This window comes from Haloarcula mannanilytica, assembly GCF_005406125.1.
Lineage (GTDB): Archaea > Halobacteriota > Halobacteria > Halobacteriales > Haloarculaceae > Haloarcula > Haloarcula mannanilytica.
The window spans coordinates 110,606-164,511 of the sequence record NZ_BIXZ01000002.1 but is presented as its reverse complement, the minus strand read 5'-3'; the positions used below and the strand labels follow the sequence as shown (position 1 = coordinate 164,511).

Sequence of the window (53,906 nt, the reverse complement as noted above, 5' to 3'; positions counted from 1 at the left end):
TTCCCGGAGGTGTAGACGGAGCGTGGTGCGATATTCTCTATATATGATAGCATCTGAGATTTACCGGTTCCTGGGTCTCCTATCAGCAACATATGGAGGTCGCCACGTATTCGAGATCCGTCAGGAAGCTCCTTGGTCACGCCCGAGAAGAGCTGGAGCATCATCGCGAGCTTCTCCTTCTCGTAGCCGTAGATGGAGGGAGCGATGGCCCCGACCATCTTGTCGTAGATGTCGGGTTCGTTCGACAGTTCGACGATTTCCTTCTTGTCGGCGTCGGTGATCTCCATGTCCTCGAACTGCTCGTCCTCAATTTCGACGCTGACGCCCTCCATATAGATGTCGAACATCGGGGACTTTTCGTTGTCGTTGCCCCGCTGGTCGAGTTTGAGGATGCCGGTCACGCGGACGTGGTCGCCGGCGGTCACCTCGCCGGTGATATCGTCCTCGATGTTGATGTCGATGGACTGGGGCGTCTCGCCGCCGCGCAGGCCCTCGGGTGATTCCTGCACGCGGAGCTTCTGGGCGTCGATGAACTGCGATTGGTCGGTGTTGAGCCGGAACGGCCCCTGGCGTTCACAGCCCTGGCAGTCGTGAGGTTCTTGAAAGTCGCCGGCGGTCTGGGGGATGCGCGTGAGCGTGCCACAGCGCTGGCACTCGAAGGCCGCCTCGATGACCTTCGGGCGCACGTCGGTCGCTTTCCGGATGATCCCACGGACGGCGACGAGGTTGCCGTGGTGTTCGTGGCGCAGGTCACGGATATCCTCCGAATCAGGGAGGTTTCGGACGCGGACGTGGGCCTGCCCGAGCGACACGTCGACCGGGAGGTCGTACAGTCGCAGGGCCTCCTCGGCGTACTCCTGTATCTGCTCGGGCTTGGTGCGGTAGTCGTCGGCCAGGTCCGGGTCGAAGCGATAGAGGTCGTCCCAGTCGATGTACAGCGACTTCTGGTCGTTGGGATATTTCTGGGCGAGCTCACCGATCTCGTTGCGGTAGTAGTTGCGGTAGAACTCCTCGAAGCGGTCGATGAGTTCGGTGTTCTCGGCGGTCGCCATCTGAGTGCACTGTGGTTATGCCCACTTGCCTAAGAAGGTTCGCAAACCGGGGTGGAAGTGGACGGCTGCGTGGTCGTTGCGCTGTCAGTTCCCGCTGTTGGCCGTCATACCACCACTAGGCATCGACTGGCAGTCCGCGTCAGGTTCCTGAATCGGGTCGACATCTCCCCACGAGTGGAAGTCCCAGCGCGTCCGCCCGGTCTCGATGCGGCGCGGGTAGCCGGAGTCTGCGAGGATATAATACGTGACTGGCTCGTCGGTCCCGCTCTGTGAGAGTTCATACACCAGGACCTCGTCGCCGTCGATGGTCTCTCGACCGACTGGTGTGATATCCGGGTTCTGCTCTGCCCGGTCGGAGAACTCACTGGGGTCGACATCCTCGCGGTCCATCCCCTGTTGCATCGTCCCCATGATACACTGTCCGCCGGCAACGGTGTAGGTCGTATCCCCGATGTGGTACAGTTCCATCTGCTGCCCTTGCTGCTCGAATGTCACGTACATATCGCCTTCGTAGAACCGGCCAGTCATCTCGACGGTCTGGCCCTCCGATTCCGTCGTCATCGTCATCGCATACGACTCCGGGAACCGGGCTGTCTGCCCGAACTGTGGCTGCCCTCCGCTGTCTGTCGGGGTATCCGTCTCCATCTCATCAGTCGATCCCTCGGGTGTTTCGGCACCGCCGCCGTCACTCTCAGTCGCACCTGACTCATTCGCCTGATCGCTACTACAACCGGCGAGCGCGACCGCTCCCACACACGCGGCTCGGAGTATCTGTCGTCTGGATATCTGACGCATGGTAAGGCAAATTCATATCGCTATATAAATATAATAATAGTTATCATCAGATACCTTCCAGTTCCCAAAATTTGGGTTCTCTCTACTTCGGAACCCGGAACTGTACCGCGAAGTCGCCGCGGCGGACCCGCTAATCCCTCAAAACCGCCATTCTGGCAAGCCGACAGTCGAAGCTTCAAAAACGGCTGCTCGATTTCGTCCAGAGATGGGATCGCTCGGATTTGAACTACGCCCAGACGTGCTCGCTACGGCTGCGCGCGCCTGGTCTGCTTCAAATCCGAGCGCACCGATGACTGTCGCTCACGGTGTTGTTCGCGACAGTAATATGGGATCGCTCGGATTTGAACCGAGGGGACGGGCACCCAAGGCCCGAAGGTTACCAAGCTACCCCACGATCCCGTACCACCCTCTCGACCCGACAGCGAGTAAAGCGTTTCGTTGCGAGTCGCCCGTGTCACGCGGGAGCGAGGCCCCAGAAGTACGCGATGCCCAGCGTCGTCACGACGGCGAAGACGGCCTGGAGCGGCGCGCCGACCTTCAGGTAGTCGGTAAAGCGGTAGCCACCGGGACCGTAGACGAGGAGGTTCGTCTGGTAGCCCACCGGCGTCATGAACGCCGTCGAGGCGGCGAAGGTGACGCCGAGGACGAACGCGAAGGCGTTGGCGTTCAGTTGCTGGGCGGTCTCGATGGCGACGGGGATCATCAGGACGACCGAGGCGTTGTTCGAGATGATGTTCGTCAAAAGCGCCGTGACGAGATACATGAGTCCGAGGACAACGGCGAGGCCGCCCCCGGCAGTGAGGACGCTGCCGGCACCCATGACAAACAGGTCCGCGAGCAAGTCGGCACCGCCGGTCTCCTGCAGGGCGATGCCCAGCGGGATGACGCCCGCGAGCAGGAAGATAACGTCCCACTGGACGGCGTCGTACAGTTCCTGTGGGCGGAGACAGCCGGAAAGCACCATCGCCAGCGCGCCGCCCAGCGCCGAGATGACGATGTGGATCGGGGTCAGCGCCGCGACGCCGACGACGGCGGCGACGATGCCGACCGCGACGGGGATCTTCGTTCGCCGGAAGTCCGGCCGCTGGACCTCCTGGGCCACGATGAAGTCGTTGTTGCGGTTGAGTCGCTCGATGCTCTCCGGGGTGGCCTGCACCAGGAGCGTATCGCCGATGCGGAGTTTGACGTGGTCCATCCGCTGGCGGTACAGCTCTTGCCCGTGGCGAAGGGCAAGCACCGTCGCGTCGTAGCGCTGGCGGAAGTTCGTGGAGACGAGCGTCTCGCCGATGAGCGAGGAGCCGGGGGCGACGACGAGTTCGACGAGGTTCTTTCGCTCGTTGGCGGCCTCCAGTTCCGCCTCGTCGACCTCGACCTCGGGAATCATATCGAGTCCTTCGGCGTCGAGGAGGTCGACAAGTGTGTCCCGATCCGTCCGAACGGCGAACACGTCGCCGGCTCGGATGGCTTTCTGACCGAGCGGTTCGAGGAACGTCCGCCCGCCACGCACCAGTTGGACGACATCGACATCGAACTCGGACGCCGACAGCGCCTCGCCAACCGTCCGACCGATGAGCGGGGAGTCCTCGCGGACGACGACCTCGGTGAGGTACTCGCCCATCTCGAATTCCTCGGTGAGGTCTTCCTTGGCCGGGATGCGCGAGGGTACCAGATAGCGCCCGACAGTGAGCAGATAGATCGTCCCGACGATAGTCACGATGACGCCGAGCTGGGTGAACTCGAACATGCTGAACGGGCGACCGATCAGTTCAGCCGATATCTGCGAGGCGAGGATGTTCGTCGAGGTACCGATGAGCGTCAGCATGCCGCCGAACATCGAGGCGTAGGACAGCGGCAAAAGCAGTTTCGAGGGCGAAACCTTTCCCTTGTGCGCGATGTCGGTCACCATCGGCAGAAGAATGGCGACAGCGGCGGTGTTGTTGATGAACCCGGAGATGGGCGCGACCAGCCCGACGGTCGCACCGAGCTGTTTCGTTTCGCTGTCCCCGGTCAGCGAGGCGATTTTCGCGCCGAGAATCTGGATGATGCCGGTCCGCTGGACGCCGTCGGAGAGGATGAACATCGCCAGCACTGTTATCGTCGCCGTCGAGGCAAAACCAGAGAGCCCGCGGTCAAGCGGCGAGATGCCGTCGCCGGGCTGGTGTAACACGTACACCGGCTCGGCGAGCAGGCCGACATCAGCTGCGAGCACCGTCACCGGTTCGGCCAGCATCAGCGCGACCATGACGCCGATAGCGGTCACGTCGACGGGCAGGGCCTCGGTCGCAAACAGCACCAGCGCCGCGATGATGACCGCGAACACGAACAACATTCCCGGCGTGACAGGTGGCAGCGACACGTCTGGCATCTCCGCCCCCAGTGACAAAAGGATGGGTCGTTTGCGACGGCGGCGCGTTCACAGCCCGACTTCGGCCGCCGACGTTTATCCCCGTGGAGGCCGAATGAGTAGTAATGAGCCTTTTCAACGACCTCGGTCGAAAAGTCGAGGAGCTGAAACAGGAGGTCGGGAACGCATCCGACGACGAAGCCACCCACCGGTGTATCGAGTGTGACACGCTCCTCTATACGGACCACGACGAGTGTCCCGACTGTGGGAGCACGTCGATCCTGCCCCGGTCTGACTAACAACAGCGAGGCCCCTCGCCGGAGTCATGTCGCTCACCGCGTCGGCCCGTTGCGTCCAAGGTCTTCGAGCAGAGCGTCGTAGCTCCGGCCGAACACCGCCTGCTTTCTGAGCGACGTTATCGCGACATCGAAGACGGGGACGGCGAACTGTCCGGCCGGCCCGCCGACGATGACGGCCGCCTCGTGGTCCGTCTCGTCGGTCCATTCACCGCCGAGTTGCCGGACGAGCACCTCGCCGAAGTAGCCGCCCAGTTCCTGTACGACGCTGGTGAACGCGCGGTCGTCGAAGGAGTCGTCGCTCCCGAACGTCGTTTCGGCGAAGCGCTCGTCGTCCCACTCTGCATCGACCAGGTCGTCGAGGCGCGAAAGCGAGGCCGGCGAGAAATCGAGTCCGTGCTCGCCCCAGAAGTCGGCGAACTCGACAGCGGTCTCGGCGTGTTCTGCCCGGGTCGTTCCGGGCTCCCAGTTGGGTTCCGAGCCAGCGGCCGAATCGGCGTCTCCGTCGGTAGGGGCGGGCTGTTCGCTGTCGTCAGCGACCGCGGTAGCAGCCGTTTCGTCGGCAGTATCGGGTGGCGCTGCCTGCTCGCTGGTGTCGGTCATAGCACTGTCGTCGGTAGGGGATGACGCGACGGAACCGCCATCCGACGGTTCCCCCGCGTCGGACTCTGCTTCGGTAGTATCAACGGCTGCCGGTGCGTTGTCCGGCTCCGTCGCATCGGCGGCCCTCGCCGCGTCAGCCGGGTCGGCAACGTCGGTCTCTGGGGTCGGCTCCGAGTCCGGAGCCGCGGCCGATGACCCGTCCGACGAACTGTCGAGCGTTGACGCGTCCTCGGTACATTCCTCGGCCGCCCCATCGTCGGCTGTGTCGGTCGGCGCTTCCCCAGGGGTTGCGTCGATAGCTCGGTCCTCGCCGTGGAATCCGTCGGCTGACTCCTCGGCGGGCGTCTCAGGTGCCGGCGCTTCCGCCGCCGGGTCCGCTGTGGCCCGCTCCGGTTCGTCGGCCTCGGAAGCCCCGTCGTCGGCCGTGGCTGTCTCAGCGGTCTCATCGGCAGCGTCGGCCACGTCGACAGCCGGGTCATCGTCGGAGAAGTCGGCCGCTGTCTCCGCAGCCGGCACCGCTCCCGGTAATTCCTCGCCGGCAGCGGCATCGGGAGACTGTTCGGCAGTCTCCGCGTCGTCCGAGTCGACAGTCGATTCCTCGCCGGCGATTTCAGCACCCGATGGTTCGATGTCGTCGGTATCTGAACCAACCGCACCGGGGCCTGCATCCTTATCGCTCTCAGCGTCTACGGCGTCGTCCGATGCACCCTCGTCCTCCGCGACCCGACTGACGACGGGCGTGGGAGCAGTGTCCTCGGGCCGGTCGTCGCCGTCCGATTCAGGTTCGACTCGACTGACGACGCGGGTCGGCTCCGTCTCGACGGCCTGAGACGACTCCGAATCAACAGTGTCGGCGGCAGCCATTTCGTCTCGCTCGTCTGTCGCCGTCGGTTCGGCGGCGTCGGCGGGCTCGTCAGCTTGGCCGTCGTCGACGCGGCGAATGACCCGCGTCGGCTCGGAGACGGCGCTATCGGCATCGGTCTCTGTGTCCGGCCCCGCTCGCTCATCGTCGTCGCCCTCCTGTGCAGTATCGAGTGCCAGTTCGGACTCCAGGCGCGCCACGACGGCTGCAAACACCGGTTCGCCGCCAAAGGAGCGAGCGGCCACGTCGAACACCGCGACGCCCACCTCGTCGTCCGGTCCGGCAACGGCGACGCCCCACCGGCCGTCTGACTGGACCCACTCGCCGTCGTAGGCTCGCACGAGGAGTTCGCCGAGATAGCTCCCGAACCGAACCGTGTTCTCGGTGTAGGTCGTCGCGTCCGCGTCATCGCCCACGGTTTTGCCGTCGTAACTCTCCTCGATGGCCGTATCGAGGCGCGCGAGCGCATCGGGATCGAACGTCAGCGGGTCCGCGCCCTCGACGACATCCTCGGCGAACTCTCGGAACGTTGCCGGATCAAGCTCCGCCGTATCAAGCAGTTCCGGCCCGTCGTCGGACGCCCGGCTGTCCCCGGCCGCCTGCTCGTCCCCGTCGGTCGACGAGCTATCGCCACCGACGGCGCGACGGATCGTATCGAACAGGCCCATGGGCACCGGAAGTACGTGCCGCTACAAGAATGTACGCCGAAAGGATACTCGGCCGACAGGTCTGGGCGGGTGCGGTCACCGCTAATGCTCGTCGCGCAGTTCCATGTCGGCGACGATCTCGTAGGGGTGCTGTCCCTTGCGGATGCCGTCGAGCAACTGGAACGCCTCGTCGGGCGCGAGGAAGTGTCGGGTCACCGCTCTACCGAGTGGCGTCGGCGAGAGGCCGTCGATGAACTCGTACTCAAGCAGCTTCCCAAGGGCGTGCTTGGTCGGCACCTCGCCGACCATCCGGTCGTTGAGCCGCTTGGCCTGATTGCCGGCGACGGTGACGTTCGCCAGCGTCTCCTCGACGGCCGCGCCCTCGTCGTAGCGGGTGATGACCGGCTCCATTTCGCCTTTCAGGAGCTTGAACGCCACCTCGTCTTCGGTCATCTCCATGCTGTTGTGGTACGAGCAGTCCGGTTCGACCAGCATGTAGACGGTCCCCTTGTCGTGGTAGTCCGGGCGGCCGGCCCGGCCGAGCATCTGGCTGAACTCCTGGACGGTGAGCCACTCGATACCCATCGCCAGCGAGTCGAAGATGACCTGCGAGGCCGGGAAGTCGACCCCCGCCGCGAGGGCTGCCGTCGTCACGACCGCCGCGAGGTCCTGGTCGGCGAACTGCCGCTCGACCCGCTGGCGCTTCCGGTTGTCCAGCCCAGCGTGGTACGGTGCGGAACTGTACTCCAGTTTCCGCGAGATCTGGTGACAGCGACGCCGTGAGTTCGTGAAGATGATCGTCTGACCGCGATAGCCTTTGCTGGATTTGTTGTCGAAGGCGCGCTTGACGAGCTTCTTTTCGGTCTCGATTTTCTCGCGCCCGTCGGCGAACGTGACGTGGCGCTCGATAGGCACCGGCCGCTCCTCGAATTCGATGAGCGTCGCCCGGAGCTGGTCGGCCAGTTGGCCGGGGTTACCGACCGTCGCCGAGAGGTAAATCCACTGGGTGTCGCCGCTGTCGGGTGACCCCCCGGATTCACAGTAATACTTCAGCCGGGAAATCAGGCCGTCGAGCCGGTGACCTCGCTCGTCCTCGCCGAGCGTATGCACCTCGTCGATGACGACGGTGCCGACGGTGCCGAGGTCCTTGCCGGTCCGGAGCGCGTGGTCGATGCCTTCGTAGGTCCCGACGATGACATCGGCCTCAGGGTCGAAGCGACCACCCTCGTCGGCGATACGGCTCGCGCCCACGCGCAGGGACACGTCGACCATATCGCCGTAGCGGTCCTGGAACTGCTCGTACTTCTGGTTCGCTAGGGCGACAAGCGGAACGAGAAATAGCATCGTCCCCTTGCCGTTCAGCACGCGGTCGATGCCGGCCATCTCGCCGATGAGCGTCTTCCCCGTCGCCGTCGCGCTCACGACGAGTTGGTCGCGGCCCTCGGTTGCGCCGTGTTCGACGGCGAGACTCTGGACCGGCAGCAGGGTGTCGAACCGGGATTCGAGGTGCTCCTGCATCCCCGGATGGAGGTCCAGCGAGTCGACGCGGACGGGGTCGACCTCGTCGACGGTCGCGGAAATCTCGTCGAACTTCGTCAGATCCGGGTCCAGTTGGCCCGACAGGAGGTTCGTCACGCGGTCGAGGTCCTGCACTTCGAGCAGGAGCTCTTCGAGGCGGTCGCGGGCGTCGCCGCTGATACTGCCTTTGAACGCGAGTTCGCGGTCGAGCTGCTGGCGAGCGCACGCCGGGCAAATGGTCTCGTCGTCGGACTCGATGGCCGTCTCGCTAGTAATCGGCGAGTAGCGCCCGTCGGAGGCACACAGCCGGCAGGTCCGGACGACCTTGGCCTCGATCTGGTAGGCGTCGAGCATCTCGTGGATGCGATCCCGCGCGAGCGGGGCGGTCTGCTCAGAAATGCGAATGCGGGCCGCACGGCGGGCGAGCTCGACGAACTGGTCCGGCGAGCGAAGCTCCTCGCTGGTCCCGTCCTTGATCCGGAGCCGGCGCGGGCGGGGGCCGGCGTCGGTCTCCTTGAGTTCGAGGATGCCGTGGAAGAGCCGCTCGCCGTCCCGGTGGGCGGCGACGCGGAACTCCTCGCCGTGTTCGTGGAGGAACAGCGTCTCTACCTGTGCGGCCTGCTGTGACACAGTCGTCTAGAGGCGACTGCGCTACTTGAGCGGTTCGGACTTGCTTCGAGTGATACTATGGTGGGTGCAATCGCATTCGGCACGGCGGCGAACCGTCAGCGTGATTTCCACATTCACGCCGCTTGGGCGGCGCTCCGCTCCCGAGGCAGCCGAACGGTTACTATCGTCCCATCGTTCGTGTCGAACGCGAGGTCGCCCTCCAGCGTCGTGGTCGTCCAGCGGACGAGCCAGAGGCCGATACCGCTGCCGTGGTTCAGGTCTGTCTCGCGGCCTCGCTCCAGCACGCCGAGTTCGTGCTCGGGGATGCCCGGGCCGTTGTCGCTGACGGTCAGAACGATATCGTCGCCCTCTGTCGTCGCACCAACGGTGACGGCGGCGTCCGGGACGTGCTGGAGGGCGTTCTCGACGAGGTTCGTAAGCAGAATCTCCAGCAGGGCGGGCTGGGTCGTCAGTCGGAGGTCGTCGGGTATTTCGACAGTGACCGAGCCGCCGTACTCGTCGCGGGCGGTCGATACGACCTCGGCAGCGAGATCGGCCAGTGCGACGGATTCGAGTCCGGCATCATCCGATCCCGCTTCGGCGAGGGTCCGGGCCTTCTGGCCGGAGTCGACCAGGCGACCGACTGACCGCTCGATGGTCGCCGCGTGATCGGCCTGCTCGCCGTCGAGTTCCGCCGCCAGTAGCTCTGCCCGGGCCTGGATGACGACGCTCTCGTTGCGGACGTTGTGTCTGAGGAAGCGATTGAGTACTTCGAGGCGACGCTCCCGACGGATTTCGTCGGTGATGTCCTGAAAGACGACCGTGTAGCCCAGTTGCGTCCCCGCCTCGTCGCGCAGCGCCGTCTGTCGGACTTTGAACTCGCGGTGGCGGCCCCCGGCCTCGATGGATACCCGTGAACTCCCGCCGTCGGGTGCGATGTCGTCGCCGGACAGGAAGCTGTTCAGTGGCTCCGTCAGCGCCTCGCGCTTGTCGACGGCGAGCATTTCCTCGGCGGCGGGGTTGAGGTTCACGACCCGCCCCAGTTCGTCGACGATGGCGACCGGCGTGGCGATGTCGTGGATGGCCGCCCGCTCGCCGGCCCGCCTGGTCGCCGGGTGGAACTCGAACATGTTGCTCCGGACGAACGCGTACAGGTCCAAGACGATGTGGGGCAGGAACAGGAGCGGTGTCAGATTCATGGTTGGAGTCGGCCCGATGCCGCCGGCCCACAGCAACACCGCGGCCCCGGGCGGTATCGGACTCAGCCCGACTGCTAGCGCCTCGCGCCGGTACAGCGGGCCGTAGCTGACGACCGTATCGAACACCAGCAACGTCCCGAAACTGACGAACAGCATCGCGACGATGATGATGAGTAGTCCGGCCGGCAAGACGGCGTAGTCGGCTCCGGCGCTCCCGGCGGTCGGCACGACCCGGAACCCCTGCCAGACCACGGTGTGAATCGGGTTCGTGACGATGAGCGCCGTTCCGCCGAGCGGCAGCACCGCCAGTCCCCGGTACCAGCCACTTTCGAGGACGTTCGTCCGGCCGGTGTATCCAAGCGCAAAGGAGAGAAAGCAAAAGCCGATCCAGATAATTCCCAGCCAGGACACCATCTCAAGAGCGAGGCGCACTGTCGAGTCGAACACCAGCAGTGCCGCGCCGTAGCTGAAACACCAGACCGTCTGCGTGACGATGGTCGCGACGAACCACTGCGCGCCGGGCTTGCCCCAGTGTGCCCGGAGCTGTGCCAGCAGATACAGCGAGCCGACCCCCGAGGCAAACGAGCCAAGCGCCAGCCACGGGAGATCGAGGTTCATGCCGGAACAAATCTGCACTCCGTGTTTATCCTTCTGGGCACAGTACAAGCATTGATAACTCCCCGCCGTCGCCCGCCAGGCAGCCGGGATGTGGCTGCTGAAGCCGACGCCGTTTTGTCACCCCTTTCCGTAGCATGGATGTGACCGGAGTCGAGGAGTGGGTGGCCGACCTCGAAGCTGCCGGGGAGCTGACCCCCGATGCAGTGTCGGCTATCGTCGACGTTCACGACGACCGCGGCCATCAGGCCATCGAGGCCGTCGGCGAGAGCCGGGTCAAGCAGTACCGCGATTTCACCGTCGTCGTCGGCCACGACGACGAGTACATCGTCGAGGACGGCGGCTGTACCTGCGCCGACAGCGAGTACAACCTCGACCCCGAGGACCCCGACCAGCTTTGCTGGCACGCTATCGCTGTTCGCATCGCCGAGGCCATCGACGCCGTCGACGAACACGACATGTGGTATTCGGAGGTCCGGGAGTTTCTGTAGTACCACCTTTTTCAGCGTCGCCGTTCCTCGCTCGCTTCGCTCGCTGCGGGGACGGCTCCTCGAAAAACGTGGGCGAAAAAGGCCGGACGCTCACTCCGTTCGCGTCCGGGGAAACCGCGCCTGCGGCGCGGTATGCCGGGACTGCTACCGCTCCGCTACTGTGACTGCACTTTACCGCTCCGCTACTGTGACTGCACTTTACCGCCCCGCTACCGCTCCACCGCTCGCCCAGCGCCATACGCGATCTCTCCCTCCAGCGAGAACCGAAGCACAGACCGCGAACCCATATCGAGCGAGCGGAGCGTGTCGGCACGCTCGTGGTTGCCCAAGTCCACGTCGACGCGACGGCTCAGCGGTGCGACCCCCAGTTTCCCCTGGAACTCGATTGGCGTCCGTTCGAGTCGGCCCGCCCGAACTGCGTAGCTCTCGGTTCGTTCTCGACGCTCCCAGGCCCGGGGCCAGTCGATGCCGACCGTCGCTACGCGGTCGCCGTCCTCTATGACCGTTGTCTCGCGGCGAGTTGCGTCGTCGCGGTGGGTGATGTCGGCGACCGTCTTCGGATAGCCCCAGATCTCGTCGCCGAGGGCGCGCGCGGGCTCGGTTGTGACGGGGAGCGACCAGATGTAGCTGCCGGCCGTGCGGGTCAGCAGTGGGACCAGCGGTGGCTGCCACTCTTTTGCCGTCGACGCAATCATCACGGCGAACTCGTCGTAGGGGGCCATCGCGTCGTCGCCGATGCGATGGTACTCGACACAGAGGAGCACGACTGCGGCCCGGCGGGCCGTCGGCTGGACCGGCGTCAGTCCATCGGGCAGCAGCGACTCGGCAACGTCGTAGCGCGCCGGGAGCACTGCACCGGCGATGGTCGCCTCGGTGACCAGCGGGAGCGTCACTTCGTGTCCGGTCGACAGGCGAACCCGGTCGCCGTCGGCCAGTTGCGTCATAGCCACCGCCCCAGAAACGCGCTCGCTCGACCAAACCCGCGGTGAATTGGGTCCTGGAGTCGCGCCGGGAGCCAGTGGGTCCAGCGGACGAACGTGGCGAAGGCTCCGACGGGGTAGCGGGCCTTCGGCGGGGCGTCAGTCGCCGCCGACAGGACCGTCTCGGCGACGGCCTCCGGCGTCGTCGCCAGCGGCCCGCCGGTGAGGACCCAGCCGGTTTCGAGCGCGTCGTACGTCCGGTCGTAGGTCGGCGTCCGGGCCTCGTCACCGAGGTTTTCAAGCGCGCTGTCGGCGAAGCCGGTGTCGACCCATGCCGGTTCGACGAGCGAGACGTGGATGTCGTCCGCTCCGGCGACTTCGATTCGCAGCGCGTCGGTCAGGGACTCGACGGCGGCTTTGCCGGCCGAATACGCGCCAAGTCCGGGCGAGGCAGTGTGGCCCAGCACGCTGGAGAGCGTGATGATGCGTCCGCCGTGTTCGCGCATCTCGGGTAATGCTGCCTGTGCGAGGCGATGTGGGCCGTGGACCAGCACGTCGAACTGCTCGCGAACGTCGTCGCTGGAAACGTCTTCGACCGGCCCAGCGACCCCGTAGCCCGCGTTGTTCACCAGGCAGTTGAGCCGTCCGGTCTCCGCGATGATTCGGTCAACGACGGCCTGAATCTGTTCGTCGTCGGTCACGTCGAGTTCGAGACAGCGACAGCGCTCGCGGATGTCCGCTGGAAACTCGCTGTCGATGTCCGTCGCGTAGACTGTCCAGCCGTCATCGGCGAACGCTCGTGCCGTCGCCGCTCCGATGCCCGACGCTGCGCCGGTGAGCAGAACGACAGAATCCGCTGTGGACATACGAACGAATCCCGAATAGGTTCTCAGCTATCGAGGCAGTAGTCGACGTAGTTCCGGAGGATGCGAAGCCCCGTCTCGCCCGATTTCTCCGGGTGGAACTGCGTGCCGAAGACGTTGCCGGCGTCGTTGGCGACGATAGAGGCGAAGTCCGTCCCGTAGTCCGTCGTCGCCACCGTCGCGGCCTCGTCGTCGGGGACGGCGTAGTAGGAGTGGACGAAGTAGGCGTGCTCGCCGTCGACCCCCTCGACCAGCGGGTGGTCCCGCGTCACGTCGAGTTCGTTCCAGCCCATGTGTGGCACGGTCTGGTCGCGGCTGAACCGGACGTTCTTCCCGGGAATGAGGTCCAGCCCTTCGGCGTCGCCCTGCCCCTCGTGGTCGGCCTCCTCGCTCGTCGTCAGCAGCATCTGCATTCCGAGGCAGATGCCAAAGAGTGGCGTGCCGGCCTCGGCCTGTTCGACCAGCGCCTCGCGGAACGGGCCGGCGTTGTCCATCCCCTCGGAGAAGGCCCCGACGCCGGGCAGGACGATGCCGTCGGCCGCGTCGAACTCCGCCGGGTCCTCAGAGAGGGTCACGTCCGCGCCGGCGCGTTCGAGGCCGCGCGTGACGCTCCGGAGGTTCCCCAGTCCGTAGTCGACGACGACCACGTCCGCGGTCGTCTGTCTCACACTCATACGGTCTCGTAGGCGAACCGGGGGTAAGTGACTTCCTGTTCGCGCAAGGTTCGGCACAAACTGTGTGCGTCTGACTGCAGCCCCAGACCCGCCCGCACTGGAAATCTCAATTCTGAGAATATGCCATTCTGGTTTTATTCATCTACCCCATACAACTGGTGATGGTAGATATTACAAACGTTCTGTACGTCGAAGAGAACGTTCTCATAGCTGAATTTCCGGCCGACATGGAACTGACCGACGAGATATTCGCGAAAGTCAACGAGCGGTTCGAGGAACTCGCATCACAGTCGGCGGTCGACACACATATCTCGAATCTCCAGATGGAGGGGTCGCTGAACAACGACGTGTTCGCACGGGCTCAGGAGGCCGCCGAAGCGGGCAAAGAGTTCGGCATCACGAACTGGATAATCGTCTCGGAGGACATCAAGAAGATGGCGCTCAAGAGCAAGGTCGGCGAGATCCCCGGCGTCGATATTTCGCTGGTGGACACGAGGCCGGAAGCCATGGACATCGCGACGGCGTAACGCTCTCAGACCACTCGTCCGTTTTAAAACTCGCCGAGTCGTGACTGGCCGCTCTGTGCGTCAGTGAACTCCGCAGCGGTCGCAAGCGCCGCCTCGAACGTCTCTTTCTGGCTGGGATCGTACAGCGTCGCCGCGGGGTGGACGGAGACGAGGACGCGTCGCGGCTGGCCGGCGACCGTAATGTCGAACACCTCGCCCGCCTCGCCGGTGACGGCCACGTCGCGCTCAAGCAGGTGTTCGGCCGGGACTTTCCCGAGCGTGACGACCACCTCGGGGTTGACGCGGTCGATTTCGGTCTCCAGATAGTCCCGACAGTTCGTGAGTTCGCCTTTCCGCGGATCGCGGTTGTCCGGCGGGCGACACCGCACGCAGTTCGTGATGCGCACGTCGCCCCGGTCGAGGCCAGCCTCGCGCAACCCATCGTCGAGCACGTCGCCGCTCCGGCCGACGAACGGTTCGCCCTGTTCGTCCTCGTTCGCGCCGGGGGCCTCCCCGACGAACAGCAGGTCCGCGTCAGCGGGGCCGACGCCGTTGACGATCCGCGAGCGCGAGTCACAGAGGTCGTCACAGCGCTCGCAGCCGACGACATCGAGTCCGTCCATCTGCTCCATGTCTCGTCGTTTGCGCCGGGGGCTCTCAAACGCAGCGGTCCGCCGGAACGTTCGGACCTGGTCGGCTACTCCATCTCGACAAGGCCCCGCGCCGCCAGCCTGGCGACTCGGAGCGGCTCCGGGCGACCGCCCGCCGGCGTGAACGCCCGGACGACATCCGCAGCGGCGCTGTCATCGAGGCCGACGCTCCGGACGTACACCGTCTCGTCGTTGACCGTCACCGACCGGCGCTCCGGCTGGGCGCGATAGGTCGCCAGCCGGTCCCGTACGACATCGGGGTCGTCGAACGCCTCGCGGATGGCCTTCTCAAGTCCCGGCGAAGACTCGAAGGTGACCGAGACGACCGGTAGGTCGGTGCGGTCGTGAATCCGCCGCAGGTCGAGCACGTTGAACCACGCCGGTGCGATACCCGCCACAAGCAGGTAGCGGATGTCCTCGCGGTCCAGGTGGTCGACCATCGCACACACCGTGTCGGTCGCGTCGCTCCCGCCGACCGTTGCAGCGCTAAAAACAAAACCGTCGGCAACTCGACTGGCGCGAACGACGACGCCAGCGAACTGACTGGTTTCGTCCCGATACGACTCCGCAACGCCGAGGGCCCGTGCCCCGGATTTCACGTGTTCTCGTTGTCTTTGATGTCCTCCAGTCTATCGAGCAGTTCGTCGTTCGACGCCGTAAACTCGAACTCGATATCGCCCTCGTGGGCGTTTTCTTCAGCATCGAGGCCGTCCTCGTCCTCGAAATCTGTGTCGTACTCCTGGTTGTCTTGTTCCGATTCGTCGTAGCTCCCGAACCCCATGGTACGTGTACAACTATGACGTACGTAGTAAAAAATCACTCGGCGACTCTATCGTATTTGATAATTGATATATGCCGACATCTGTGAACCGAGGCGTCCTGTCCCGGACAGGCTGCCGGCGGACAGTACACTCAAGCGGACCGCGCCACAGGGTGCGTGTATGGACGTTCACAATGTCACCGCCGAAGCCGAGACGTTCACCTGCAACGCCTATCTCGCGACCGGCGAGCGGACGACGCTGGTCGACGCTGGCGCGATGGACGGCGTCGTCGACGTAATTCGCGAACACACTGACACGCTTGACGCCGTCGTGGTAACCCACCAGCACGGCGACCACGTCCAGCAACTCGACGCCGTCCTCGACGCTTTCGATGCGCCGCTGTATGCCTACGGCTCCCACCCGCGCCGGGACCACGAACTCGCCGACGGTGACACCCTCACAGTCGGCGACGAGGAATGCGAAGTCGTCTACACCCCGGGCCACGCCGACGACCACGTCTCGCTCGTCTCCGAGGCGTCGCTGTTTTCGGGCGACGTAGTCGTCCACGACGACGGCGCGTTCGACGACGGCTCCTTCGGCCGCACCGACCGCCCCGGCCAGTCCCGCGAGCGCCTCATCGAGAGCATCGAGGATATCCTCACTCGCATGCCTGACGGCGTCGAACACATGTACTCGGGGCATGGCGGCGTCTTCCACGGCGATGTCCGCGAAATCGTCGAGCGCGCCCTCGAACGGGCAGAGCGCCGCGAACCGAAGTATCCCGACGAGTGACCGTCCAGCGCGGCGTAACGCTCTACTTACCAGGATGATATTCGGGCACATGAACCAACGACTCGTGACCGGGGCGGCGCTGGCGCTGTCTGGCGTCGTGCTGGCCGGGATGCAGGTTCTGCACGCGGTCCAGCAGACCCGGATTCCGGTGGCGGTCGCGGTCGATGCGCTCCCCTTCGCGGCGATGGCGCTCGCGATAGCGTACGCGGGTGTCTGGCTGGCTCGGGACACGACACCCGAAGGAGCAACGTCCCGGGTGGCCGCGTGGGCCGCCGGTGGGACGGTGGCTTTTGCCGCCGTGGCGGCGTTGCTGTTGTTCAGCCAGCGCGTGACGACCGGCTCGCTCGCCCGGGCGTCGTTTCTGATCGTGGACCTCGTCACCGTCGGCGCGTTGGCGGGCGTTCTCGTCGGTCTGTACGACGCACGGAGTCGCAGTCGGCTCCGCGAACTCGAAGCCGAGCGCGACCGCATCGAGGCCTTCGCCGGGAAGGCGGCGGACGTGAACAACTACGGGCGCGCCATCGCCAGTGCGCCCAGCGTCGACGGCGTCGCGGCATACGTCGTCGAGGCGTTCAGCACGATGACCGGAATGGAAGAGACGGCCGTCATCCGCATCAGCGACGACAACTCGATGGCGCTCGCAAACACGATCCGAACCGTACCGGTCGATGTTGTCGGCGCGTTCGCGCGGGCGGTCCGGACACAGCAACAGGGCGAGATTGCCGTTCACGAGCGGCCGTTCCCCGTTGACTTCCCCGAGTCCGTCACCGGCTGCGTGTCGGCGGTCGTCCTGGACGACGAGGACGCGACGACGGTCGTTATCTCGCTTGCGACGGACGATACAACCGTGGCTGCAGAGGACGAAAAACTGCTGGAACTCATCGTCTCGCACGCGTCGGTCCGCATGGCGACGCTCGACCGTCGCTCGGCCGACGAAGGCTACACCGACCGGTAAGGGAGTGGCGACGAACTGCCACCGGTCGCCGGCGGCAATTGATTCCGAAAATCAGGCGCTGCGGGTCTCTTTCGCCTTCGGACGCAGGTTGCCGTAGCCACATTTCCGGCACTGCTGGGCGCGCTGTGGGTTCCGTGCGTTACACCGCATGCAGATCTGCTTGTTCAGGAGTCGGTCGGACGCTGTCTCGAAGCTAGCCATGCGCGGTTGTTTCCGGTGCGCGCGTTTAAGCTTTGAGTTTCGAATCCAGCGCCGGTCGTCGCTGGCTTTAGACGTTCGAAGCGCGAGGATAGCGTATGTACGAGCAAGTCGCAGACCTGTCGGTCACCGTCGAGCGGTGCGAGTTCGAGCGGCTGGAGCGGGCGACCTCCAGCGGGTTCGACCGGGCCACGACCGTTATCCAACTCTCCGGCGCAGGCGAAACCGGGCGCGGTGAGGACGTGACGTACACGTCCGAGGCCCACGACGCGCTGCAGAACGCCGATTCGTTGCAGGGCGAAAGCTTCCCGCTGGCCGGTGAGTACACCGCCGACTCGTTTTCGGCGGCGCTGGATGAGGCCGACCTGTGGCCCGAACCACCCGACGAGGAGCGGTTCCGTCACTACCGCCGCTGGGGGTTCGAGAGCGCGGCGCTTGACCTGGCGCTGAAACAGGCCGAGACGGACCTCGGGACGGCGCTCGGCCGGCAGTACGACCCGGTGAACTTCGTCGTCTCGACGCGACTCTCGAACCCGGACGACGACGCGCCGCCGACGGCGGACCGGCTGGCGCGGCTGTGTGAGCGCTACGGCGACCTGTCGTTCAAGCTCGACCCCACGCCTGACTGGAGCGATGCCCTCGTCGACGACCTGGCCGACTACGACGTTCGGGTGCTGGACCTGAAAGGCCTGTACGAGGGGACGGATGTCGATGTCGAGGCCGACCCCGAGTTCTACCGCCGCGTCGTCGACGGCCTCCCAGACGCGCTGGTCGAGGACCCCGATCTGACCGACGCCACTCGCTCGGTGTTCGACGGGCAGGAAGCCCGGGTCACCTGGGACGTGCCCATCACCGGCGTCGAAAGCATTGAGGCGCTGCCGTTCGAACCGGCGTGGCTCAACATGAAACCGTCCCGCTGTGGGACTGTCCAGTCGGTCCTGGCCACCATCGACTACTGCGAGCAGCGCGGCATCGACCTCTACGGTGGCGGCCAGTTCGAACTCGGCGTCGGCCGCGATCACATCCAGGCGCTGGCGTCGCTGTGTTACCCTGACGGGCCGAACGATGTCGCGCCCGGCGGCTACAACGACCCCGACCCGGACGCGGAGCTGCCGACGAGTCCGCTGACCCCGCCAGCGGCTCCGAGCGGCATCGGAATCGGGTTCCAGTAAGCACCCTGAGAGGTGAGGGCGAAGCTACATTATTGTTCGAATACTAACTAATAGTATGCGGTGCCAAGCCTGCGGAGAACGCATCGACGACGTGCTGGAGGCACACGCACGGCGGGCCTGTCCACACTGTGATGCGCCGCTCCACGAGAAACCAGCAACGCCCCGGTGACTACTCCTCGGCGAGGTAGTCGTCCTGCACGTCGATGATGTCGCCCGAATCATCGCAGTTCGCGTACCGTTCCAGCGGTTCCTCGTTCAGTTCTAGGAAGGTGTGGCCCCAGGAGAACGTCGAGAGGATTCGTTCGGCGTGGTCGCGTTCCCCGAGGATGACGAGCGCGCCGGCGAAGGCCTCGACGGTGTTCAACTGAAAGGCTGTCCCGTAGTTGACCGGATTGCCGGCGACGAGGAAGGGGAGCGAGCGGTGAATCCCTTCGAGGTCGAACGCCTCGCGTTCGGCGGTTTCCCAGGAGCAGTCGAGCGCGACCAGTCGGCTGTGGCGAGCGCCGTCGCCGGCGGTCGGCCGGTCCGCTGGAGACAGCGCCTGCTCGGCGAAGGGGTTGAGCACGATGCCGGGCGGCGTCGACCGGGTCGCGCGGTGGAGTTCGGCCTCGTCCATGCGGGCCAGTTTCCGCGCGCTACATTTGTCGGGGTCGTCGTCGCCCTCGTACCGGACGTGCAGTTCCACACGAGAGCTAGCACCGTAGCGGATAAAAGCGACTCGTTCCGTGATCGCGTGCAAACACTGTTATAGCCGGCCTTGGTTGTATAAGGTGTGCTTTCAGAGGGGACGGCGGCACCGCGGTTCGAACTGCCGGCGCTAGTCGACGGCGAACGAAAGCAGGTCGCGCTGTCCGACTATCTCGGTGAGGACGTGGTCATCCTCGCGTTCTACCCGGCGGATTTCAACCCGGCCTGTGACGACACCGCCTGTGACCTTGACGAACTCGACCTCTTTACGATGCAGAAGGACGTGACTATCCTGGGTATCAGCCCGGACTCGGTGTACAGCCACCGGGCTTTCGCCGACCGCTACGACCTGCACATCCCGCTGCTGTCCGATACCGACCACGAGGTCGCCCGCGAGTACGGCATCGACTTCGTGGACGCCATCGGCCAGCAACTCATCGAGCGGGCCGTCGTCGTCATCGACCACGACGGCGAGGTGCAGTATTTCTGGTGTACCGAGGACATGCAGCAGCTCCCCCGCGTGGGGGAAATAAAGGACGCCATCGCGGACACCGGCGGCGACGACACCGCCTTCGCCCGCTACCGCGTCGGCCACGCCCACTACACCGAGGGTCGGCGAGCCTTTACTGCGGCGATGAGCGGCTTCCGCGACTCGGAGTGGATGGTCGCACAGGGGGACTTCCAGCAGGCCCGCGAGGAGTTCGAGGACGCCGCGGACCACTTCGATACCGCCGTCCGATTCGTCGACGACGACTCATTGAAACCGATTTACGAGGACGCAAAGACCAAGGCGAACTCGCTGTGGCAGGCCAGCGACTGGCTCGCCCAGGCCGCCCGCGCCTACTCCAGCGGCAGCGGGGCGGAGGGCCAGGCGCTCCGGGACGACGCTGAGGGGCCGCTGGAAACGGCCCGTGGCTACGAGGAACCCCCCGACCCCGACGATCCGTGGCCGCCCGAGCTTGAGACGCTCGAAACGGAATCGGCCGACGACCGGCCGGCATATCTCCCACAGGACGAGGCGGAGGGAGACACCTCCCTCGACGTGGATATCGACGAGGCGGTCGAACGGGACAGCACCGAACTGTCGGAGACGGGGTCCTCGGCCGCCGAGTCAGCGCTGGACTCGACATCGTCGAGCGATGCCGCGGACGCGGCCGAGGAGATGCGAGACGCGAGCGATGGGACGACGGCAGACGCAGCCGACGAGACGACACCGGCGGAGACAGCCGAACAGCTGTCGAATTCAGCGGGATCGCCCGGCGAAGCGACCACGCCCACGGATCAATCGACCGCGGACGGCCCTAACGAGGCGGCGGCCGACGCACCGGACTCGGTGTCGTCGCCCGAGGGGGAGGGCGAACTCTCGGAGGTCGACGACACCGATATCGAGGAGATCCAGGCCGAACTGGCCGAAAGCGAAGCCGAGAGCGAGTCCACGGATTCCATAGACGCGGCCCCGACGGTGATGGTCGAAGCGCCGCCTGACACTGTGGGGGGGACAGAGGACGACGACTCCGCAGCGCAGGACATGCCGGACGGCGAGCGGCCGAGCGCCGACCGGCTGTCCGATGCTGACTCCTCGTCCGGGCCGGAAACAGACGAATCGGCCGAACTGGACCTAGCTGATCCGACGGCTGCTGATGACGGCGATGTGGGAGAGGCAGCGGATGACGACGGCACTGTCCCGGAAGTGAACGACGAGAAATCCGATGCAGCGAGCGACAGAGACACATCCGCCGACCCCGAATCGGACACGTGACGCGACCTGCTCTCCTTCAGCGCGCACGGGCCTACTACGACGCCATCGACGGCGACGACTACGACCAGTTGACCTCGCTGCTGGCCCCGTCGTTCGTCCACGACCGCCCCGACCGGACCATCGAGGGCCGTGAGCGGTTCGTGCGGTTCATGCGCGAGGAGCGACCGCAGACGGACACCACACACCCGCTTGACGGGCTCTATCACTCCCCGGAGAGCGGGAGGGAGGAACCGGCCGACGGTGACGAACCGGAAACCGACGAAATCGTCGTCCGCGGCCGCCTGCTCGATGCCGACGGTGAGCGCATCGTCGGCTTCGTGGACGTGTTCACTTTCGTCGGTGACGACATCGAGCGCATCGAGACGTACACGCGCTGAGCCTGCCTACTCCCGGACTCGCTGTTTCGCTACTCTGGCAGCGACAGCCGAACGCCGTAGGCCGACCCGTCGCATTCGGTCCCGACGAGTCTAGCCACGGTCCACGGTGTCTCGCTGACCGCGGTGCGTAACTGCGGCGGCGTGACCAGCAACAGGTCGGTCCACGGCCCCGCCAGTCCGTCGTACTCGACGCGGAAGGTCCGGTAGGCGACACCGGGCTGGACAGGATGGGCTGCGTCAGTCTCCGGGTCCGCCCGGTCGAGCGTGTCCATGTCGGCCACGAGACGGCCGCCGGGTCGCGTTACCGTCGCCAGTACTGCGAGCGTCGTCCGGAGGTCGGCCAGCGAACTGCCGAGGCCGAGTTGCTTGCCCAGCACGACAACCGTGTCGAACCCGTCGCCAGGCGGCCGCCGGAGGTCACCGACAACAGGATTGGCGACCCCGCGCTCGCGGGCGACCGCGACGCCTCCTGGACTCCGGTCGACCGCCAGCACGTCGTGGCCCCGCTCCTGCAACGCGAGCGCGTGTCGGCCAACGCCACAGCCGGCATCGAGGACCCGCCCTGTCACTGCCGAGAACAGGTCCCGCTCGGTGGGATGCCATTCTGCTGGCGGCTCGAAGTAGCCCGCCAGATGCGCCTCGGTCAGATCGTCGTCGTCGCGGCGATAGCGGGGCCGTTCCGCGAGGTCGTCGCGGTGGAAGTCCAGCACCATCTGTCCGAAGGCGTCGTCCGGCATACCTCGACGGTGCCGTCGAAAAAACGTAATAGTGTATTGAAATATGATCTCGTGTAACACGCCGCAAACAGGGACTCAGGATGCTGGCCGAGTCCGACGGACGGCGACTTACTCCTTCTCGCCGGCCCCGACGGCGCTCTCGCCGATCTTTTCGGAGCCCTCGATGACCTCCTGGCCGCCCATGTACGGGCGGAGCGGCTCGGGCACGGTGATGGTACCGTCGTCGTTCTGGTAGTACTCCATGATGGCGACGAGGACGCGGGGCACGGCCAGCCCGGAGCCGTTCAGCGTGTGGAGGTAGTCGGCCGATTCGTGGCGCTCGGGGCGGTAGCGAAGGCCGGCCCGCCGGGCCTGGAAGTCCTCGAAGTTCGACACCGAGGAGACTTCGAGCCAGCGGCCCCCGCAGTCCGGACCGTCTTCCATGTCGTCGCCGGGGGCCCACACCTCGATGTCGTACTTCTTGGCCTGGGTAAAGCCCATGTCGCCGGTACACATGTCCAGCACGCGGTAGGGCAGGTCGAGGCGGTCGAGCACTTCGGCAGCCTCGTCCAGCAGGCTCTCCAGCCGGTCGTAGCTGTTCTCCGGCCGGACGAAGTTGACAAGTTCGACCTTGTGGAACTGGTGGACGCGGACGTACCCCCGCGTCTCGGTCCCGTGTTCGCCGGCCTCCCGGCGGAAGTTCGGCGAGAACGCCTGGTGTTTGACCGGGAGGTCGTCGTCCAGCAGGATCTCGTCGCGGTACATGTTGGTGACCGGCACCTCCGCCGTCGGCAGGAGCCACAGGTCGTCGCTGTCGTAGTCGTCGTCCTGTCGCGCCCCGACGCGGTAGGCGTCCTCGGCGAACTTCGGCAGCTGGCCGGTCCCTTCCATCGAATCGGAGTTGACCGGAATCGGCGGGAGCACGTCGACGTACTCCTGCTCGCGGTGGACATCGAGCATGAACTGGATGAGGGCGTGCTCTAACCGTGCGCCCTCGCCCTTGATGAACTGGTAGCCGCCGCCGGACACCTTCGCCCCACGCTCGAAGTCGAGTAAGTCCAGGTCCTCGCCGAGGTCGTAGTGGGGAATCACTTCGTCGGGCAGGTCCCGCAGATCGTCGAACCCCTCGCGGTAGCGCTCGACGTTGTCCGATTCGTCCTCGCCGGTCGGCACCGACTCGTGGGGAATGTTCGGCAGTTCCAGCAGCGCGTCTTCAAGCTGGGACTCCAGTTCGTCGGCCCGCTCCTCAACGTCCTGCAACTCGTCTTTCAGCTCCTGGGAGCGGTCGATGGCTTCCTGGGCTTCCTCCTCCTTGCCCTCCTGTTTCAGCTGGCCGATTTTGCTCGACACTTCGTTCCGTTCCTGTCGGAGGCCGTCGCCTTCGGCTTTCAGTTCCCGCCACTCCGCGTCGATTTCCAGAATCTCGTCGAGGTCCACGCCCGTGACTCCCTTCCGCTCAATGGCGTCACGGACCGTCTCGGGGTGCTCCCGGACGAACTGTCTCGATAACATGAACGACGGTTCTCGACGGCAGAAATTAGGCGTGTCGGTCCAGCGGTGGGCTGTTGCCGACCTGTTGGTCTCCCGCTATGGCTCGCCGCCGACCTTGACTGCGAGTACCGGCACCGGCGAGGCCCGAACGACCGACTCGGTGACGCTGCCGATGAGTTCCCGGGACGGCCCGGTCCGTCCCTCCGTTGCCATCACAACTACGTCGATGTCGTGGCGCTTGACGTACTCCACCACTTCCTCGTGAGCAACGCCCTGCTCGACCGCCGTGGTGACGGTGTCGATGTCGCTGTCTTCGGCCTGTTCGCGTAGGTCGTCGACAGCCTGCTGGCCGGCGTCGGCGAGGCGGTCGAAGATGCTGCTGTCCTCGAAATCCGGAATCTGGTCGACCACCTGCTCGGTTTCGAGGACGTGTAGCGCGTGTAGATCTGCGTCGTGGCGCTCTGCGAGATCGATGGCGTGTTCGGCCGCAGTGGCGGACCCATCGGAACCGTCGGTCGGGACGAGCACAGCGTCGTACATACTGCTGTGTTTCTCGGTAGCGGGGAACTCTCTTGTGCTTCCTCACACTGGACTGTCACGACAGCCTCGGCACAACGGTTTTGCCCCCGCCGGTCACGAGAGAGAGTATGGGAATTGGTGACGTTTACGAGGTAACGGTCGGGGACTGCACAGATGTCCACTACGTCGACACCGGGATGTACGACGTACCCGAGTACGGGTCCGTCTATATCATCGACGCCGAGCGACCGGCGCTTGTCGACACCGGTATCGGTGCGCGCCACGAGAACATCCTCTCGGCGATGGAGTCGGTCGGCATCGAGCCCGAGGACCTGGAAGTCATCGCTGCGACCCACGTCCACCTGGACCACGCCGGCGGTGCCGGCTACCTCGCCGAGGACTGTCCGAACGCGACGGTGTACGTCCACGAGGCCGGGAAGCGCCATCTCGTCGACCCTGAGCGGCTCTGGGAGGGGACCAAACACGCCGTCGGCGACCAGATCGAGTTCTACGGCAAGCCGGTCCCGATCTCCGAGGACCGCATCGAGACGCTGACCGACGGCGACGAAATCGATCTAGGCGACCACTCCCTCGACGTGATGTACGCGCCGGGCCACGCCCCGCATCAGGTCGTCTTCTACGACCCCGCCGTCGACGGTGTGTTCACCGCCGACGCCGCCGGCATCTACACGCCGTCGACCGACGAGATGCACGTCACGACGCCGCCGATTAACTTCACGCTCGACGAGGCACTCGATGACGTGGCGATGCTGCAGGACCTCGACCCCGAAATTCTCATGTTCGGCCACTACGGCCCCGCGGAGACCGGCGACAAGTTGGAGACCTACGCGGAAATCCTGCCCAAGTGGGTCGCCGAGGTCGAGCGCAAACGCGCGGAACTCGACGACGACGAGGCGGTCATCGACTACTTCGTCGAGCGGGCCGACACCGACCTCTGGGGCGAGCGGAAAGGCCGCGCCGAGATGCGCCTGAACGTCCGCGGCGTGCTCGTGGCGCTTGACAACCGCGAGGAGTAGGGAGATTCTAAAGGCCAGACAACAGTGTCGTAGTATGCGCCGAACTGGCTACCTGTCGCTGCTCTGTGCGCTCGTCCTGTACGCGGGGTCGCGGTTCGTGAGTCGGTTCGGCATTGACGAGCAGATTCCTGGCGTGGAACTGGAACCGCTAACGCTGCTGGCGCTCACCCTGGCGTCGATTCTACTCGCCACGTACGGCGGGTACACCGTCTGTCGGACGTACCTAATGGACCACACCCAGAACAAGCGCCGCCAGCACGACGTGCGAAACGTCCTCCGGCTGACCTTCGGCATCCTCGGGATGGTCGCGGTGTTCGGCGTCGTCACCCGGGAGTGGGTGAGCGTGCTGTTCTCGCTGGGTGTGCTCGGGTTCGCGGTCACGTTCGCGCTGCAACAGCCGCTGTTCTCGCTCATCGGCTGGCTGTACATCATGACCAAGCGGCCCTACCAGGTGGGCGACCGCATCGCCATCGAGGAGATGCGCGGCGACGTGGTCGCGGTCGATTTCTTCGTCACGGAGGTGTGGGAGATCGACGGCGACCTCGTGTCCTCGAACCAGCCGTCGGGCCGCATCGTGACCGTGCCAAACAGCACGGTGTTGTCCTCCCGCGTCGTCAACTTCTACGGCGAGGGCGTCCAGTACGTCTGGAACGAGCTCTCGATGCAGGTCGCCTACGAGACCGACCTGCAGTTCGCGTCGGAGGTGATGGTCGACGTGGCGACCGACCACCTCGGCGACGAGATGGCCAAACAGGTCCGCGAGTACCGCGACCGCCTCGCGGAGACGCCGGTCGAACTCGACGTGAACGAACAGCCGACGGTCAACGTCACGCAGGGGGAGTCGTGGGTCGAGCTTCGACTCCGATCTCTCGTCCATCCCCGGCGCGGCACTCGGATGCGGAACGCGCTGTACGAGGACATTCTGGAGCGGTTCAACGAACACCCCGACCGCGTGAAGTTCCCGGTCAGCCGGAACCGGTGACCGGACCCCGCAACTGATGCCTGGTCTGTCGTCCGCTGAGTGAGTGCGTTTATACGAGGGCAACGCGATAGCCCGGACAGATGGAGGCCAACTGTGGCTGGTAGCTCGGGGCTACTGATTCCGCTCGTCGCCGGCATCATCGGACTCGGCGTCCTCGCACAGGTCCTCGCCGCACGGCTGCGCGTGCCCAGCATCATCTTCTATCTGCTGGTGGGGGTCATTATCGGCCAGCCCGGACTGCGCATTATCGGCGACGGGACCTTCGGCGGGGCGCTGTCAGCAATCGTCGGCTTGGCGGTCGCAATCATCGTCTTCGAGGGGGCCTACCACCTTCGATTCGACCGCCTGCGCGAGGCCCCGGCCGCGACGTTCAGGCTCGTTACCGTCGGCGCGGCTATCGCCCTCGTGGGTACTGCTATCGTCGTCAAGTTCGCATTCAGCTCCGCGGCCGTCTCCTGGAACCTCGCCTTTCTCATCGGTGCGCTGCTGGTCGCGACCGGCCCGACCGTCATCACCCCAATTCTCGATGTCGTCCCCGTCCGGGACCGGGTCGCCGCCGCGCTGGAGACGGAAGGCATCGTCAACGACGTAACTGCGGCCATCATCGCCGTCGTCATCTTCGAGACGGTCAATCCAGCGGCGTCCAGCGAGGGCCTGTTACGGGCGTTCTCGCTCCGACTGGGGACGGGGCTGCTCGTCGGCCTCCTTGTCGCCGGCGTGGTCTACTACCTCCTCCAGTACGTCGACCTCTCGCCCGGTGACGCGCCGCGGAACTCCCGGCTGCTCGTGCTTGCCGGGGCGCTCATCGCCTACGCGGGCGCGAACACGATAGCCACCGAGGCCGGCGTCGCCGCCGCCGCGACGGCGGGGATGGCGCTTGGCAACGTCGACCATCCCTACGAGGAGGACATCGAGGAGTTCAAGGGCGACATCACGCTGCTGGTGCTGTCGTTCGTGTTCATCGCGCTGGCGGCTCAACTGGAGCTTGCGTCGCTTATTGACGTTGGGCTGTCGGGCATCATCGTCGTCCTCGCCGTCGCGCTGGTCATCCGGCCGCTGCTGGTGTTCGTTTCGGCCGTCGGCGACCGATTCACCACTAACGAGAAGCTGTTCGTCAGCTTCGTCGGGCCACGCGGAATCATCCCGGCGTCCGTCGCCACGCTGTTTGCCGTCGAACTGAACGCCGCGGCCGAGGAGGTCGGCGGGGCACAGGCCGAACTGCTGGGGACCCAGGCGGATATCCTGCTGGGGACTGTCTTCCTTGTCATCTTTGCGACCGCCCTGTTCGAGGGCGGGCTGGCGCGGTTCATCGCGGAAAAACTGGATGTGATACCAATGCGAGTCATCATCGTCGGCGGCGGACAGGTGGGCCGAGCGCTCGCCGCACGCCTCGAAGACCGGGGCGAGAACGTCGTCATCATCGAACAGGACGAAGCGATAGTCGAACGAGCCCGCAACGAGGGCTACGCCGTCGAAATCGGCGACGGCACCGACACCGACATGTTACGGTCGGCCGGGGCTGAAAACGCCAAGACCGTCGTCGCGGCGACTGGTGACGACGACGCGAACCTGCTGGTGTCACAGCTAGCGAGTTCGAAGTTCGGCGTCGAACGAGTCATCGCCCGCGCGAACAACCCGGACAACGTCGAGGCCTTCGAGGACCTCGGGGTTCGGACTATCTCCTCGGCGATGGCGACGGCATGGGCCATCGACAACCAGATCGAGCGCCCGGCTATCGCCCACTGGATGACCGACATCGGTCGCAGTGGTGACGTTCAGGAAGTCGAGGTCACGAACCCGGACCTCATCGGCAAGTCGATCCGCGAGGTCGGGCCGATGCTGCCCGACGCCTGTCTGGTCGCGCTCGTCAGCGGCGAAGGCCACGAGCACGCGGAGGTACCGACGGCCGACTACGTCCTCGAAGCGGGCGACATGGTGACGCTGCTGGGTCGTCGGGAGTCCGTGCGCGACGGGATGCAGATGGTCAGTAACGGCGATTAATCGTCGGTCAGCTGTTTGACCGCCGACTCGTCGACGCCTTTCGTCCACGGCGACTCGCCGCGCTCGCCGTCCGTTTTGTACGTCCCGCGAGCGCTCGCAATGTGATGGTCGTCGGCGTCGTACACCTCGACATCCACGACGGCGACGCTCCCACCGTTCCGGACAACCTCCGCCTCGGCCCGGAGGTCGGCAGTCGCCGGCGCGAGGTAATCGATTCGCATGTCGACCGTCGGCGACACGGTGCCTGACTGTGAGACGACCGCGGCCCCGCCGACGGTGTCGACGAGCGAGTATGTGACGCCGCCGTGTGCGATCATCGATTCGGGGTTCGAGGAATGGCTGTCCTGCAACGGGAGTTCGCCCACCGCAGCGCCGTCCTCGACCGCCGTGATCTCCATCCCTAACCGCTTGACAAACGGGATGTCGTTGAACATCGACTGGAGACTCATGCCTACCTTCACGGAACCGAGTCTGATAAGCTCCCGAGAACAGCCAGCAACGGGCCGACCGTGGTCTGGTTCGCGCTGGTCATCTCGCGCACCCCGTGGGTCGCTTGGTACCGCAGTGTCGTGGTCGACTGACACCTTTCTGCCCCCCGATGACCTAATATGATTCTAGGTAGATATGTGGGTACTACTATATGTCTCCCATAGCTATCGAACGGTATGCATCCACAGCGGGCTACGTACGTCAAGAAAGCCTGTGCCTACATCACCAGAAACGGGTCTGAACTCCTGGTGTTTGAGGGGCCCGGCCACGACGGCCTCCAGATCCCGAAAGGGACCGTCGAACCGGGCGAGCAACCGCGGGTCGCCGTCCAGCGCGAGGCTGTCGAGGAGAGCGGCCTGGCCTCGTTCAAGGGTCTGCAACACATCGCTACCGATGTCTGGAACCGCCGTGAATCACCCCCGAAACGGTACGTGCGGTCGTTCTATCATCTTCCCGTTCACGAGCCCCGCGACCACTGGGTCCACACCGTCACCGGAACGGGCGAGGAACGCGGCGCGGAGTTCGAGTTCTCGTGGCTCGACCTCCCGACTGACGCCACCTTCGCGCTCGACCTCGACGACTACGTCCACTCGCTGACGCGTCCCGCCGAGGCGACGACAGCCGGTGACGTGGCTGCCGATTAGCTCCTTCTATTGATATTGTACTTTTCGCGCGCTCTGTGATCGGCCCGCAAAACCGTGCTATCGCGGTCAGGGGAGCCGGAACTCGATGGCTGCGCCCTGGCCGAAGCCGACACACTCCGTCGCTAGGCCCAGTTCCGCGCCGCGGCGGTTCATTTCGTGAATGAGCGTTACTGGAAGGCGTGCGCCGGAGGCCCCGAGCGGGTGGCCGATGGCGATTGCGCCGCCGTTGACGTTGTAGCTGTCGTCGTCGAAGCCGAGTTCGCGCTTGCAGTACAGACACTGCGAGGCGAAGGCCTCGTTGAGTTCCACGAGGTCGTAGTCCTCGGTCTCGCGGTCGGTCCGTTCGGTGAGTTTACGGACAGCAGGGACCGGACCGATCCCCATCACGGTCGGGTCGACGCCGGCGACTTCGTGGGAACCGATCTCCGCCAGAATGTCGAGGCCGCGGTCCTTGGCGAACTCGCGTGAGGTGACCATGAGCCCCGCCGCGCCGTCGGAGACCTGTGAGGCGTTGCCCGGCGTCACCGTGCCGTCGGATTTGAACACCGTCGGCAGCCCCGAGAGCGTCTCCATGTCGGTGTCTCGGCGGATGCCCTCGTCTTCCTCGATGCGGCCCTCTTCGGTGTCGATAGGGACGAGTTCGTCGTCGAAGCGGCCCGAATCCGTCGCGTCGGCGGCCCGCTGGTGGCTCCGGAGCGCGTACTCGTCCTGCTCTTGCCGGGCGACTTCCATCTCGTCGGCGACCTTCTCGGCGGTCATTCCCATCTGGAGTTCGCCGATGTTGTAGTGTTCGGCCAGCCGCGGATGGACGTTGTGGGTGTTCTCGCCCATGCTCACACGGGACATCGACTCGACGCCGCCGGCGATGAGCACGTCGCGCTGGCCGGCCGCGATAGCGTCGGCGGCCCGCATGATGGCTTCAGCGGAGGAGGCACACCAGCGGTTGATGGTCGATGCGGGGACGCTCTCGCCCAAATCCGACAGTAAGGAGATGACGCGGGCCATGTTGTTGCCCTGCTCGCCGCGCTGCTGGGCACACCCCCACAGCAGGTCGTCGACCTCGTCGGACTCGACGCCAGTCGAAGCGAGCAGTTGATTGACAAGCGGGACCGAGAGGTCCTCGCTCCGGACGCCGGCGAGCGCGCCGTCCTCCTTTCCCTGGGGCGTTCTGACCGCATCCACGATAACGGGTGTGGGCATGGACAACGGAACGTCTCGGGCTGTGTTAAAACCTCACAAACTCCCGACAGCGGGGGAACTGTTGTCGGCCGACCGACCCAACCATTCACCGCTGTGGTTGAGCAGTGATATCACTCCGGTTCGAATCCCGGCGGCAGGCCGGCGTGCCTGACGCCCTCCTGCTCGTCGACGTGGAACCGGTAGACGGCGATATCGCCCGCTTCGATAGCCGTTTCGAACAGTTCCGGCCGCCACGCCGAATCGAGTACCGCCGCGAGGTCGTCCCACTCGGATTCCGGGACGGCATCGATTGTCCCGTTCAGGCGAACGCTCTCCCAGTGAAACAGGGACTCGACGGCGTAGGCCAGCACACAGGCAGTGTCGGCCTGTTCGGCCAGCGTCTGCTTGCGACTCGACGGGCCGCCGACGAACGTGAAATACAGCGTCCGATTCTCGTCATACCCGAACGACAGCGGAATCATGTACGGCCCGTCGTCGGTCGGCAGTCCCAGCACGCCAACCCGCCGGTTCGACAGGAACGACCTAATTTCGCCGTCGTCCATGCGCGTGAGTCCGGCCGCTTCGAGCGCGGATACTGTCATATATGCACAACTTCGGCTGAAATATGTTTAATTAATTCGGCTATTCTACATATCAGAGAATCGGTGTCCTGCGGGTGTTTACGGTGAAAAGCGGGCTCTCCTACTCTTCGTCTGGCGCGCCGGGCGCGTGGCGCTTGACCCGCTCGATGGCTGCGATGGCTTTGTTGCGCTCGGCGTAGCCCTCGCCTGAGTCGGCGATGATTTCGCCGTTGCGGTGGCGGAGCCGCCAGCGCCACTCCTCGCCTTTATCCTCGTACACTTCAAAGGCGGCGCTGCCGATTTCCAGCAGGTCGGCGTCGGCGGCGTAGGACTGGACCCGCTCGACGGCGTCCATGGCTTTCGATCGGTTCGCATAGCCTTCGCCACTGTCGGCGACGAGTTCGCCGTTGTCCGCCCGCAGTCGCCAGCGCCACTCCTCGGCATTGTCTTCGTACACCTCGAAGCCGTCGTCGACCTCGGCGTCGGGCGCGAGTTCGCTCACCCGGCGGGCCGCTCGCCGGGCGTTGGACCGGGAACTGTACCCCTCGCCGCTGTCGGCGAGGATGTTACCGTTGCGGTGGAGCAAGCGCCAGCGGAACTGGCCGGCGGCGTCGGCGTACACCTCGTAGGCGACCGGGTCGATCTTGAGGTAGGCCGCACCGGGGACGTAGCTGCGGACGCTTTGCAGCGCCCGGCGGACGTTCGACTTCGAGGCGTACCCCTCGCCGCCGTCGGCGAGGATGTTGCCGTTGTCGTGTCGCAAGCGCCAGCGGAACTCGCCGGCATTGTCTTCGAACAGTTCGAACGTGGCGTCGCTTTCGGGGGCCGGCACGACCGGTACGTCCTCGGCGGTGTCGTCCTCGGTCGCGTCCTCGAAGAAGACGACGGCCCCGCCGGCGGCGTTGGACTGCACGCTGCGAAGCCCCTGCATCGCCTTCTGGCGCGAGGAGTACCCCTGCGCGCTGTCGGCGATGATGTTCGAATTCCGGTGGCGGAGCCGCCAGCGGTACTTCCCGCTCGAATCCTCGTACAGTTCGAACGTTGCCTTGCTGTCCATCGCAGCCGCGATTGTCGCGTGGGCCGCGGCGAGTTCGGCCTCGGTCGCTTCCGTGACCGTCGCCAGTTCCTCGCGGGCGCTCTCGCTAGTCGCCAACTGCTCGGCTAGCGTGTCCCGTTCGCGGGTCGCCTGCTCGGCGACCTGGGACTGTTGCTGTGCGTCCCGTGACGCCCGGTCGGCATCTCGTGAAGCCCGCTCAGCGTCCTGTGTGGACTGGTCGGCCAGTTCAGTAGCTTCCTGGGCCGTCCGAACGGCTTCGTCGTAGGCTTCCTTCCGGCCGGTCAACAGCGGCGAGACGACCGCTCCGACGGCCATCAGCCCGAGGCCGACGATGTACAGCGTCACCGCCGGGTTCCCCTCGGGACCGGTCCAGTTCGACGGGTAGAACGTGGTGAACCACACCATTGCGACCAGTCCAACCACGGCACCGAGATAGGTGAGTATCAGGCCCCGGCGTGTCAGCGGGAGCCTGATCGTCGGCCCCGCAAACAGCAGTATGAGGCCGATAGCTCCCAGCAGATAGCCGAACTGTCGCGGCGTGCTGCGGGACGCTGTCAGATAAAACAGCAGTAAGCCCACGATACCGAGCACGATGCCGATGACGAACAGCCAGTAGCCGTAGACCTCGTCGTCGGTTGTCGGCTCGCCGATGCGGTTCCGGTATACTGAAATTAATGCGTTATCAGTTGCCACGTTAGAAATACACAGAGGGGGTATATTACCCTGGTGTCGACCACCGGGGCTTCGAGTGACTTATACCGGTCGCGTGGTAACATCAGTGGGAATGAGCAATCCGGAACTGGATGTCGTCGAGTTTCTGCTGACGGCCACTATCTACAGCGAGCGGCGGGACCTAGAGCCCGATGACCTGCCGGCCTCGTACCGGTCCGTGTTCTGGAGCGACGGCGAGATCGAGCGACCGCTGTCGGTCACCAACACGACTGCGAGCGAAGCCACCGGCGTCGAGCGGCCCTGGGCGGCCATCTCCGGCCTGATGTTCACAGACCGCGACGACTTCTCGGGGAGCATCTCAATGACGGATCGTGACCTCGCCGAAGAGTGGTTCCTCGAACGGGTCGACGCCGCGGACCTGGAGGACAACCCGGTCCTGACCAAGGCCTTCGAGGACCAGATCGAGGGCGCTGACTACGAACGCGCCCGCGAGCAGAACCGTCCGTCGCGGGCCGACCGCGCGTTCATCGACGCCAAACTGGAGGAGGCGTTCGACACCGACGACGAGGACGACGAGGAGATGCTGGACCTCGTGGACGTGCGCGCCCCCGAAGAGGTGGAGATGACGCTTGATGACCTGGTGTTGACGACCGACCAGGAAGACGAGATACAGAAGATCGTCAAGGCTATCGAGCACCGCGACTACCTCGCCCGCATCGGCCTGCGGGAAATCGGGAAACTGCTGTTCGTCGGCCCGCCGGGGACCGGCAAGACCAGCGTTGCCCGTGCGCTCGCCCACGACCTCGACCTCCCCTTTGTCGAGGTGAAACTGTCGATGATCACGAGCCAGTACCTCGGCGAGACGGCCAAGAACGTCGAGAAGGTGTTCGAGGTCGCAAAGCGGCTCTCGCCATGTATCCTCTTCATGGACGAGTTCGACTTCGTCGCCAAGACCCGCTCTTCCGACGAACACGCCGCCATCAAGCGCGCCGTCAACACCCTGCTCAAGAGCATCGACGAGATCTCGCTCATCCAGGACGAGGTGTTGCTCATCGGCGCGACGAACCACCCCGACCAGCTCGACGCCGCCGCCTGGCGGCGCTTCGACGAGATCGTTAACTTCCCCAAACCGGACCACAGCATGCGCGCGGACATCCTCCGCATCGTCACCCGGCAGATGGACATCGACGACTTCGACCCGGAGACGCTGGCGGAGCTGACCGAGGGGCTGACCGGGAGCGACCTCCGGCTCGTGCTCCGCGAGGCCGTCCTCAACGCGCTGACCGAGGAGCGGACCACGCTGACCCAGCAGGACCTCGAGGACGCCATCATCGACTTCGAGGAGCGGGACAACCTGAAAAACATGGACATGATGGACGGCGACGCCGACGCGCTCGTGGCCGGGAGCGGCGGCTTCTCCGGTGACGGCGGCAGTGACCACGACCACGATCACGACCACTGAGCGGCGTCCCGTCCAGCTCTCGCCGTCGCTGTGTCCGATTTACTTATCAACTTAGGAACCATTCGATGTAGCCATGGCTGACGACGACGTGTTCACCGAGACAGACGACCCCGCCGAGTCGTGGGTCGACGTTCGCATGACTGACCCCGAGGAAGGCGAGTGGGACGTAGACGTGGTTATCGCCGAGAAACAGGTCGAGTACGTCGACCTGCGTATTCGGCCGGCATTGCTGGAGGGCTTTCTCGACTGCCTGTTCGACGACCTCTCCGACGACCGCGCCCGGTCCCTGCTGGCGGCGACGCTAGAGCGACAGGGCGTCGACCCGGCGGACCTGACTGGCGAGTAACGAAAGCGAGGGGCTTAGGCGGGTCGCCCTCTGACCTGTTGGTGATGGAGGTCACGCTGCTCGGAACCGGTGACACGACGGGGACGCCGACTGTCCAGTGCGACTGTGACACCTGTGAACGGGCGCGCGACCCCGACGAAGAACTCCGCGCTCGCGTCCGTGAGCGCGGCATCGACCCGACCGGGGGCATTGAGCGGTCGCGGTTCTCCGTGGCGCTGCAAAACGATGTGACGGACGAGTCGCTGCTCATCGACCTGAGCCCGGACTTTCGCCACCAGTTCCTCCGCGAATCGGTCCCGCTGCCGGACGCGGCTATCGTCACGCACGTCCACTTCGACCACCTCGACGGCCTCGGCAACGCCTACCGGCTGTTCGACGAACTGCCGGTCCACGCCGCAAACGAGACGGACCCGGTGACCGGCGAGAGCGTCGCCGAGGGCGTCCGAAGCCGCTATGACTACCTCGATACGGTGTCGGTCCACGCACAGACCCCCTTCGAGCCGTTCACCGTCGCCGGCTTCGAGGTGACGCTGGTCCCGGTCACGCACCCGCCGCTTTTGTGTTACGGCCTGCGAATCGAGGAGCCACAGACCGGTGCGGTGCTGTCGATTTCAGGGGACACCTGCTACGACGTGCCCGAGCGCTCGAAAGCCGCCCTGACCGGCGCTGACCTCGCGCTCGTCGAGGGCATCGTCCACCCGGAGGCCTGCGAGTACCACCCCAAGGGCGGGGACCACTTCACGGCGGACGGTGTTCCGCGGACCTTCGGCACGAAACACATGACCCTGCCCGGCGCGCGGGACTTCGCCTCTGACATCGAGGCCGACGACTACCGCATTGTCCACACCGCCCACTACGTCCCCGCAGACAGAGCCTTTGCCGACGATATCGGCCTTGACGGCGAGCGGTTCACGCTCTGACGGTGGATTCGGCTGCGTGAAACGAGCCGTAATTTATAGGCCATGGCTGATAATGCCACTCTATGGACAGGCGCGGCATTGCGGAGGTCGGTGGGCTGTCGCTGGCCGGCGGCATCCTCGCAATCGCCACCCAGCGGGTCATCGTGGGCCACATCGACTGGGTACTCGTCGTCGGCCTGATGGCCTGTATCGGCATCGCGGCCGCGGCGAACTACCAGGCCAGAACGAACCACGCGGCCCAGGTCGCCACCGAGGCACCGGCAGTGACCGAGGACAACTACGAACAGCACGGCCGCCCGACGGCTGGCGACGGGGGCGTCCCGTCCGACGACGAGGCGTCGTCGGACAGCGACCGCTAGCCGAACCGGTCCAGTCCCGACTGACGCCGTCTGCACCCGTCCGGGTCCGCCCGCCAGGGCGTCCGCTCGGCCCGGAGCGAGTCGCCGTCGACGGCCGGTGGGTCAGCCGCCGCGTAGCCCTCACAGTCCGGGCCGCACTCGTCGCTCGCGCGGACAGCGCGGCCCTTCCACTGACAGTACGGGATGCCGTCGCTGTCGGGCGAACAACGGTCACACCCCGGGTAGTCGAAGCTCCGCCACCCCTTGCCGTAAGCCCGCTCGGCGAGCTTTCGACGCGCACGGGCCTTCTCCGCGGTGCTGACCGTACGGACATCGGTCCGCATTGGCTGCTCGTCGAGGAGTTCGACACCCGCGTCGTCGGTCGGCAGCGGCGTCGCTTCCCGCCGAACGTCGAGCGTCCCGTTCTCGGGGTCGAACCGCCAGACACCGACCTCCTCGGGAATGCGATTGAGGTGAGCACCCGTGACGTAGGAGGTCGTCGCCAGCACGACGCGGTCCGCGAGCGCCAGCGACACGTCGGTCCGCAATTGGGATTCCAGGTCGCCGGGCCGGTCCAGGTCCGGCTTGTTCTCGATGGCGACAATCCCGTCGAACCAGTCCGGATACCGTGCCGTCTGGCGGACGTACGTCCGGCCGCCGCGGCGTTCGCGCTCGAAAAAGCCCCGCTCGACCGCCAGTTCGACGGCCCGCTCGGCGCGGTCGGGGTGACAGTCAAAGGCGTCCTTCCAGTAGCGGGCGCGGCCCGGCCCCACATCGCTCTCGATGGCGGCCGTCGGAAGCCGCTTGGGAGTAATCGCCGCCCGTTCCTCGAACTCGGGGCCCGGTTCGACGACGACGGTGTCGAGCACTCGTCGGCCGTGGACGGCCCCGCCGAGCTGGCGGCTCACCAGCCGGCCCTCGCGTTCGAGGTGGGCACACAGCGCCAGTTCGAAGTCGAACTCCCACACAATCTGAGGCAGGGCCGGGACGGGCAAAAGCCCCGCGCCCGGCTCCCGCGCGCCGACGAAGAGACGGCTCAACGCCGCCAGCGTGAGTTCCGGGCTTACGGAACGTGTCGCCACGAGCCCGTGAGACGCCGTCATCAGGGACCAAATCGGCGACTGAAACGGGCTCGGCGGGGCGCAAACAGTAGGTTTATCAGTTGCACGCGGCGAAACTCCACCAAGATTACTCTCGAAATGACATCGAACAAACAACCGGAGGTGAACATCGGACTCGTCGGACACGTCGACCACGGGAAGACGACGCTCGTACAGGCGCTGTCCGGCGAATGGACCGACCAGCACTCCGAGGAGATGAAGCGCGGTATCTCTATCCGACTCGGCTACGCCGACGCGACCTTCCGTCGCTGCCCGGAGGCCGAGGAGCCGGAGGCGTTTACCGTCGACGAGCACTGCGAGGACCACGATGTCGACACCGACCACCTCCGGACGGTGTCGTTCGTGGACGCGCCCGGTCACGAGACGCTCATGGCGACGATGCTGTCCGGCGCGGCCATCATGGACGGGGCCGTTCTCGTCATCTCGGCGACTGAGCCCGTCCCACAGGCCCAGACCGAGGAGCACCTGAGCGCGCTCGACATCATCGGCATCGACAACATCGTCATCGCCCAGAACAAGGTCGACCTCGTCGACGAGGAGCGGGCGATGCAGAACTACGAGCAGATTCAGGAGTTCGTCGAGGGCACCGTCGCCAAAGGCGCTCCTATCGTCCCCATCAGCGCGGGCCAGGAAGCCAACATCGACCTGCTCATCGAGGCCATCCAGTCTGAGATTCCGACGCCGGAACGGGATCCCGACGTGGACGCCCGCATGATGGTCGCGCGTTCCTTCGACATCAACCGTCCCGGCACGACCTGGGACGACCTGATGGGCGGCGTGCTGGGCGGCTCGCTCGTCAGCGGCCAACTCGAAGTGGACGACGAAATCGAACTCCGTCCCGGCCGCGAGGTCGAGGAAGGTGGCCAGACGGAGTGGCAGCCCGTGACGACGACGGTCCGCTCGCTGCAGTCCGGCGGCGACTTCGTGGACACGGTCACGCCCGGCGGCCTGCTCGGCGTCGGCACCGGACTCGACCCGTCGATCACGAAAGGCGACGCGCTCGCCGGCCAGGTCGCCGGCCCGCCCGGCAGCCTCCCGCCGGTCCACGAGACGTTCACGATGGACGTGGACCTCCTCGAACGCATCGTCGGCGACGACGGCGGCGAGGTCGAGGAAATTTCGACCGGCGAACCGCTGATGCTGACTATCGGCACCGCCACCACGGTTGGCTCGGTCACGAGCGCGCGCGACGAGGAATGTGAAGTCGCGCTCAAACGCCCGGTCTGTGCGGCCTCGGGCTCGAAAATCGCCATCAACCGCCGTGTCGGCGCTCGGTGGCGGCTCATCGGCGTCGGCACGCTGCGGTGATGATCGTGCTTGACACGAACGCCTTGATGATGCCGGTCGAATGTAACGTGCGGCTGTTCGAGGAACTCGAACGGGTCATTGACGCAACTGAGTATGTCGCGCCCGCCGCCGTCCGCGATGAACTGGCGAAACTGGCCGACGGGGCCGGTGCGGAGGCGACCGCCGCCTCAGTCGGGCAGGACCTACTCGACCGCTGTACGGTCCGGGAGACGACGGCGGACTACGCGGATGATGCCGTCCTCGAACTGGCACAGACGGACGATGCGACACACGCGGTCACGAACGACACCCCCCTCAAACGACGCCTGCTGGACGCGGGCGTTCCAGTAATTAGTTTAAGGGGCCGGAACAAACTGGGTATCACTCAACCATAACACATGTATAAACGGGTACGCCTACGCGATACGGTCGAAGTCCCGCCACGCTTTCTGGCGGAGGTCAGTCCGGGGCTGGTCAAACGGCTCCTGCAAGAGAAACTCGAAGGTCGAATGGACGAGGATGTCGGCAGCGTTGTCTCCGTCATCGAGGTCCACGACATCGGAACTGGAGCCGTGCTGCCGAACAAGCCCGGTGTCTACTACGAGGCCGAGTTCGACGCGCTCACGTTCGATCCACAGATGCAGGAAGTGGTCGATGGAGAGGTCGTCGAAGTCGTCAACTTCGGGGCCTTCATCGGCATCGGGCCGGTCGATGGCCTGCTCCACGTCTCCCAGATCTCCGACGAGTATCTGGCCTACGACGAGGAGAACCAGCAACTCGCCTCACGGGAGTCCAACCGGACGCTCACCGTCGGCGACGCCGTCCGGGCGCGCATCGTCACCAAGAGCATCGACGAGCGCAACCCGCGGGACTCAAAGATCGGCCTGACGGCGAAACAGGTCGGCCTGGGCAAGCACGGCTGGCTCCAGGAGGAGCGCGAGCGCCGCGAAGGCACGGCGGAAGCCGGTGATAGCTGATGGCGGACCGACTCGTCTGTCGCGACTGCCACCGCGTCCAGGGCGCGGAGATCGAGAGCCAGTGTGAGGCCTGTGGCGGCACCGCACTGACCGAGGACTGGGCCGGCTACGTCGTCATCGCGCATCCGGAGCGCTCCGACATCGCCAAAGAGATGGAAGTGACCGAGCCGGGCAAGTACGCGCTGAAAGTCCGCTAACGTGTCCGACGTTGTTCTCGAACTCCCGAGTGACCTTCGGCACGAGCTGAAAGAGCCACTCGGCCGGATTTACACCGAGACAGCGGCGCTGCTCGCTGACGCCGGCGACCCGATTATCGCCGTCGGCGACATGGTCACGTACCACCTCATCGAGGCCGGCCGCGTCCCGGACCTCGCGCTGGTCGACGAGCGGACCAAGCGTTCGGCCGTCGACGCGGACGTGTCGGCGGCTATCGCTGGCTTCGACCGGACGTTCTCGGTCGACAATCCGGCCGCGACGCTCACCAACGCGCTGCTGGATGCGCTCCGAGATGGTATTGACAGCGACGAAACCACGCTTCTCGATGTCGATGGCGAGGAGGACCTCGCCACGCTCCCCGCAGTGCTGGCCGCGCCGGCCGGTGCCAGCGTCGTGTACGGCCAGCCTGACGAGGGGATGGTGCTGGTCGACTGTGACGAGACAGCCCGGGACCGGGTTCGAGACCTGCTGGAGCGGATGGACGGCGACACGGCGCGTGCGCTATCGTTCTTGGAATAGCCTGTAGAACCGCGACGGCGTTTACTCCGGTCGCGGGACGCTGAGATTCTGCATCTCCGTCTCACACCGGTCACAGGTCACTGTCGAGCGGTCGCTACAGAGCCGCTTCCCGCAGTCTGGACATTCAAACAGCTGTTCATCGTCGTCACATGGGGCGGGGTCTGACCACGTTGGCATACTTGGTACTCATTACCACGTGTCATGGGATAAACCTTGCTCATAGACAGAAGAATACGGACATTCGTCCAGCCGAGTTGGACATCTGTTCACTCGAGGACGTGTACGTGCCTGATAAGTGAACGATGGACCCGACGCTGGAAGTAGTCGGTGACGGTCCAGCCCGCGCCGGTCGCGGCCTCGCGCCAGTCGCGGTCGGCGACCAGCACGCACCGCTGTGCGACGCGGCCGGCTTCGCCGAGCGCGCCAGAGATGAGCGGAGCGAGTTCGCCTTCGATACGAGACTGCCGGCCGTAGGGAGCATCGAAGACAACGGCATCGACGGCGTCATCGACCACCGGAAGTGCGGACGCATCGGAGCGGAACAGCCCCCAGTTGCCCGGTTCGGGATAGGCGTCCCTGTCGGGATGGCCGTCGCCGTCGAGTGCGTAGGTCAGATTCTCGCGCGTGCCGGCGACCATCTTTTCCTGTGCATCGCCGCCGACCACGTCTGCTCCGACAAGTCCCGCCTCCAGCAGGAGGCCACCGGTGCCACACATCGGGTCCAGTATCGTGGTGTCCGGGCCGGCTCCGGCGATGTTGACCAGCGCCCGGGCTTCCAGCGGATCCATGCTGCCGGGCTGGAAGAACGGGCGGTCCGTCGGCTGTCGCCCCCCGAAATCCCGCACGCTCTCGGCGGCGAGCCAGCCCAGCGCACAGCAGGCCTCGCCGGTCCCGCCCTCCTCGTCGCCGTCGGGGTCCGAAAAATAGGCGTAGAGGACGTGGTCGGGGTCGTCGAGGTCGACGGCGAAGCCGCGGTCGGTGAGCACGCCGCCCAGCGTCCGCTCGGCTCGCTGGGTGTCGATTCCGGTGCTCGCTCGCACGTCGACCGCCCGCACGGCGACGCTCCCTTCGCGGTCGATGGACGCGGCCGACAGCATGGCGGCGGCGCTGTCGATGTCGGGGTCTGCGGTTCCGAGCAGGTCACAGGCCCGATGGGTGAACGCGAGGTGGCGAACGCGGTCGCTGATGCCCCGTGTCGTCGCCAGTCCGGGGGCGAGCATATCGACGGCGCTCGCGGCGCTTGCTGCCTCCCGCCGCGCGAACGCGTCGTCCTGCCCGCCGAGTTCGAGGACGTACACGCCCGAGCGGTGTGGGCGAGCGGCTATGAGCGTGCCGGTCGCGCCCGGGAACAAAACGCACAAGCGAGCGGCCGCCGAACCTCGGGTATGCTCCAGTCCGGGTTCTCCAGCCTGACCGGTGGCGGTCTCTTCGCTGTCCTCGTTACCGTCCTCGTCACCTGGCTCTTCTACGCCGTCACGCTCCACCTGGCCGCGACGTTTTTCATCGGCGACGTGCCGAGCCAGCTGGCGGCGAAAGCCGCCGTCGCGCCGGCGGTCGTCTCGCTGATCCTCCAGCGTTGGGGGATCGAGGCCGGGATTGTCTCGGCAGACTTGGGGGTGCTGGTCGTCCTCGTGCTCACACTGTTGGCCGACGGGATCGCGATTAGCGTCACCTACCGGCTCTCGAACCGGTCGACGGCCCCGCTCGTGGCGCTGCATCTCGCCTTTGCCGCCGTTCTCGGTTTTGCCCTGAACAACATCTTCGAGTTGGTGTAAGAGTCGAAACCTCTCCACGATTCACCCGGATAATAAATAATCTGTGTGAAAATAAAAACCATAACTAATTAACTATCCTGAATTATAGGAATAGTGTAATGAAGCGCAAAATTCGGCCCGCTGAATCCGTGAGTGAGGCTGTCGTCCGGGCTGTGAGTACTGTCGAGGACCGTCACCCACGGGCGCTCCCGTCCCTGTACGACGTTATCAACCCCGAAGCACTGGATGGCCTATTTAAAACGGACAGCGCGCGTGACACTCGCGGAGAGAATCTGGTTTCGTTCCAGTTCAGCGACTCTGTTGTCACGGTACACGCGGATGGGTGTCTTCAGGTTGAGCGGTCACAGACACTTGCGGAACCGAGCTAATCCATACTTCCAGCAACGATTTTTCTTGTCAGTGTCTCTGATTTGTATCGTTGTGGCCCAACCGAGTACATAGCCGTATCGTTGGCCGGTCACATCGAGTCGGTATGTTTGGAGAACAGCAGCGGTGCGGAAGCGGTGGCCGTACGGACACGGAAGCGGCGTACCGCTGCCGCGAGCATACGGCGGCCTTGGCCGCCGTTTCACGCCGAGCGCGGCCGAGGAAACCCCCCGCAGTAAAAAGGTACTATTCGACCAGGCGCTCGATTTCCGTCACGAGGATGTCGCTCGCGCCTACGTCCTTCAGCGAGCTAATCGTCTCGAAGACGGCGCGTTCCTCGACGACGGCGTGAACGGCGAGCTGGTCGGAGCCGGCGATGTCCATCACGGTGGGGCCGCCCATGCCCGGCAGCACGTCTTTCACGTCATCGAGAGCGTCCTCCGGGGCGTTCATCATGAGGTAGCGTTTGTCCTCGGCGGCGAGGACGGACCCCAGCGCAGTGTCGACCTGCTGGACCTTCTCGTCGTCAGCGGTGTCCTCGCGGGCGAACAGGCGCACGGAGCTTTCGAGCACCTCGTCGACGACTTCGAGGCGGTTCATCCGGAGCGTGGTCCCGGTCGAAGTGATATCGACGATGCCGTCGGCGATGTCGACGTGCGGAGTGAGTTCCGTCGCACCGGACACCTCGGTCACGTCCACGTCAACATCGACCTGGTCGAAGTAGCGCCGCGTGATTTTGGGGAACTCCGTGGCGATACGGCCGCCCTCGAAGTCGTGAACGGTCTCGATATGACTGTCCTCGGGCGCGGCCAGAACGAGGCGACAGCGGCCGAAATCGAGATCCCGGAGCTCGACGAGATCGTCGGTGTCGGACTCCCGGACCTGGTCGAGGCCGGTGATGCCCACGTCGGCAGCGCCGTCCGCGACGTACTCGGGGATGTCGGCGGCACGGGCGTACAGGACGGTCACGTCCGGGTCGACAGTATCGGCGTGTAGCTGCCGGTCGGCCCCGTCGACCAGGTGGAGGCCGGCCCGTTCGAGCAGTTCCTCGCTTGGTTCGTGCAGGCGGCCCTTGTTGGGGACGGCGATTCGCATACGCCTACTGGCAGGCCGCGGGGCAACTGTCTTTCCCCTCACGGCGAGGGCCAGCGAACGGCGTGGTCACAGCCGGTCCCGGCGCGGCAGCGTGACGAAAACGCCCGCGGCCAGCAGCGTCAGCCCGGCCAGCCCGTAGAACGCGAGGGCGAACAGGCCGCGGTCAGCGAGCAGTCCCACGGCCGTCGAACCGAGCGAACTGACCGCGAAGAAGGCGGTCCGGAGCAGGCCCCAGCCGGTGCCTTCGGCGGCATCGGGCAGCGTATCGACGATGTAAGCGTTGGCCAGCGGGCCGGCGCTCATCCGAACCCCGATAGCGCCGGCGACGACGGCCAGCGGAAACACGCCTTCGACGGACGGAACGAGCGCGAGTGGGACCGTGCTGACGAGCGCGACGCCGGTCAGGACACTCGGCGTCCCGTACCGGTCGGCCAGTCGCCCAGTGACCGTCTGTGAGAGCGCGCCGCCGACGAACAGCACCGAGAGGAGCGTGCCGGCGGTCCCCTGCGAGAGATTCCGGACCGTGACCAGATACGTCGTGAGAAACGCCGTCACGGCCTGGAAGACGAACAGCATGAGCGTCTCGCCGGAGACTGACAGCACGAGTCGGCGGTCGCGGACGCCGGCGACGACCGTCCGGAGGTCCTGTCGGAGGCTCCGCTCGGACTCGACGGTCGGGCGGTCCGAGACTGACAGCCAGAGTGCCCCGGCGACGAGCAGGAACAGCGGGGCGACGCTGGCGAGCGCCAGCCGCCAGCCGTAGCGGGTCGTGACGAACGCGGCGACGGCGGGTAGAGCGGCCGCCCCGAGAGAGCCGGCAGCCATGACGACGCCGAAGGCGGCACCCTCGCGGGCGTCGAACGTCCGCGAGAGGACGGTCCCGCGAGTCGGCCCGTACAGCCCCGTCCCGAGGCCGAACGCGCCCGTGGCGACGAGAAACAGCGAGAACACCGGCGCGAGGAAGTAGCCTAACAGTCCAACGCCGGACAGCACCGCGGCGGCCACCAGCAGCGTCCGCTCGCCGATTCGGTCAATGAGGACACCGGCGGGGAACTGCATCGCCGCGTACGTGAGCCAGAGGACCGTGACCGCGAGCCCGGCCTGGGCGTTCGAGATGACGAACTCCTCGCGTATCGTCGGGAGAATCGCCGGGACGACGAAGCGCATCCCGAGAACGAGGAACCAGCCGGCGGCGACGGCCAGCAGCATCCGGGTCGGGCTTCCGTGTCGCAGGGCGGTGACCCGCTGTCGGATGCGCTCTGCCGTCGCCATGCTCTTGCCCTCTCGAACGCGCCGGAGCGGAAAGACCCCTACGGAACAGGCACCGCTTCGGCGTCGGCACTGTCCACAGCTGTGGCAACACGCCCCACAGCGGCGTCCTGGACCCGGCGAACTAAGACCCGCGGTTGCGAAGCCGTCGCCATGAGCGAACTCCTCGTCACCGGCGGGCAGGTCCTCCGGCCGGACCTGACCGTCGAGCGTGCGGATGTACTGGTTTCACAGGACAGCGGCGACATCGTGGCTGTCGATGAACCGGGTACGCTGGACGGCGATGACGAACTCGACGCCGAGAACGGACTCGTCATTCCCGGGCTGGTCAACGCCCATACTCACGTCGCGATGACGCTGCTTCGCGGCCTCGCGGACGACAAACCCCTCGACGCGTGGTTGCAGGAGGACATCTGGCCTGTCGAAGCGGAACTGACCGCCGAGGACATCCGCGCCGGTGCGGAACTCGGGCTGGTCGAGATGATTCGTTCGGGGACAACGGCGTTGTCGGACATGTACTTCGAGGTCGAGGAGATCGCCGAGGCCGTCGATCAGGCCGGGATGCGGGCGGCGCTGGGCTTTACCGCTGTCACCGTCGGCAAGGACGACGAGGGCGCACGGGCGGACCTTCAGGAGAGTCTCGACGTGGCCCGGAAGCTCGACGGCAGGGCTGACGGCCGCGTTCGGACGACGTTTCAACCGCACTCGCTGACGACGGTCGGTGAGGAGTACCTGCGTGAGTTCGTTCCGAAGGCTCTCGATGAGGACCTCTCGATTCACCTCCACGCCAACGAGACAGCGGACGAGGTGGCACCCATCGTCGACGAGCACGGAATGCGTCCGTTGGCCTACGCGGACGATGTCGGTCTGCTGGACGGCGACACCTACGTCGCCCACGGCGTCCACGTCGACGACAGCGAGATCGACCTGCTGGCCGAGACGGACACCGGCGTCGCCCACTGCCCGGCTTCGAACATGAAACTCGCCAGCGGGATGGCCCCCGTCCAGGACCTGCTGGATGCTGGCGTCACTGTCGGTATCGGGACCGACGGCGCGGCGTCGAACAACGACCTCGACATGTTCGACGAGATGCGCGACGCGGCGATGCTCGGCAAACTGGCAGCCGACGACGCGAGCGCTGTCGACGCCGGCACGGTCGTGGAGATGGCGACCGCAAACGGCGCGGACCTGCTGGGCTTCGATAGCGGCCGCATCGAGGCCGGCGCGAACGCCGACCTGGCCGTCATCGACCTCGATGCCCCCCACCTGACGCCAGCTCACGACCTCGTCTCGCACCTGGCCTACGCCGTCCACGGGAGCGACGTGCGCCACACCGTCTGTGACGGCGAGGTACTGATGCGAGACCGAACGGTCGAGGTGTTCGACGAGGTAGCAGTGCGAGACCGGGCCGCCGAACGCGCCGCGGCGCTGGTAGAGCGCGCGGAGTCGTAACTAATTGTCCTCAAGTGGTAACTAAACGACGAGAATAGAAAATAAACGGTATTGACCGTTTTCAGCTAGTCTCACGGAGACACCGAACGGCGTGAACGAGTTGAACGGGAGGGGGTGTTTATCGCTCTCTCGGCGAACGTACCGGGTACGATGCGCACCAAACTCTTTGCACTGTACGCCGCTGTCGGACTGGTCGCACTGGCCGCCGGGCCGGGACTGGCCGCCGCTGCGGACTCGGCTGGCAACTCGGTGGCAGTCGATGTCTCCCAGTCCGATGACGGCAGCGCGACGGTATCGGTCACACAGAACGACACGGGCGTCGAGAACGCCACTGTCGCCGTGGAGACGGCTGACAACGACTCCTACGCCGGGACTGGCAACTACACGACCGACGGTGACGGCACCGTCGGACTGCCCGCGCCCGAGCAGAACGTCACGGTCGACGTGACCGCGACAGCCGACAACCACACCGCAACGACGACGGCGGACCTGACCGTCGCGCCGATGAACGCTACTAACGCCACTGAGTTCGACACCTTCGGGCTCGAAGTGTCGGCCTACGTCAGCGACCTGTTGAGCGACGAGAACCGGACCGGCGGCATCGGCCCGGCCGTCGCCAGTTTCGTGACGGCGAACAACCCCGGCAACGCGCCGGACCACGCCGGCCCGCCCGCACATGTCACTGGTGAGAACGAGTCCGCTGACAACGAGACCCACCCCAGCGACCGACAGGGTCCGCCAGCGGACATCTTCGGTGACGACGACGGGAACGAGACCGAAGACGAAAACGAAACGAACGACGACCGACGCGGTCCGCCTGAGGACGCCGGCCCACCCGAGGACCGCGGTCCGGACCGCGATGACGACGAGAACGAGACCGAGGACGAAAACGAGACGGACGACGACCGACGCGGCCCGCCCGAAGACGCGGGGCCGCCCGAGGACCGCGATGACGACGCGGAGAACGAAACCGAAGACGACGAGAACGAAACCGAAGAGCCGGAAGACGAAACCGAGGAGTCGGAAGACGAGAGCGACAGTGAAGACGAGAGCGACGATGATAGCGATGACGACGACGGCGACCGCGGCCGGCCGGACGACGCCGGCCCGCCGGACGAGCGCGGTAACTGAACGGCTTCGGTAGCGTTTTAGGAACTCTCTCCGTCTGTCGTGACATGACGACGCCTATTTCCGAGCGACTCGACGACCTCGACGAGGCTCGCGACTCTGGCCGCCGCAAGATGGACTGGGCCGTCCAGCACATGCCCATCTGCGGCGCGCTTCGCGAGCAGTTCGAGGCTGACCAGCCCTTCGCCGGCGAACGCATCGGCATGGCGATGCACGTCGAAGCCAAGACCGCCGTCCTGGCCGAGCTTCTCGCCATCGGCGGCGCGGAGGTCGCTATCACCGGCTGTAATCCGCTTTCGACCCACGACGACGTAAGCGCCGCACTCGACGCCGTCGACGGCGTCACCTCTTACGCCGAACGCGGCGTCGACGACGAGGAGTACTACGCGGCCATCGAGGCCGTCATCGGCCACAAACCGACCATCACCGTCGACGACGGGATGGACCTCGTCGCGGCCATCCATGAGGACTACCCCGAACTCATCGACACCATCGTCGGCGGGGCCGAGGAGACCACCACCGGCGTCCACCGCCTGCGGGCGATGGACGAGGACGGCGAACTCGACTACCCCGTGTTCGCGGTCAACGACACACCGATGAAGCGCCTGTTCGACAACGTCCACGGCACCGGCGAGTCCTCGCTGGCCTCAATCGCCATGACGACGAACCTCTCGTGGGCCGGCAAGACCGTCGTCGTCGCCGGCTACGGCTACTGTGGCAAGGGCGTCGCACAGAAGGCCGCAGGCCAGAACGCCGACGTGATCGTCACCGAGGTCGAACCCCGCCGCGCGCTCGAAGCCCACATGGAGGGCTACAACGTGAAGCCGATGGCCGAGGCCGCCGCCGAGGGCGATGTGTTCATCACGACGACCGGCAACCGGGATGTCATCGTCGAGGAGCACTTCGAAGCCATGCAGGACGGCGTCCTGCTCGCCAACGCCGGCCACTTCGACGTGGAGGTTGACCTCGACGCGCTGTCGGACCTCGCCGCCGACACCTACGAATCCCGCGACGGCGTCCGGACCTACGAGATGGCCGACGGCCGCCGCCTGAACGTGCTGGCCGAGGGCCGCCTGGTCAACCTCGCAACGCCGATTGCGCTGGGCCACCCCGTCGAAGTGATGGACCAGAGCTTCGGCATCCAGGCCGTCGTCGTCCGGGAACTGGTTGAGCGCGGGGAGGAGTACGAGGCCGGCGTCCACGCCGTCCCGGACCGACTCGATAAGGAAGTTGCGGAGATCAAACTGGAGGCCGAGGGCGTCGACTTCGACTCGCTGACGGACGCCCAGGCCGAGTATATGGATTCCTGGCAGCACGGGACGTAGGGCGGGGCGTGACCGCAGGGAGCGGCCCGCCAGACGCGCAGCGGTGACCGAAGGGAACCGCGAGCGGTAGCGAGGCCGACCGGAGAGAGGCCTCGAACCGGAACGGGGAGCGACCCGTGGAGGTCGGAGGGCGATTTGAGTGAGCTTCGCGACCGAAAATCGCCAGATAGCGAGCGGGGAACGGAGTGACCCGAGAGCAGAGTTGTTCTCACCCTGCTCGAACCACTGAATCGTCGAACGGCGAAGCGTGAGACGTAGCGAGACCAACCGCAGGAACACCCATATCGACAATCCGTTTTGATACAGCCGACTCACAGCGAAGCGAGTCAGGCAGAAAATACCGCGTAGAATTACCCGCGAGCGAACGGCGACACGGAACTCACTCCGTCACGTCGACGGTGACCGTCGATTGAATCCAGGCCGAGGGGTTCTCGGGGTCGCCGATATGGGCGACTGTGCCCGTGCCGACATCGTACTCTTCGAAGGTCGCTCTGATACCGTCCCGTGATTCAGTGTCGTGCTCGTGTGTCATCGGTGGGCTCCGTGTCTCGGTTGGCAGTTCCCGTGTCGACTGCGCTGGTGCAGTTCGCCGACCGAACTGCGGGCAGTCACCGGCCCGCGTGTCCTTACCACACGCTGTCAATAGAGAGGGTCGGCTATCCGCTTGTTCGCTAGCTGTATTCACCGATCAGTGACTCGACCTATACACATAGCCTCACGGTCGCCGGGCTCCTAATCTGGCTGTGGGTGTCTCACACTGGCCGTCCCGGTGACGGCAATTTTATTCGCTCCCGTCCGAAAGGTGGTGGCAATGGAACCGCTCCACGCACGCTACCCGTTTCTGGCGCGGTCGCGGGAGGCTGTCGAAGCCGCGGCGGTGGACCTCGGCGAGGTCGTCGCTACGGACGAGGCGGTCACGGCGCGCGCGCTGGAGCGGGTCGAATCGGCGATCACGGACGGGACTGTGGGCGAACCACACCGGCGGACCCGCGTCGAACTGCTGTCATATCCGGTCGCCCGTGTGCTGGTGTCGCTGGTCGACGTACACATCTGTACCCGGAAGTACGCACAGGCGGAGGCCGAGGCGGCCTACGAGCGGTTCACCGAGGAGTTTGCGACGACGACGGAGCTGAAATCGACCCAGCGGGAGACGCTGGACCGCGCGGAACTGCTCGCGGAGTTCGACCTCGCGAGTGCCGTCCGGCAACGCGGTGACGGATTCCGCGTCGAGGTCGGGGCGTATCTCGACCTGGCGGCTGACCAGCGGGGCGATTCCTGGCGGCTGGTCAATCGGCCGCTGTCCGACGGCGAGGTCAGGGTCACCGCCGAGGAGCTGAACGTCCTGCTGAAACAGGCAATCCGCCATCGGGTCACCGACGGCCTGCCGTTCAACGTCCCCGACGCTATCGCCGACGAACTGACAGACGAAGTCGACCGTCTCGAAGAAGTCCTCTCGGAACTGGAACTCACCCGCGAGATCGACACCGTCGTCCCGGAGCTGTTCCCACCGTGCATGAAGGCTCTGCTCGACCAGGTCCAGAAGGGCGAACACCTCGAACACCACTCCCGCTTTGCCATCGCGGCCTTTCTCACTGGCATCGGGATGACGACGGACGAAATCGTCGACCTGTTCCAGGTCAACCCTGGCTTCGGCGAGGAGGCGACCCGCTATCAGGTCGACCACATCCGCGGGGAGACCAGCCCGACGGAGTACTCGACGCCGGCGTGTTCGACCATGCAGTCGTACGGCGACTGTGTCAACAAGGACGACCTCTGTGAGACGATTTCACACCCGATGGGCTACTACGAGCAGAAGCTAGACGACACCGACGAGGAGGAACTGGTCGACTGGCGGGAAGACGGCGAGGAAGCCGACGCCTAGAACTGCTGGCGTTCCAGCCAGAGGCCGGCAGCGGTCATGAACACGACGAACAGCCCGATTGCGCCGACGAGCGCGTACCCACCCGTTGGTGACAGGTTCGAATCGACCACGTACGTCTGTGAGACGGTGACAGCCGCACTGATGAACAGCACGACGGCGACCGCCGAGATGACGATTTGTAGGAACGTCTCACGCCCGATATCCATGTCCTGCGATTTCACAGGGCCGGCAAAAAGGGTATCGAAGCGCCGGAGCCCCTGGCCGAGACATTTACGCCCGTACAGCACCTACGTTTCAACTGGACGCATTGGAAAATACAGCCGCGTCCGCACCTATGACGCTCATCGAGCCAACAGCCGACCGGCAGAGTACCGCACTTGCACCGGACCTCCGTTCCCTCCCGGACCGGGCCGCCCGCGCCTGGACCGAGCACATGGCCGTGCGCCCGCGAGCGGGCAGCACGTACGCCGTGACGACCGAAAGCGACAGCACGTACCTCGTCGACATTGCACAGCGGACCTGCTCCTGTCCCGACAACCGCATCCGCGGCGAGCGCTGTAAACACCTCCGTCGCGTCGCCATCGAAATCACCGCGCGGCGGGTCGCGCCGCCCGGCAAGGAACGGGCGACCTGCGACGCCTGTGGCACCGTCACCTTCGTCGCCACGGATGCAGAAGCGCCCCATCTCTGTGGCAACTGCCGACTGGAGACCGGCGACATCGTACAGGACCGCGAGACAGGTAACAGACTCGTCGTCGTTCGCGTGGCCGACGAACGCGCCAGCGAGTGGACTATCGAGGCCACGGACGAGACCGTTGCTGACTACGACACCAACGACGGCTACCCGCCGGACGACCCCGTCGTGCTGGCGACGTATCTCTCGGACGCTGTTCGCACGGACGACCCGCGAGAGTACGCCTTTCCCCGGTCGCGGCTCCGCCGCGTCGAGGACGCCGAACTGGTTGCCCCGTAAGCACCCGCAGACAACTGGTTGGCTCCGCCGCTATTCCAGCATCGCCGCCGCTTCCTCCTTGTCGAGATCGCCGCGCTCGAAGGCCGACAGCACGTCCAGCACGCTCTGGTCGGGGCCGTCATCGGCCACGTCGTCGAGTGTGACCTTCTCGGAGTGGCCGACGAACTCATCGAAATCGGTCCCGTCGGAGAGGGCCTTCTCCTTTTTCACACGGTAGTTACCGCCGTCGGTCGTGTGGAGGTCAGCCGGGTGGAAGAAATACCAGTCCTCGCGGTCGAACCGGACGCCGATACGCGGTTTTGCACCGAAGTTCCGGGCGAAGAAGAGTAGCGCCTCGACTTCTTCGCCAGTGAGATAGATGGGGTCGCCGGCGCTCGATTTCGCCTCGATGGCGTAGAATGTCTCGCCGTCGCCCGAGAGCACGTCCGGCAGTTCCCGCTCGGTCGCGCTGCCGCTCGCCGGCGCGCGCATCACCGCGAATCCCGCCTCGTCGAGTGCGTTGACCAGTTCGCGCTCGCGGCGGTCGCCCTTCGCGTTCGAGTTTGCCATTATCAGGACGTGGAGCGACGGGGGTAAAACCGTTCAGATACGGCCAGATCGTTCATTCCGTTCAGCGGAGCGTACATCGTTTGACCTATCGCGGGGCATATACGCGCCAGTACCATCCCACGCTATGGAATGAATACGTTCGCAACAGCAGCGACAGTAGCACCAGCACAGATGGGGCGCGGCCGATGAGACGACGACGGTTCATCGCGACGGGCGCTGGCGTCGGCGTCGGCCTCTTCGCTGGCTGTTCCGGGTCGAACGATTCTGACGGCAGCGGCGACGGGACCAGCACTGACGGCACTAGCGACGGCGATACGACGATGGACGACAGCGGTGCTGTCGGTGCGTTCCGCCTCCTCATCAGCGACCAGCCCGCGGCTATTGGCGACTTCGACTCGCTCGACGTGTCGTTCTCGCGCGCTCGCATCTTCCGCGCCGGTGCGGACGGTGCCACAGCGACCGAGGACGGCGACGAGACCGAAAGCATGGACACGGCCGAGACAACAGAGACGGTAACGGCCAACGCGACTGAGACAGAGACAGCCGATCCGACCGAGATGGATGACGAGGAGGCGGAAAACGAGGCAGAATCGGACGACGATGGCTTCGTCGTCCGCGAACTCGACGGTGCGACCGTCGACCTCACCGAGGTTGTCGGCGACAAGGCCATCAGCGTTTTGGATGGTGAACTGGAGGAGGGACAATACAGCAAAATCGAACTGTACGCCGAATCGGTCGACGGCGTCGTCGACGGCGAGTCCGTCGACGTGAAGATTCCCAGCGGAAAGCTCCAGATAGTCAAATCCTTCGAGGTCGTCGCCGGCGAATCGCTCGAATTCGTCTTCGACATCAACGTCGTCAAGAAGGGGAACGGCGGCTACAACCTCCTGCCGGTCATTTCGAAAAGTGGGGTCGCCGGCAAAGATGTCGAAGTCGAGGAAGTCGGCGGGGACGATGGCGAAGTCGACGAAGACGAAGAGGAAACGGAAGTCGAGACAACGGCCCGCAATTCGACGGCGAACTCGGGTCGCACCGAAACGACGGCCGACGAGTAACGGCCCGTTCCGAGGCGCTTTAGTCTTCGATCCGAGACTCCAGTTCCTGAATGACCTCGTCGGTCGTGCCGCCGTCACCCCGGACCGCCTGCGTGTAGCGTTTGTACTCCTGTGGGGACACCTGCACGGTCTTGGTCTCGCCTTTGTGTGAAATCTCCAGTTTGACGGTCCCGTGTGGGTTGTTACGCTGTCGGAAGCTCGCCATCGCCGTGAAAACGAACCAGAAGGCCACGCAGGACCCGATGAAGTACGCCATCGTCGTCTCGAACGCCAGCGTCTGCTCGCCGACCGTCCAGTTGTAGGGGTAGGCGACCTGGAACAGCCCGATACCGACCAGACAGAGGACCGCGCCGACGGCGACGCCGCCCTGCTCGCGGCGGCTTGAGGGGAGCACGGCGACGACGCTCAGAAACATCGCGGGAATACCCAGGCCGCCCAGCGTTCCGCCGAGTTTCTCGGCGGCGTGGGGCGCTGTCGCGCCGACGACTGCCGACAGCGGGGTCGTCACTAGGAGTATCGCCACAACCACCGCCAGCGCACCGACGAACCCGAGGGTCGCACCGGCGACGACGCGGCGTGGGTCGCGCCCCTCCCAGCGCCGGTCGCCGTACGCGTCCCCGAGGTTCTCCATACGGGGCCGTTGGCACCCGACCCACAAAACGCTACGTCAGACGCGCGTGCGACGCTGTACGGCGGCCAACGCGTCGTCGCCAGCGGCCGTCAGCGTCCCGAGATGGTCGCTGTCGACGAGTTCGAGCGAGGCGTCCGGTAGCTGCTTGGCAAGCGCTTTTCCCGTCGACGGGGCGACGTTCCCGTCGCGCCGGCCCTGGAACACCGCCACCGGAACGGACACGTCTTCGAGGGCGAAGGGCCAGGGCTGTGAGAGCAGTCGCTGCTCGCGGATAATCGCGCTCGGGCCGCGCGCCATCGCGGTGAGCATGTCCGCCCGGACGATACGGGCCACCTCGTCGGCTGCCAGCGCGTCCGTCTCGGGCGTCTCCTGGGCGACGAACCCGACGGCGTAGGACGGGTCCCGTCGGACGGCGAACCACCGCTGCAGCCGAAACAGCCGGCCGAGCGCCCATGGGGCGTGTCGTGATAGCGTCCCCACGAACTGCTGGACGCGTCCCGTTGATCC

The 53,906-nt window shown here is 65.4% G+C and carries 60 protein-coding genes and 1 tRNA gene (2 of these 61 running past the window's edge); 29 read left to right on the top strand and 32 right to left on the bottom strand.

The annotated features are described in order from the left end of the window. The 4 genes from Harman_RS07990 to Harman_RS07975 form a co-directional block, all read right to left on the bottom strand. Positions 1-1,052 carry the 5' portion of a minichromosome maintenance protein MCM gene (locus Harman_RS07990; protein ID WP_137683283.1) on the bottom strand. 1,045 nt of this gene lie to the left of the window's left edge, so only the first 1,052 of its 2,097 coding nucleotides appear in the window; the start codon lies at positions 1,050-1,052; its stop codon lies off the left edge, out of view. Positions 1,053-1,136: 84 nt separating this feature from the next. Then, on the bottom strand, positions 1,137-1,805 hold the full coding sequence (locus tag Harman_RS07985; RefSeq protein ID WP_235007175.1) for a hypothetical protein: 669 nt from the start codon (positions 1,803-1,805) through the stop codon (positions 1,137-1,139). A gap of 368 nt (positions 1,806-2,173) precedes the next feature. Next, positions 2,174-2,246: transfer RNA gene (locus Harman_RS07980), tRNA-Pro, on the bottom strand. Positions 2,247-2,301: 55 nt separating this feature from the next. Next, positions 2,302-4,176: an SLC13 family permease gene (locus Harman_RS07975; protein WP_137683752.1), complete on the bottom strand. Its 1,875-nt coding sequence runs from the start codon at positions 4,174-4,176 to the stop codon at positions 2,302-2,304. A 140-nt stretch (positions 4,177-4,316) separates the two neighbouring features. Here Harman_RS07975 and Harman_RS21480 point away from each other — a divergent pair, with 140 nt between their 5' ends. Next, positions 4,317-4,490 carry a hypothetical protein gene (locus tag Harman_RS21480; RefSeq protein ID WP_200830858.1) on the top strand — a complete coding sequence of 58 codons (174 nt, stop codon included), beginning with the start codon at positions 4,317-4,319 and terminating at the stop codon, positions 4,488-4,490. Between the two features lie 33 nt (positions 4,491-4,523). Here Harman_RS21480 and Harman_RS07970 read toward each other — a convergent pair whose 3' ends face one another. From Harman_RS07970 to Harman_RS07960, 3 genes are all read right to left on the bottom strand, one after another. Then, the gene (locus Harman_RS07970; RefSeq protein WP_137683282.1) at positions 4,524-6,620 is read right to left on the bottom strand and encodes a hypothetical protein; all 2,097 of its coding nucleotides are present in this window, start codon (positions 6,618-6,620) and stop codon (positions 4,524-4,526) included. A gap of 81 nt (positions 6,621-6,701) precedes the next feature. After that, positions 6,702-8,747, bottom strand: coding sequence for a DEAD/DEAH box helicase (locus Harman_RS07965; protein WP_137683281.1), 2,046 nt, complete (start codon positions 8,745-8,747; stop codon positions 6,702-6,704). 113 nt (positions 8,748-8,860) lie between these two features. Then, entirely contained in the window at positions 8,861-10,543 is a 1,683-nt protein-coding gene (locus tag Harman_RS07960) for a histidine kinase N-terminal 7TM domain-containing protein (protein ID WP_137683280.1), read from the bottom strand. A gap of 134 nt (positions 10,544-10,677) precedes the next feature. Between Harman_RS07960 and Harman_RS07955 the strand changes: the two genes are divergently transcribed. Beyond that, entirely contained in the window at positions 10,678-11,031 is a 354-nt protein-coding gene (locus tag Harman_RS07955) for a hypothetical protein (RefSeq protein ID WP_137683279.1), read from the top strand. Between the two features lie 209 nt (positions 11,032-11,240). Here Harman_RS07955 and Harman_RS07950 read toward each other — a convergent pair whose 3' ends face one another. Genes Harman_RS07950 through hisH form a run of 3 tightly spaced genes read right to left on the bottom strand, consistent with a single transcriptional unit; the run spans position 11,241 to position 13,488 of the window. Then, positions 11,241-11,975, bottom strand: a complete 735-nt coding sequence (locus tag Harman_RS07950) for an acetoacetate decarboxylase family protein (protein WP_137683278.1) — start codon at positions 11,973-11,975, stop codon at positions 11,241-11,243. Then, positions 11,972-12,817, bottom strand: coding sequence for an SDR family oxidoreductase (locus tag Harman_RS07945; protein WP_137683277.1), 846 nt, complete (start codon positions 12,815-12,817; stop codon positions 11,972-11,974). The genes Harman_RS07950 and Harman_RS07945 overlap by 4 nt, the downstream gene beginning before the upstream one ends. Before the next feature lie 23 nt (positions 12,818-12,840). Further along, positions 12,841-13,488: an imidazole glycerol phosphate synthase subunit HisH gene (hisH, locus tag Harman_RS07940; RefSeq protein WP_137683276.1), complete on the bottom strand. Its 648-nt coding sequence runs from the start codon at positions 13,486-13,488 to the stop codon at positions 12,841-12,843. A gap of 161 nt (positions 13,489-13,649) precedes the next feature. Between hisH and Harman_RS07935 the strand changes: the two genes are divergently transcribed. Further along, a complete protein-coding gene (locus tag Harman_RS07935; RefSeq protein WP_137683275.1) occupies positions 13,650-14,015 on the top strand; it encodes a hypothetical protein in 366 nt (121 codons plus the stop codon). Between the two features lie 23 nt (positions 14,016-14,038). Here the strand turns inward: Harman_RS07935 and Harman_RS07930 are convergent, their stop codons facing one another. The 3 genes from Harman_RS07930 to Harman_RS07920 form a co-directional block, all read right to left on the bottom strand. After that, on the bottom strand, positions 14,039-14,626 hold the full coding sequence (locus Harman_RS07930) for a uracil-DNA glycosylase (protein WP_137683274.1): 588 nt from the start codon (positions 14,624-14,626) through the stop codon (positions 14,039-14,041). Between the two features lie 65 nt (positions 14,627-14,691). Then, positions 14,692-15,243 carry an endonuclease dU gene (locus Harman_RS07925; protein ID WP_137683273.1) on the bottom strand — a complete coding sequence of 184 codons (552 nt, stop codon included), beginning with the start codon at positions 15,241-15,243 and terminating at the stop codon, positions 14,692-14,694. After that, a complete protein-coding gene (locus Harman_RS07920; RefSeq protein WP_137683272.1) occupies positions 15,240-15,425 on the bottom strand; it encodes a DUF5786 family protein in 186 nt (61 codons plus the stop codon). Before Harman_RS07920 ends, Harman_RS07925 begins: the two co-directional genes overlap by 4 nt. Before the next feature lie 160 nt (positions 15,426-15,585). Between Harman_RS07920 and Harman_RS07915 the strand changes: the two genes are divergently transcribed. Both Harman_RS07915 and Harman_RS07910 read left to right on the top strand, forming a co-directional pair. Next, on the top strand, positions 15,586-16,197 hold the full coding sequence (locus Harman_RS07915) for an MBL fold metallo-hydrolase (protein ID WP_137683271.1): 612 nt from the start codon (positions 15,586-15,588) through the stop codon (positions 16,195-16,197). Between the two features lie 49 nt (positions 16,198-16,246). Continuing rightward, on the top strand, positions 16,247-17,152 hold the full coding sequence (locus Harman_RS07910) for a hypothetical protein (RefSeq protein WP_137683270.1): 906 nt from the start codon (positions 16,247-16,249) through the stop codon (positions 17,150-17,152). A gap of 51 nt (positions 17,153-17,203) precedes the next feature. Here the strand turns inward: Harman_RS07910 and Harman_RS07905 are convergent, their stop codons facing one another. Beyond that, the gene (locus Harman_RS07905) at positions 17,204-17,353 is read right to left on the bottom strand and encodes a 50S ribosomal protein L40e (RefSeq protein WP_004960523.1); all 150 of its coding nucleotides are present in this window, start codon (positions 17,351-17,353) and stop codon (positions 17,204-17,206) included. Between the two features lie 95 nt (positions 17,354-17,448). On the opposite strand from Harman_RS07905, the gene Harman_RS07900 reads away from it, so the two are divergent. Then, entirely contained in the window at positions 17,449-18,522 is a 1,074-nt protein-coding gene (locus Harman_RS07900) for a hypothetical protein (protein ID WP_137683269.1), read from the top strand. A gap of 169 nt (positions 18,523-18,691) precedes the next feature. Here Harman_RS07900 and Harman_RS07895 read toward each other — a convergent pair whose 3' ends face one another. After that, positions 18,692-19,207 carry a DUF367 family protein gene (locus tag Harman_RS07895; RefSeq protein WP_137683268.1) on the bottom strand — a complete coding sequence of 172 codons (516 nt, stop codon included), beginning with the start codon at positions 19,205-19,207 and terminating at the stop codon, positions 18,692-18,694. 87 nt (positions 19,208-19,294) lie between these two features. Here Harman_RS07895 and Harman_RS07890 point away from each other — a divergent pair, with 87 nt between their 5' ends. Together Harman_RS07890 and Harman_RS07885 are read left to right on the top strand one after the other, a co-directional pair. Beyond that, a complete protein-coding gene (locus Harman_RS07890) occupies positions 19,295-20,968 on the top strand; it encodes a redoxin domain-containing protein (RefSeq protein WP_137683267.1) in 1,674 nt (557 codons plus the stop codon). Continuing rightward, entirely contained in the window at positions 20,965-21,345 is a 381-nt protein-coding gene (locus Harman_RS07885) for a nuclear transport factor 2 family protein (protein ID WP_137683266.1), read from the top strand. Before Harman_RS07890 ends, Harman_RS07885 begins: the two co-directional genes overlap by 4 nt. Positions 21,346-21,374: 29 nt before the next feature. On the opposite strand, the gene Harman_RS07880 is transcribed toward Harman_RS07885, so the two are convergent. From Harman_RS07880 to Harman_RS07870, 3 genes are all read right to left on the bottom strand, one after another. Next, positions 21,375-22,082, bottom strand: coding sequence for a class I SAM-dependent methyltransferase (locus Harman_RS07880; protein ID WP_137683265.1), 708 nt, complete (start codon positions 22,080-22,082; stop codon positions 21,375-21,377). A gap of 108 nt (positions 22,083-22,190) precedes the next feature. Then, on the bottom strand, positions 22,191-23,573 hold the full coding sequence (gene serS, locus Harman_RS07875; RefSeq protein ID WP_137683264.1) for a serine--tRNA ligase: 1,383 nt from the start codon (positions 23,571-23,573) through the stop codon (positions 22,191-22,193). 75 nt (positions 23,574-23,648) lie between these two features. Next, positions 23,649-24,092, bottom strand: coding sequence for a universal stress protein (locus Harman_RS07870; RefSeq protein ID WP_137683263.1), 444 nt, complete (start codon positions 24,090-24,092; stop codon positions 23,649-23,651). Between the two features lie 107 nt (positions 24,093-24,199). Here Harman_RS07870 and Harman_RS07865 point away from each other — a divergent pair, with 107 nt between their 5' ends. The 3 genes from Harman_RS07865 to Harman_RS07855 all read left to right on the top strand — a co-directional run bounded on the left by Harman_RS07865 (position 24,200) and on the right by Harman_RS07855 (position 28,091). After that, entirely contained in the window at positions 24,200-25,108 is a 909-nt protein-coding gene (locus Harman_RS07865; RefSeq protein ID WP_137683262.1) for an MBL fold metallo-hydrolase, read from the top strand. 34 nt (positions 25,109-25,142) lie between these two features. Further along, the gene (locus Harman_RS07860) at positions 25,143-26,090 is read left to right on the top strand and encodes a mechanosensitive ion channel family protein (RefSeq protein ID WP_137683261.1); all 948 of its coding nucleotides are present in this window, start codon (positions 25,143-25,145) and stop codon (positions 26,088-26,090) included. Between the two features lie 93 nt (positions 26,091-26,183). Next, positions 26,184-28,091, top strand: a complete 1,908-nt coding sequence (locus tag Harman_RS07855) for a cation:proton antiporter domain-containing protein (RefSeq protein WP_137683260.1) — start codon at positions 26,184-26,186, stop codon at positions 28,089-28,091. Here the strand turns inward: Harman_RS07855 and Harman_RS07850 are convergent. After that, complete coding sequence (locus Harman_RS07850; protein ID WP_137683259.1) at positions 28,088-28,540, bottom strand: PaaI family thioesterase; 453 nt, start codon at positions 28,538-28,540, stop codon at positions 28,088-28,090. The two genes, Harman_RS07855 and Harman_RS07850, sit on opposite strands and share 4 nt — an antisense overlap. Before the next feature lie 216 nt (positions 28,541-28,756). Here Harman_RS07850 and Harman_RS07845 point away from each other — a divergent pair, with 216 nt between their 5' ends. Further along, complete coding sequence (locus Harman_RS07845) at positions 28,757-29,224, top strand: NUDIX hydrolase (protein ID WP_137683258.1); 468 nt, start codon at positions 28,757-28,759, stop codon at positions 29,222-29,224. Positions 29,225-29,290: 66 nt separating this feature from the next. Here the strand turns inward: Harman_RS07845 and Harman_RS07840 are convergent, their stop codons facing one another. The 3 genes from Harman_RS07840 to Harman_RS07830 form a co-directional block, all read right to left on the bottom strand. Next, positions 29,291-30,424 (bottom strand): thiolase family protein, encoded by a 1,134-nt coding sequence (locus Harman_RS07840; protein ID WP_137683257.1) that lies wholly within the window; start codon positions 30,422-30,424, stop codon positions 29,291-29,293. Between the two features lie 110 nt (positions 30,425-30,534). After that, a complete protein-coding gene (locus tag Harman_RS07835) occupies positions 30,535-31,005 on the bottom strand; it encodes a pyridoxamine 5'-phosphate oxidase family protein (RefSeq protein WP_137683256.1) in 471 nt (156 codons plus the stop codon). 100 nt (positions 31,006-31,105) lie between these two features. Beyond that, positions 31,106-32,734: an HVO_2922 family protein gene (locus tag Harman_RS07830; RefSeq protein WP_137683255.1), complete on the bottom strand. Its 1,629-nt coding sequence runs from the start codon at positions 32,732-32,734 to the stop codon at positions 31,106-31,108. A 91-nt stretch (positions 32,735-32,825) separates the two neighbouring features. Here Harman_RS07830 and Harman_RS07825 point away from each other — a divergent pair, with 91 nt between their 5' ends. From Harman_RS07825 to Harman_RS07810, 4 genes are all read left to right on the top strand, one after another. Next, a complete protein-coding gene (locus Harman_RS07825) occupies positions 32,826-34,175 on the top strand; it encodes an ATP-binding protein (RefSeq protein WP_137683254.1) in 1,350 nt (449 codons plus the stop codon). Positions 34,176-34,248: 73 nt separating this feature from the next. Continuing rightward, entirely contained in the window at positions 34,249-34,521 is a 273-nt protein-coding gene (locus tag Harman_RS07820) for a hypothetical protein (protein WP_137683253.1), read from the top strand. Between the two features lie 44 nt (positions 34,522-34,565). After that, a complete protein-coding gene (locus Harman_RS07815; RefSeq protein ID WP_137683252.1) occupies positions 34,566-35,441 on the top strand; it encodes an MBL fold metallo-hydrolase in 876 nt (291 codons plus the stop codon). A gap of 62 nt (positions 35,442-35,503) precedes the next feature. Continuing rightward, positions 35,504-35,800: a hypothetical protein gene (locus Harman_RS07810; RefSeq protein ID WP_137683251.1), complete on the top strand. Its 297-nt coding sequence runs from the start codon at positions 35,504-35,506 to the stop codon at positions 35,798-35,800. Here Harman_RS07810 and Harman_RS07805 read toward each other — a convergent pair. Next, positions 35,797-36,747: a DUF5787 family protein gene (locus Harman_RS07805; RefSeq protein WP_137683751.1), complete on the bottom strand. Its 951-nt coding sequence runs from the start codon at positions 36,745-36,747 to the stop codon at positions 35,797-35,799. The genes Harman_RS07810 and Harman_RS07805 overlap by 4 nt on opposite strands. Before the next feature lie 231 nt (positions 36,748-36,978). On the opposite strand from Harman_RS07805, the gene Harman_RS07800 reads away from it, so the two are divergent. From Harman_RS07800 to Harman_RS07780, 5 genes are read left to right on the top strand one after another with little or no spacing between them, the layout of a single operon-like run. Beyond that, positions 36,979-38,208, top strand: a complete 1,230-nt coding sequence (locus Harman_RS07800; RefSeq protein WP_137683250.1) for a translation initiation factor IF-2 subunit gamma — start codon at positions 36,979-36,981, stop codon at positions 38,206-38,208. Beyond that, positions 38,208-38,582 carry a DUF188 domain-containing protein gene (locus Harman_RS07795; RefSeq protein WP_137683249.1) on the top strand — a complete coding sequence of 125 codons (375 nt, stop codon included), beginning with the start codon at positions 38,208-38,210 and terminating at the stop codon, positions 38,580-38,582. The genes Harman_RS07800 and Harman_RS07795 overlap by 1 nt, the downstream gene beginning before the upstream one ends. Before the next feature lie 3 nt (positions 38,583-38,585). Beyond that, positions 38,586-39,164 carry a DNA-directed RNA polymerase gene (locus Harman_RS07790; protein ID WP_004516007.1) on the top strand — a complete coding sequence of 193 codons (579 nt, stop codon included), beginning with the start codon at positions 38,586-38,588 and terminating at the stop codon, positions 39,162-39,164. Beyond that, positions 39,164-39,361 (top strand): transcription elongation factor subunit Spt4, encoded by a 198-nt coding sequence (gene spt4 / locus Harman_RS07785; RefSeq protein WP_004590167.1) that lies wholly within the window; start codon positions 39,164-39,166, stop codon positions 39,359-39,361. Before Harman_RS07790 ends, spt4 begins: the two co-directional genes overlap by 1 nt. Position 39,362: 1 nt before the next feature. Then, complete coding sequence (locus Harman_RS07780; RefSeq protein WP_137683248.1) at positions 39,363-39,899, top strand: GTP-dependent dephospho-CoA kinase family protein; 537 nt, start codon at positions 39,363-39,365, stop codon at positions 39,897-39,899. 21 nt (positions 39,900-39,920) lie between these two features. Here the strand turns inward: Harman_RS07780 and Harman_RS07775 are convergent, their stop codons facing one another. Both Harman_RS07775 and Harman_RS07770 read right to left on the bottom strand, forming a co-directional pair. After that, complete coding sequence (locus Harman_RS07775; RefSeq protein ID WP_137683247.1) at positions 39,921-40,076, bottom strand: rubrerythrin-like domain-containing protein; 156 nt, start codon at positions 40,074-40,076, stop codon at positions 39,921-39,923. Positions 40,077-40,165: 89 nt separating this feature from the next. After that, positions 40,166-41,197, bottom strand: a complete 1,032-nt coding sequence (locus tag Harman_RS07770; protein ID WP_137683246.1) for a TIGR01177 family methyltransferase — start codon at positions 41,195-41,197, stop codon at positions 40,166-40,168. A gap of 87 nt (positions 41,198-41,284) precedes the next feature. On the opposite strand from Harman_RS07770, the gene Harman_RS07765 reads away from it, so the two are divergent. After that, positions 41,285-41,674 carry a DUF7473 family protein gene (locus tag Harman_RS07765; protein WP_137683245.1) on the top strand — a complete coding sequence of 130 codons (390 nt, stop codon included), beginning with the start codon at positions 41,285-41,287 and terminating at the stop codon, positions 41,672-41,674. A 98-nt stretch (positions 41,675-41,772) separates the two neighbouring features. Next, on the top strand, positions 41,773-42,042 hold the full coding sequence (locus tag Harman_RS07760) for a HalOD1 output domain-containing protein (RefSeq protein ID WP_137683244.1): 270 nt from the start codon (positions 41,773-41,775) through the stop codon (positions 42,040-42,042). A 244-nt stretch (positions 42,043-42,286) separates the two neighbouring features. Here the strand turns inward: Harman_RS07760 and hisG are convergent, their stop codons facing one another. Then, positions 42,287-43,135, bottom strand: a complete 849-nt coding sequence (gene hisG / locus Harman_RS07755; RefSeq protein ID WP_137683243.1) for an ATP phosphoribosyltransferase — start codon at positions 43,133-43,135, stop codon at positions 42,287-42,289. Between the two features lie 66 nt (positions 43,136-43,201). Continuing rightward, positions 43,202-44,344 (bottom strand): MFS transporter, encoded by a 1,143-nt coding sequence (locus Harman_RS07750; protein WP_137683750.1) that lies wholly within the window; start codon positions 44,342-44,344, stop codon positions 43,202-43,204. A gap of 213 nt (positions 44,345-44,557) precedes the next feature. Here Harman_RS07750 and Harman_RS07745 point away from each other — a divergent pair, with 213 nt between their 5' ends. The 3 genes from Harman_RS07745 to Harman_RS07735 all read left to right on the top strand — a co-directional run bounded on the left by Harman_RS07745 (position 44,558) and on the right by Harman_RS07735 (position 48,309). Continuing rightward, on the top strand, positions 44,558-45,856 hold the full coding sequence (locus Harman_RS07745; protein ID WP_137683242.1) for an amidohydrolase: 1,299 nt from the start codon (positions 44,558-44,560) through the stop codon (positions 45,854-45,856). Between the two features lie 150 nt (positions 45,857-46,006). Further along, entirely contained in the window at positions 46,007-46,987 is a 981-nt protein-coding gene (locus Harman_RS07740) for a hypothetical protein (protein WP_137683241.1), read from the top strand. Positions 46,988-47,031: 44 nt separating this feature from the next. Beyond that, complete coding sequence (locus tag Harman_RS07735; protein ID WP_137683240.1) at positions 47,032-48,309, top strand: adenosylhomocysteinase; 1,278 nt, start codon at positions 47,032-47,034, stop codon at positions 48,307-48,309. A gap of 379 nt (positions 48,310-48,688) precedes the next feature. On the opposite strand, the gene Harman_RS21475 is transcribed toward Harman_RS07735, so the two are convergent. Beyond that, positions 48,689-48,841 (bottom strand): DUF7331 family protein, encoded by a 153-nt coding sequence (locus Harman_RS21475; RefSeq protein ID WP_200830857.1) that lies wholly within the window; start codon positions 48,839-48,841, stop codon positions 48,689-48,691. A gap of 279 nt (positions 48,842-49,120) precedes the next feature. Here Harman_RS21475 and priL point away from each other — a divergent pair, with 279 nt between their 5' ends. Next, the gene (gene priL, locus Harman_RS07730) at positions 49,121-50,191 is read left to right on the top strand and encodes a DNA primase regulatory subunit PriL (RefSeq protein ID WP_137683239.1); all 1,071 of its coding nucleotides are present in this window, start codon (positions 49,121-49,123) and stop codon (positions 50,189-50,191) included. Here the strand turns inward: priL and Harman_RS07725 are convergent. Further along, positions 50,188-50,397 carry a DUF7472 family protein gene (locus Harman_RS07725; RefSeq protein ID WP_137683238.1) on the bottom strand — a complete coding sequence of 70 codons (210 nt, stop codon included), beginning with the start codon at positions 50,395-50,397 and terminating at the stop codon, positions 50,188-50,190. The two genes, priL and Harman_RS07725, sit on opposite strands and share 4 nt — an antisense overlap. 128 nt (positions 50,398-50,525) lie before the next feature. Here Harman_RS07725 and Harman_RS07720 point away from each other — a divergent pair, with 128 nt between their 5' ends. Beyond that, positions 50,526-51,164, top strand: a complete 639-nt coding sequence (locus tag Harman_RS07720; protein WP_137683237.1) for an SWIM zinc finger family protein — start codon at positions 50,526-50,528, stop codon at positions 51,162-51,164. A gap of 30 nt (positions 51,165-51,194) precedes the next feature. Here Harman_RS07720 and hjc read toward each other — a convergent pair whose 3' ends face one another. Further along, a complete protein-coding gene (gene hjc / locus Harman_RS07715) occupies positions 51,195-51,713 on the bottom strand; it encodes a Holliday junction resolvase Hjc (protein WP_137683236.1) in 519 nt (172 codons plus the stop codon). A gap of 185 nt (positions 51,714-51,898) precedes the next feature. Here hjc and Harman_RS07710 point away from each other — a divergent pair, with 185 nt between their 5' ends. Beyond that, positions 51,899-52,768 (top strand): DUF4382 domain-containing protein, encoded by an 870-nt coding sequence (locus tag Harman_RS07710; RefSeq protein WP_200830856.1) that lies wholly within the window; start codon positions 51,899-51,901, stop codon positions 52,766-52,768. 19 nt (positions 52,769-52,787) lie between these two features. On the opposite strand, the gene Harman_RS07705 is transcribed toward Harman_RS07710, so the two are convergent. Beyond that, complete coding sequence (locus Harman_RS07705) at positions 52,788-53,399, bottom strand: DUF7139 domain-containing protein (protein WP_137683235.1); 612 nt, start codon at positions 53,397-53,399, stop codon at positions 52,788-52,790. Positions 53,400-53,435: 36 nt separating this feature from the next. Next, positions 53,436-53,906, bottom strand: partial view of an alpha/beta fold hydrolase gene (locus tag Harman_RS07700; protein WP_137683234.1) — the 3' portion only. Its footprint extends 426 nt past the window's final position; only the last 471 of its 897 coding nucleotides appear in the window; its start codon lies beyond the right edge, outside the window; its stop codon occupies positions 53,436-53,438.

What these genes read in the sequence shown, in the direction of transcription:
- Harman_RS21475 (WP_200830857.1), bottom strand. Translation starts at nt 48,841, where the DNA reads ATGACACACGAGCACGACACTGAATCACGGGACGGTATCAGAGCGACC.
- Harman_RS07820 (WP_137683253.1), top strand. Translation starts at nt 34,249, where the DNA reads ATGGCTGACGACGACGTGTTCACCGAGACAGACGACCCCGCCGAGTCG.
- Harman_RS07930 (WP_137683274.1), bottom strand. Translation starts at nt 14,626, where the DNA reads ATGGAGCAGATGGACGGACTCGATGTCGTCGGCTGCGAGCGCTGTGAC.
- Harman_RS07950 (WP_137683278.1), bottom strand. Translation starts at nt 11,975, where the DNA reads ATGACGCAACTGGCCGACGGCGACCGGGTTCGCCTGTCGACCGGACAC.
- Harman_RS07720 (WP_137683237.1), top strand. Translation starts at nt 50,526, where the DNA reads ATGACGCTCATCGAGCCAACAGCCGACCGGCAGAGTACCGCACTTGCA.
- Harman_RS07710 (WP_200830856.1), top strand. Translation starts at nt 51,899, where the DNA reads ATGAGACGACGACGGTTCATCGCGACGGGCGCTGGCGTCGGCGTCGGC.
- Harman_RS07910 (WP_137683270.1), top strand. Translation starts at nt 16,247, where the DNA reads ATGAACCAACGACTCGTGACCGGGGCGGCGCTGGCGCTGTCTGGCGTC.
- Harman_RS07815 (WP_137683252.1), top strand. Translation starts at nt 34,566, where the DNA reads ATGGAGGTCACGCTGCTCGGAACCGGTGACACGACGGGGACGCCGACT.
- Harman_RS07795 (WP_137683249.1), top strand. Translation starts at nt 38,208, where the DNA reads ATGATCGTGCTTGACACGAACGCCTTGATGATGCCGGTCGAATGTAAC.
- Harman_RS07750 (WP_137683750.1), bottom strand. Translation starts at nt 44,344, where the DNA reads ATGCTGCTGGCCGTCGCCGCCGGCTGGTTCCTCGTTCTCGGGATGCGC.
- Harman_RS07725 (WP_137683238.1), bottom strand. Translation starts at nt 50,397, where the DNA reads ATGGATATCGGGCGTGAGACGTTCCTACAAATCGTCATCTCGGCGGTC.
- priL (WP_137683239.1), top strand. Translation starts at nt 49,121, where the DNA reads ATGGAACCGCTCCACGCACGCTACCCGTTTCTGGCGCGGTCGCGGGAG.
- Harman_RS07955 (WP_137683279.1), top strand. Translation starts at nt 10,678, where the DNA reads ATGGATGTGACCGGAGTCGAGGAGTGGGTGGCCGACCTCGAAGCTGCC.
- Harman_RS07975 (WP_137683752.1), bottom strand. Translation starts at nt 4,176, where the DNA reads ATGTTGTTCGTGTTCGCGGTCATCATCGCGGCGCTGGTGCTGTTTGCG.
- Harman_RS07900 (WP_137683269.1), top strand. Translation starts at nt 17,449, where the DNA reads ATGTACGAGCAAGTCGCAGACCTGTCGGTCACCGTCGAGCGGTGCGAG.
- hisH (WP_137683276.1), bottom strand. Translation starts at nt 13,488, where the DNA reads ATGAGTGTGAGACAGACGACCGCGGACGTGGTCGTCGTCGACTACGGA.
- Harman_RS07865 (WP_137683262.1), top strand. Translation starts at nt 24,200, where the DNA reads ATGGGAATTGGTGACGTTTACGAGGTAACGGTCGGGGACTGCACAGAT.
- Harman_RS07970 (WP_137683282.1), bottom strand. Translation starts at nt 6,620, where the DNA reads ATGGGCCTGTTCGATACGATCCGTCGCGCCGTCGGTGGCGATAGCTCG.
- serS (WP_137683264.1), bottom strand. Translation starts at nt 23,573, where the DNA reads ATGTTATCGAGACAGTTCGTCCGGGAGCACCCCGAGACGGTCCGTGAC.
- spt4 (WP_004590167.1), top strand. Translation starts at nt 39,164, where the DNA reads ATGGCGGACCGACTCGTCTGTCGCGACTGCCACCGCGTCCAGGGCGCG.
- Harman_RS07845 (WP_137683258.1), top strand. Translation starts at nt 28,757, where the DNA reads ATGCATCCACAGCGGGCTACGTACGTCAAGAAAGCCTGTGCCTACATC.
- Harman_RS21480 (WP_200830858.1), top strand. Translation starts at nt 4,317, where the DNA reads ATGAGCCTTTTCAACGACCTCGGTCGAAAAGTCGAGGAGCTGAAACAG.
- Harman_RS07705 (WP_137683235.1), bottom strand. Translation starts at nt 53,399, where the DNA reads ATGGAGAACCTCGGGGACGCGTACGGCGACCGGCGCTGGGAGGGGCGC.
- Harman_RS07860 (WP_137683261.1), top strand. Translation starts at nt 25,143, where the DNA reads ATGCGCCGAACTGGCTACCTGTCGCTGCTCTGTGCGCTCGTCCTGTAC.
- Harman_RS07800 (WP_137683250.1), top strand. Translation starts at nt 36,979, where the DNA reads ATGACATCGAACAAACAACCGGAGGTGAACATCGGACTCGTCGGACAC.
- Harman_RS07790 (WP_004516007.1), top strand. Translation starts at nt 38,586, where the DNA reads ATGTATAAACGGGTACGCCTACGCGATACGGTCGAAGTCCCGCCACGC.
- Harman_RS07960 (WP_137683280.1), bottom strand. Translation starts at nt 10,543, where the DNA reads ATGAACCTCGATCTCCCGTGGCTGGCGCTTGGCTCGTTTGCCTCGGGG.
- hjc (WP_137683236.1), bottom strand. Translation starts at nt 51,713, where the DNA reads ATGGCAAACTCGAACGCGAAGGGCGACCGCCGCGAGCGCGAACTGGTC.
- hisG (WP_137683243.1), bottom strand. Translation starts at nt 43,135, where the DNA reads ATGCGAATCGCCGTCCCCAACAAGGGCCGCCTGCACGAACCAAGCGAG.
- Harman_RS07935 (WP_137683275.1), top strand. Translation starts at nt 13,650, where the DNA reads ATGGTAGATATTACAAACGTTCTGTACGTCGAAGAGAACGTTCTCATA.
- Harman_RS07840 (WP_137683257.1), bottom strand. Translation starts at nt 30,424, where the DNA reads ATGCCCACACCCGTTATCGTGGATGCGGTCAGAACGCCCCAGGGAAAG.
- Harman_RS07810 (WP_137683251.1), top strand. Translation starts at nt 35,504, where the DNA reads ATGGACAGGCGCGGCATTGCGGAGGTCGGTGGGCTGTCGCTGGCCGGC.
- Harman_RS07920 (WP_137683272.1), bottom strand. Translation starts at nt 15,425, where the DNA reads ATGGGGTTCGGGAGCTACGACGAATCGGAACAAGACAACCAGGAGTAC.
- Harman_RS07880 (WP_137683265.1), bottom strand. Translation starts at nt 22,082, where the DNA reads ATGCCGGACGACGCCTTCGGACAGATGGTGCTGGACTTCCACCGCGAC.
- Harman_RS07740 (WP_137683241.1), top strand. Translation starts at nt 46,007, where the DNA reads ATGCGCACCAAACTCTTTGCACTGTACGCCGCTGTCGGACTGGTCGCA.
- Harman_RS07760 (WP_137683244.1), top strand. Translation starts at nt 41,773, where the DNA reads ATGAAGCGCAAAATTCGGCCCGCTGAATCCGTGAGTGAGGCTGTCGTC.
- Harman_RS07835 (WP_137683256.1), bottom strand. Translation starts at nt 31,005, where the DNA reads ATGACAGTATCCGCGCTCGAAGCGGCCGGACTCACGCGCATGGACGAC.
- Harman_RS07775 (WP_137683247.1), bottom strand. Translation starts at nt 40,076, where the DNA reads ATGCCAACGTGGTCAGACCCCGCCCCATGTGACGACGATGAACAGCTG.
- Harman_RS07825 (WP_137683254.1), top strand. Translation starts at nt 32,826, where the DNA reads ATGAGCAATCCGGAACTGGATGTCGTCGAGTTTCTGCTGACGGCCACT.
- Harman_RS07915 (WP_137683271.1), top strand. Translation starts at nt 15,586, where the DNA reads ATGGACGTTCACAATGTCACCGCCGAAGCCGAGACGTTCACCTGCAAC.
- Harman_RS07745 (WP_137683242.1), top strand. Translation starts at nt 44,558, where the DNA reads ATGAGCGAACTCCTCGTCACCGGCGGGCAGGTCCTCCGGCCGGACCTG.
- Harman_RS07945 (WP_137683277.1), bottom strand. Translation starts at nt 12,817, where the DNA reads ATGTCCACAGCGGATTCTGTCGTTCTGCTCACCGGCGCAGCGTCGGGC.
- Harman_RS07765 (WP_137683245.1), top strand. Translation starts at nt 41,285, where the DNA reads ATGCTCCAGTCCGGGTTCTCCAGCCTGACCGGTGGCGGTCTCTTCGCT.
- Harman_RS07870 (WP_137683263.1), bottom strand. Translation starts at nt 24,092, where the DNA reads ATGTACGACGCTGTGCTCGTCCCGACCGACGGTTCCGATGGGTCCGCC.
- Harman_RS07905 (WP_004960523.1), bottom strand. Translation starts at nt 17,353, where the DNA reads ATGGCTAGCTTCGAGACAGCGTCCGACCGACTCCTGAACAAGCAGATC.
- Harman_RS07850 (WP_137683259.1), bottom strand. Translation starts at nt 28,540, where the DNA reads ATGAGTCTCCAGTCGATGTTCAACGACATCCCGTTTGTCAAGCGGTTA.
- Harman_RS07735 (WP_137683240.1), top strand. Translation starts at nt 47,032, where the DNA reads ATGACGACGCCTATTTCCGAGCGACTCGACGACCTCGACGAGGCTCGC.